Source organism: Rhizobium sp. PEPV16 (genome assembly GCF_008919455.1).
GTDB lineage: Bacteria > Pseudomonadota > Alphaproteobacteria > Rhizobiales > Rhizobiaceae > Rhizobium > Rhizobium leguminosarum_Q.
Genome location: NZ_VSZV01000352.1, coordinates 1 through 56,892 on the forward strand (window position 1 = coordinate 1; position 56,892 = coordinate 56,892).

General features: G+C 61.0%; 53 protein-coding genes (1 of these 53 only partly in view). 25 read left to right on the forward strand and 28 right to left on the reverse strand.

Annotated features, from left to right (window positions below):
• The 5 genes from denD to FY112_RS31495 form a co-directional block, all read left to right on the forward strand.
• Nucleotides 1–776: D-erythronate dehydrogenase (gene denD, locus FY112_RS31475; protein ID WP_151520150.1), on the forward strand; the 776-nt coding region annotated here is incomplete at its 5' end.
• A 166-nt stretch (nucleotides 777–942) separates the two neighbouring features.
• Nucleotides 943–2,010 carry a sn-glycerol-3-phosphate ABC transporter ATP-binding protein UgpC gene (gene ugpC / locus FY112_RS31480; RefSeq protein ID WP_017956495.1) on the forward strand — a complete coding sequence of 356 codons (1,068 nt, stop codon included), beginning with the start codon at nucleotides 943–945 and terminating at the stop codon, nucleotides 2,008–2,010.
• Between the two features lie 148 nt (nucleotides 2,011–2,158).
• Nucleotides 2,159–3,463, forward strand: coding sequence for an ABC transporter substrate-binding protein (locus FY112_RS31485; protein ID WP_151520151.1), 1,305 nt, complete (start codon nucleotides 2,159–2,161; stop codon nucleotides 3,461–3,463).
• A gap of 83 nt (nucleotides 3,464–3,546) precedes the next feature.
• Entirely contained in the window at nucleotides 3,547–4,479 is a 933-nt protein-coding gene (locus FY112_RS31490) for a sugar ABC transporter permease (RefSeq protein ID WP_017956497.1), read from the forward strand.
• Nucleotides 4,480–4,493: 14 nt separating this feature from the next.
• Nucleotides 4,494–5,393, forward strand: a complete 900-nt coding sequence (locus tag FY112_RS31495) for a carbohydrate ABC transporter permease (protein WP_151520152.1) — start codon at nucleotides 4,494–4,496, stop codon at nucleotides 5,391–5,393.
• 101 nt (nucleotides 5,394–5,494) lie between these two features.
• Here FY112_RS31495 and FY112_RS31500 read toward each other — a convergent pair whose 3' ends face one another.
• The 4 genes from FY112_RS31500 to FY112_RS31515 all read right to left on the reverse strand — a co-directional run bounded on the left by FY112_RS31500 (nucleotide 5,495) and on the right by FY112_RS31515 (nucleotide 8,278).
• On the reverse strand, nucleotides 5,495–5,890 hold the full coding sequence (locus FY112_RS31500; RefSeq protein WP_032998953.1) for a hypothetical protein: 396 nt from the start codon (nucleotides 5,888–5,890) through the stop codon (nucleotides 5,495–5,497).
• Nucleotides 5,891–5,930: 40 nt separating this feature from the next.
• Complete coding sequence (locus FY112_RS31505) at nucleotides 5,931–6,164, reverse strand: BrnA antitoxin family protein (protein WP_017956500.1); 234 nt, start codon at nucleotides 6,162–6,164, stop codon at nucleotides 5,931–5,933.
• 177 nt (nucleotides 6,165–6,341) lie between these two features.
• A complete protein-coding gene (locus FY112_RS31510; protein ID WP_170269190.1) occupies nucleotides 6,342–7,643 on the reverse strand; it encodes an aromatic acid/H+ symport family MFS transporter in 1,302 nt (433 codons plus the stop codon).
• A 182-nt stretch (nucleotides 7,644–7,825) separates the two neighbouring features.
• Entirely contained in the window at nucleotides 7,826–8,278 is a 453-nt protein-coding gene (locus FY112_RS31515; RefSeq protein ID WP_003562469.1) for a MarR family transcriptional regulator, read from the reverse strand.
• 201 nt (nucleotides 8,279–8,479) lie between these two features.
• On the opposite strand from FY112_RS31515, the gene FY112_RS31520 reads away from it, so the two are divergent.
• Genes FY112_RS31520 through FY112_RS31545 form a run of 6 tightly spaced genes read left to right on the forward strand, consistent with a single transcriptional unit; the run spans nucleotide 8,480 to nucleotide 13,512 of the window.
• Nucleotides 8,480–9,019, forward strand: a complete 540-nt coding sequence (locus FY112_RS31520; protein ID WP_017956502.1) for a flavin reductase family protein — start codon at nucleotides 8,480–8,482, stop codon at nucleotides 9,017–9,019.
• 10 nt (nucleotides 9,020–9,029) lie between these two features.
• Complete coding sequence (locus FY112_RS31525) at nucleotides 9,030–10,262, forward strand: flavin-dependent monooxygenase (RefSeq protein WP_151520153.1); 1,233 nt, start codon at nucleotides 9,030–9,032, stop codon at nucleotides 10,260–10,262.
• 47 nt (nucleotides 10,263–10,309) lie between these two features.
• On the forward strand, nucleotides 10,310–11,290 hold the full coding sequence (tsdA, locus tag FY112_RS31530; RefSeq protein ID WP_151520154.1) for a gamma-resorcylate decarboxylase: 981 nt from the start codon (nucleotides 10,310–10,312) through the stop codon (nucleotides 11,288–11,290).
• 1 nt (nucleotide 11,291) lies between these two features.
• A complete protein-coding gene (locus FY112_RS31535) occupies nucleotides 11,292–12,350 on the forward strand; it encodes a maleylacetate reductase (protein WP_151520155.1) in 1,059 nt (352 codons plus the stop codon).
• Between the two features lie 20 nt (nucleotides 12,351–12,370).
• Nucleotides 12,371–13,219 carry a dioxygenase gene (locus tag FY112_RS31540; protein WP_151520156.1) on the forward strand — a complete coding sequence of 283 codons (849 nt, stop codon included), beginning with the start codon at nucleotides 12,371–12,373 and terminating at the stop codon, nucleotides 13,217–13,219.
• Nucleotides 13,216–13,512, forward strand: a complete 297-nt coding sequence (locus FY112_RS31545; RefSeq protein ID WP_131708154.1) for a YciI family protein — start codon at nucleotides 13,216–13,218, stop codon at nucleotides 13,510–13,512. Before FY112_RS31540 ends, FY112_RS31545 begins: the two co-directional genes overlap by 4 nt.
• Before the next feature lie 30 nt (nucleotides 13,513–13,542).
• On the opposite strand, the gene ligD is transcribed toward FY112_RS31545, so the two are convergent.
• From ligD to FY112_RS37070, 11 genes are all read right to left on the reverse strand, one after another.
• Nucleotides 13,543–14,586 (reverse strand): non-homologous end-joining DNA ligase, encoded by a 1,044-nt coding sequence (gene ligD / locus FY112_RS31550; protein WP_151520157.1) that lies wholly within the window; start codon nucleotides 14,584–14,586, stop codon nucleotides 13,543–13,545.
• Nucleotides 14,587–14,594: 8 nt separating this feature from the next.
• Nucleotides 14,595–15,413: a Ku protein gene (locus FY112_RS31555; protein WP_065282696.1), complete on the reverse strand. Its 819-nt coding sequence runs from the start codon at nucleotides 15,411–15,413 to the stop codon at nucleotides 14,595–14,597.
• Nucleotides 15,414–15,425: 12 nt separating this feature from the next.
• Nucleotides 15,426–16,325, reverse strand: a complete 900-nt coding sequence (locus FY112_RS31560) for a Ku protein (RefSeq protein ID WP_151520158.1) — start codon at nucleotides 16,323–16,325, stop codon at nucleotides 15,426–15,428.
• Nucleotides 16,326–16,785: 460 nt separating this feature from the next.
• Nucleotides 16,786–17,241, reverse strand: coding sequence for an RpiB/LacA/LacB family sugar-phosphate isomerase (locus FY112_RS31565; RefSeq protein WP_017996196.1), 456 nt, complete (start codon nucleotides 17,239–17,241; stop codon nucleotides 16,786–16,788).
• Between the two features lie 9 nt (nucleotides 17,242–17,250).
• Nucleotides 17,251–18,021, reverse strand: a complete 771-nt coding sequence (locus tag FY112_RS31570) for a triose-phosphate isomerase (RefSeq protein WP_151520159.1) — start codon at nucleotides 18,019–18,021, stop codon at nucleotides 17,251–17,253.
• Nucleotides 18,018–18,794 carry a DeoR/GlpR family DNA-binding transcription regulator gene (locus tag FY112_RS31575; protein WP_151520160.1) on the reverse strand — a complete coding sequence of 259 codons (777 nt, stop codon included), beginning with the start codon at nucleotides 18,792–18,794 and terminating at the stop codon, nucleotides 18,018–18,020. The genes FY112_RS31570 and FY112_RS31575 overlap by 4 nt, the downstream gene beginning before the upstream one ends.
• 97 nt (nucleotides 18,795–18,891) lie before the next feature.
• Nucleotides 18,892–19,827 (reverse strand): sugar-binding transcriptional regulator, encoded by a 936-nt coding sequence (locus FY112_RS31580; RefSeq protein ID WP_065282691.1) that lies wholly within the window; start codon nucleotides 19,825–19,827, stop codon nucleotides 18,892–18,894.
• Between the two features lie 70 nt (nucleotides 19,828–19,897).
• On the reverse strand, nucleotides 19,898–20,830 hold the full coding sequence (locus FY112_RS31585) for a TIM barrel protein (RefSeq protein WP_151520161.1): 933 nt from the start codon (nucleotides 20,828–20,830) through the stop codon (nucleotides 19,898–19,900).
• An 11-nt stretch (nucleotides 20,831–20,841) separates the two neighbouring features.
• Complete coding sequence (locus FY112_RS31590; RefSeq protein WP_151520162.1) at nucleotides 20,842–22,353, reverse strand: glycerol-3-phosphate dehydrogenase; 1,512 nt, start codon at nucleotides 22,351–22,353, stop codon at nucleotides 20,842–20,844.
• 26 nt (nucleotides 22,354–22,379) lie between these two features.
• Entirely contained in the window at nucleotides 22,380–23,960 is a 1,581-nt protein-coding gene (locus FY112_RS31595; RefSeq protein WP_246700804.1) for an FGGY-family carbohydrate kinase, read from the reverse strand.
• Nucleotides 23,957–24,373, reverse strand: a complete 417-nt coding sequence (locus tag FY112_RS37070; RefSeq protein WP_179039242.1) for a hypothetical protein — start codon at nucleotides 24,371–24,373, stop codon at nucleotides 23,957–23,959. The genes FY112_RS31595 and FY112_RS37070 overlap by 4 nt, the downstream gene beginning before the upstream one ends.
• Nucleotides 24,374–24,749: 376 nt before the next feature.
• Between FY112_RS37070 and FY112_RS31605 the strand changes: the two genes are divergently transcribed.
• From FY112_RS31605 to FY112_RS31635, 7 genes are all read left to right on the forward strand, one after another.
• On the forward strand, nucleotides 24,750–25,406 hold the full coding sequence (locus FY112_RS31605) for a DUF2291 domain-containing protein (protein ID WP_151520164.1): 657 nt from the start codon (nucleotides 24,750–24,752) through the stop codon (nucleotides 25,404–25,406).
• Nucleotides 25,403–26,947 carry a sugar ABC transporter ATP-binding protein gene (locus FY112_RS31610; protein WP_151520165.1) on the forward strand — a complete coding sequence of 515 codons (1,545 nt, stop codon included), beginning with the start codon at nucleotides 25,403–25,405 and terminating at the stop codon, nucleotides 26,945–26,947. The genes FY112_RS31605 and FY112_RS31610 overlap by 4 nt, the downstream gene beginning before the upstream one ends.
• A 135-nt stretch (nucleotides 26,948–27,082) precedes the next feature.
• Nucleotides 27,083–28,135: an ABC transporter permease gene (locus FY112_RS31615; RefSeq protein ID WP_151520166.1), complete on the forward strand. Its 1,053-nt coding sequence runs from the start codon at nucleotides 27,083–27,085 to the stop codon at nucleotides 28,133–28,135.
• 111 nt (nucleotides 28,136–28,246) lie between these two features.
• Complete coding sequence (locus tag FY112_RS31620) at nucleotides 28,247–29,194, forward strand: D-ribose ABC transporter substrate-binding protein (protein WP_003550839.1); 948 nt, start codon at nucleotides 28,247–28,249, stop codon at nucleotides 29,192–29,194.
• A gap of 148 nt (nucleotides 29,195–29,342) precedes the next feature.
• Nucleotides 29,343–30,185: a DeoR/GlpR family DNA-binding transcription regulator gene (locus FY112_RS31625; RefSeq protein WP_017956523.1), complete on the forward strand. Its 843-nt coding sequence runs from the start codon at nucleotides 29,343–29,345 to the stop codon at nucleotides 30,183–30,185.
• Between the two features lie 37 nt (nucleotides 30,186–30,222).
• Entirely contained in the window at nucleotides 30,223–31,752 is a 1,530-nt protein-coding gene (locus tag FY112_RS31630; protein ID WP_151520167.1) for an FGGY-family carbohydrate kinase, read from the forward strand.
• 37 nt (nucleotides 31,753–31,789) lie between these two features.
• Complete coding sequence (locus FY112_RS31635; RefSeq protein ID WP_151520168.1) at nucleotides 31,790–33,541, forward strand: glycerol-3-phosphate dehydrogenase/oxidase; 1,752 nt, start codon at nucleotides 31,790–31,792, stop codon at nucleotides 33,539–33,541.
• A gap of 7 nt (nucleotides 33,542–33,548) precedes the next feature.
• Here the strand turns inward: FY112_RS31635 and fba are convergent, their stop codons facing one another.
• The 7 genes from fba to FY112_RS31670 form a co-directional block, all read right to left on the reverse strand.
• Nucleotides 33,549–34,613, reverse strand: coding sequence for a class II fructose-bisphosphate aldolase (fba, locus tag FY112_RS31640; protein WP_151520169.1), 1,065 nt, complete (start codon nucleotides 34,611–34,613; stop codon nucleotides 33,549–33,551).
• 347 nt (nucleotides 34,614–34,960) lie between these two features.
• A complete protein-coding gene (locus FY112_RS31645) occupies nucleotides 34,961–35,809 on the reverse strand; it encodes a sugar phosphate isomerase/epimerase family protein (protein WP_151520170.1) in 849 nt (282 codons plus the stop codon).
• 276 nt (nucleotides 35,810–36,085) lie between these two features.
• The gene (locus tag FY112_RS31650) at nucleotides 36,086–37,150 is read right to left on the reverse strand and encodes an IS110 family transposase (protein WP_151520171.1); all 1,065 of its coding nucleotides are present in this window, start codon (nucleotides 37,148–37,150) and stop codon (nucleotides 36,086–36,088) included.
• A 138-nt stretch (nucleotides 37,151–37,288) separates the two neighbouring features.
• Complete coding sequence (locus FY112_RS31655; RefSeq protein WP_151520172.1) at nucleotides 37,289–38,275, reverse strand: ABC transporter permease; 987 nt, start codon at nucleotides 38,273–38,275, stop codon at nucleotides 37,289–37,291.
• Complete coding sequence (locus FY112_RS31660) at nucleotides 38,275–39,303, reverse strand: ABC transporter permease (protein ID WP_151520173.1); 1,029 nt, start codon at nucleotides 39,301–39,303, stop codon at nucleotides 38,275–38,277. The genes FY112_RS31655 and FY112_RS31660 overlap by 1 nt, the downstream gene beginning before the upstream one ends.
• On the reverse strand, nucleotides 39,296–40,810 hold the full coding sequence (locus FY112_RS31665; RefSeq protein ID WP_151520174.1) for a sugar ABC transporter ATP-binding protein: 1,515 nt from the start codon (nucleotides 40,808–40,810) through the stop codon (nucleotides 39,296–39,298). Before FY112_RS31665 ends, FY112_RS31660 begins: the two co-directional genes overlap by 8 nt.
• A 126-nt stretch (nucleotides 40,811–40,936) precedes the next feature.
• On the reverse strand, nucleotides 40,937–41,920 hold the full coding sequence (locus tag FY112_RS31670) for an autoinducer 2 ABC transporter substrate-binding protein (RefSeq protein ID WP_151520175.1): 984 nt from the start codon (nucleotides 41,918–41,920) through the stop codon (nucleotides 40,937–40,939).
• Between the two features lie 245 nt (nucleotides 41,921–42,165).
• Here FY112_RS31670 and FY112_RS31675 point away from each other — a divergent pair, with 245 nt between their 5' ends.
• Complete coding sequence (locus tag FY112_RS31675; protein ID WP_094088129.1) at nucleotides 42,166–43,224, forward strand: LacI family DNA-binding transcriptional regulator; 1,059 nt, start codon at nucleotides 42,166–42,168, stop codon at nucleotides 43,222–43,224.
• A gap of 88 nt (nucleotides 43,225–43,312) precedes the next feature.
• Here the strand turns inward: FY112_RS31675 and FY112_RS31680 are convergent, their stop codons facing one another.
• Nucleotides 43,313–44,854, reverse strand: coding sequence for a cation:proton antiporter (locus tag FY112_RS31680; protein ID WP_151520176.1), 1,542 nt, complete (start codon nucleotides 44,852–44,854; stop codon nucleotides 43,313–43,315).
• Nucleotides 44,855–44,933: 79 nt separating this feature from the next.
• Between FY112_RS31680 and FY112_RS31685 the strand changes: the two genes are divergently transcribed.
• Nucleotides 44,934–46,184 carry an NAD(P)/FAD-dependent oxidoreductase gene (locus FY112_RS31685; protein ID WP_151520207.1) on the forward strand — a complete coding sequence of 417 codons (1,251 nt, stop codon included), beginning with the start codon at nucleotides 44,934–44,936 and terminating at the stop codon, nucleotides 46,182–46,184.
• A gap of 59 nt (nucleotides 46,185–46,243) precedes the next feature.
• On the opposite strand, the gene FY112_RS31690 is transcribed toward FY112_RS31685, so the two are convergent.
• Nucleotides 46,244–46,576 carry a DUF917 family protein gene (locus tag FY112_RS31690; RefSeq protein ID WP_246700806.1) on the reverse strand — a complete coding sequence of 111 codons (333 nt, stop codon included), beginning with the start codon at nucleotides 46,574–46,576 and terminating at the stop codon, nucleotides 46,244–46,246.
• Between the two features lie 242 nt (nucleotides 46,577–46,818).
• Here FY112_RS31690 and FY112_RS31695 point away from each other — a divergent pair, with 242 nt between their 5' ends.
• Entirely contained in the window at nucleotides 46,819–47,109 is a 291-nt protein-coding gene (locus FY112_RS31695; protein ID WP_131620663.1) for an I78 family peptidase inhibitor, read from the forward strand.
• 450 nt (nucleotides 47,110–47,559) lie between these two features.
• On the opposite strand, the gene FY112_RS31700 is transcribed toward FY112_RS31695, so the two are convergent.
• Nucleotides 47,560–48,624, reverse strand: a complete 1,065-nt coding sequence (locus tag FY112_RS31700; RefSeq protein ID WP_151520177.1) for a helix-turn-helix domain-containing protein — start codon at nucleotides 48,622–48,624, stop codon at nucleotides 47,560–47,562.
• 181 nt (nucleotides 48,625–48,805) lie between these two features.
• On the opposite strand from FY112_RS31700, the gene FY112_RS31705 reads away from it, so the two are divergent.
• From FY112_RS31705 to FY112_RS31720, 3 genes are all read left to right on the forward strand, one after another.
• Nucleotides 48,806–49,882, forward strand: a complete 1,077-nt coding sequence (locus FY112_RS31705) for a class I SAM-dependent methyltransferase (protein ID WP_094088132.1) — start codon at nucleotides 48,806–48,808, stop codon at nucleotides 49,880–49,882.
• A gap of 902 nt (nucleotides 49,883–50,784) precedes the next feature.
• Nucleotides 50,785–51,813, forward strand: coding sequence for a four-carbon acid sugar kinase family protein (locus tag FY112_RS31715; protein WP_151520178.1), 1,029 nt, complete (start codon nucleotides 50,785–50,787; stop codon nucleotides 51,811–51,813).
• 3 nt (nucleotides 51,814–51,816) lie between these two features.
• Nucleotides 51,817–52,521, forward strand: a complete 705-nt coding sequence (locus FY112_RS31720; RefSeq protein WP_027664892.1) for a FadR/GntR family transcriptional regulator — start codon at nucleotides 51,817–51,819, stop codon at nucleotides 52,519–52,521.
• Between the two features lie 192 nt (nucleotides 52,522–52,713).
• On the opposite strand, the gene FY112_RS31725 is transcribed toward FY112_RS31720, so the two are convergent.
• From FY112_RS31725 to FY112_RS31735, 3 genes are read right to left on the reverse strand one after another with little or no spacing between them, the layout of a single operon-like run.
• Entirely contained in the window at nucleotides 52,714–53,835 is a 1,122-nt protein-coding gene (locus FY112_RS31725) for an iron-containing alcohol dehydrogenase (RefSeq protein WP_131627319.1), read from the reverse strand.
• On the reverse strand, nucleotides 53,832–54,791 hold the full coding sequence (gene pdxA, locus FY112_RS31730) for a 4-hydroxythreonine-4-phosphate dehydrogenase PdxA (RefSeq protein ID WP_131627321.1): 960 nt from the start codon (nucleotides 54,789–54,791) through the stop codon (nucleotides 53,832–53,834). Before pdxA ends, FY112_RS31725 begins: the two co-directional genes overlap by 4 nt.
• A 2-nt stretch (nucleotides 54,792–54,793) precedes the next feature.
• On the reverse strand, nucleotides 54,794–55,984 hold the full coding sequence (locus FY112_RS31735) for an exo-alpha-sialidase (protein WP_151520179.1): 1,191 nt from the start codon (nucleotides 55,982–55,984) through the stop codon (nucleotides 54,794–54,796).
• A 352-nt stretch (nucleotides 55,985–56,336) separates the two neighbouring features.
• Here FY112_RS31735 and FY112_RS31740 point away from each other — a divergent pair, with 352 nt between their 5' ends.
• A protein-coding gene (locus FY112_RS31740; RefSeq protein WP_151520180.1) for an ABC transporter substrate-binding protein crosses the window boundary here: on the forward strand, nucleotides 56,337–56,892 show its 5' portion. 962 nt of this gene lie beyond the right edge of the window; the window shows 556 of its 1,518 coding nt (coding positions 1–556); its start codon is at nucleotides 56,337–56,339; the stop codon falls past the right edge of the window.

The window sequence follows — 56,892 nt, forward strand, 5'->3', positions numbered from 1 at the left end:
GCCGGGCTGACGTGATCTTCCATCTTGCCGCGATCGTTTCCGGCGAAGCCGAGCGCAATTTCGAACTCGGCTACCGGGTCAATCTGGACGGCACGCGATCGCTATTGGAAGCGATCCGCCGGGAAGGAGCCCGCCAAGCCTATGTTCCCCGCTTCGTATTCTCCTCGTCGATCGCGGTCTATGGCTCGCCGTTTCCCGATCCCATTCCCGACGATTACGTGCTGGCGCCTCTGACCAGCTACGGAGTCCAGAAGGCGATATCCGAGCTTCTACTTGCCGACTATTCGCGGCGCGGCTTTATCGACGGCGTCGGAATTCGGTTGCCGACGATCGTGATCCGGCCGGGTGCGCCGAACGCCGCCGCATCGGGCTTCTTTTCCGGAATCCTGCGTGAACCGCTCGCAGGCCAGCGGGCTGTTCTTCCGGTCGAAGAAACGGTCAAGCACTGGCTGGCAAGCCCGCGATCCGCCATCAAGTTCCTGATCCATGCTGCGACGCTCGACACGGCGGCGCTGGGTGTTCGGCGCACGCTCACCATGCCAGGCGTCGCCGCCACCGTTGCCGACCAGATTGCCGCCTTGCGCCGTGCTGCCGGTCCCGAGGCGGCGGACTTGATCGATCGTCGCCGCGACGAGGTCATTGAAGGGATCGTCGCCGGATGGCCGAAGTCCTTTACGCCCGAACGCGCCACGCCACTGGGTTTTTCCGCCGAAACCACGGTGGACGAGCTGATCGAGGTCTATCTCGCCGAAGACGCTCCGGGTGCGTCCGGATGAGATTGAGGTGGGCTAAAATCGCCCGATAGGAGGAGATGACCGCCATGGAACACCCGCATATGCGAGGTTGCAGCGGCAGAAGGACTTGAGAAGATAAGGCCGCCGGCAAGATATACGAAAATACGAAGACATAGCATGTAGCGCTCGATTTCTGGGAGGAGTGGGTATGGCAGGCGTTCAATTCGCGGATGTGCGGAAATCATTCGGGTCATTTCCGGTGATCAAAGGCGTGGACATCGACATTGCCGACGGGGAGTTCGTGATCCTGGTCGGCCCGTCGGGTTGTGGAAAGTCCACTCTTCTGCGGATGCTGGCGGGACTTGAGAATATTTCCGGCGGTGAGATCAAGATCGGCGGGCGCGTGGTCAACACGCTGCCGCCCAAGGACCGCGACATCGCCATGGTGTTCCAGAACTATGCGCTCTATCCGCATATGACGGTGGAGCAGAACATGGGTTTCTCGCTGATGCTGAACAAGGCGCCGAAGGCGGAAGCCGAGAAGCGGGTGAAATATGCCGCCGGCATCCTCGGTCTCGACAAATTGCTCGACCGTTATCCGCGCCAGCTTTCCGGCGGCCAGCGCCAGCGTGTCGCCATGGGGCGGGCGATCGTCCGTGATCCGGAAGTCTTCCTGTTCGACGAACCGCTCTCCAACCTCGATGCGAAGCTGCGCGTCGCCATGCGCGCCGAAATCAAGGAACTCCACCAGCGGCTGAAAACGACGACGGTCTACGTCACCCATGACCAGATCGAGGCCATGACCATGGCCGACAAGATCGTCGTCATGCATGACGGCGTCGTCGAGCAGATCGGCACGCCGCTCGAGCTTTACGACAAGCCGGCCAATCTCTTCGTTGGCGGGTTCATCGGCTCGCCGGCGATGAACATGATCAAGGGCAGGCTCGACCCCGAAAACCCTAAAAGTTTCAAGGCGCCGGATGGCACGACGCTCCCGGTTTCCAATCCGCCTGCCGACGCCCTGGGCCGCGACCTCGTCTATGGGCTGCGCCCGGAATACATCCTGCTCGATGCCGATGGCCTGCCCGGTGAAATCGTGGTGATCGAGCCGACTGGCTACGAGACGCATCTTATCCTCAGGCTCGGCGGCAGCGATCTCAGCTGCGTCTTCCGCGAACGCGTCAGCGCGCGGCCGGGCGAGACCCTGCGCGTTGCGATCGACGCCGCGCATGTTCATCTCTTCGATGCCGAGAGCGGCCGGAGACTGACCGACTGATGCCGTCCAGCGGCTGCGCGGGGCGGAGGAGCCCCCGTCGCCCGCAGGCCGGCAGCACCCCGTTTCAGGGATGCAAGGACCGTCGTTCACCAAGCGGGAGGTGAATGGTGGGGAGTTCGCACCCGCTTTTTTGAAGAGGAGGAATATCATGAGGTTTAAGAGACGTGACTTTCTTGCCGCCTCGGCTGCCGTTGCCGGCGCCGCCGGCCTCGGCATCCGGCCGACCTTCGCGCAGGCCGAACCGACCTACACGCCGGAAAGCGGCGCCAGCCTGCGGCTGCTGCGCTGGACACCTTTCGTCAAGGGCGACGAGGAGGCCTGGATTGCAAACACCAAGAAGTTCACCGAAGCGACCGGCGTTGAGGTGCGCATTGACAAGGAAAGCTGGGAAGATATCCGCCCGAAGGCTGCCGTCGCGGCCAATGTCGGTTCCGGCCCGGACCTCATCATGTGCTGGTTCGACGACGCTCATCAGTATCCCGACAAGCTGGTCGACCTGACCGAGCTCGCCAACTATCTCGGAAACAAGTATGGCGGCTGGTATGACGGTGTGAAGGGCTATGCGGCGCGCGGCGACACCTTCATCGCCATGCCGCTGGCGGCAATCGGCAATGCGGTGGTCTATCGCGACACTCACGTGAAGGCAGCCGGCTTCAGCGAGTTCCCGAAAGACACGGCAGGCTTCCTCGAGCTTTGCAAGGCGATGAAAGCCAAGGGCACGCCGGCCGGCTTCCCGCACGGCAAGGCCGTCGGCGACGGCAACAACTACGCCCATTGGCTGCTTTGGAGCCACGGCGGCAAGATGGTCGACGAAGGCGGCAAGGTGACGATCAACAGCGCGGAAACGCTGGAGTCGATCAACTATGCCAAGGAGCTCTATGCGACCTTCATTCCGGGCACGGAAAGCTGGCAGGACGTCAACAACAACCGCGCCTTCCTCGCAGGCCAGGTGTCGCTGATCGCCAACGGCGTCTCGGTCTATTACACGGCCAAGAACGACCCGAAGCTCGCCGAGATCGCCAAGGACATCCGCACGACGAATTTCCCCGTCGGCCCGGTTGGCCAAAGCGTCGAGCTTTTCCAGACGAGCTCACTGCTTCTCTTCAAGCATACGAAGTATCCGGAGGCGGCGAAGGCCTACATCAAGTTCATGATGGAAGCCGACCAGATGAATGCCTGGATCCAGGGCTCAAGTGCCTATTGCTGCCAGCCGCTCAAGGCTTTCGCCAAGAACCCGATCTGGACATCCGATCCGATCCACGCGCCTTATGCACGTGCCTCGGAAAAGCTGCGCCCGAACGGCTATGCCGGCCCACTCGGCTATGCCTCGGCTGCGACCATGGCCGATTACGTTCTGGTCGACATGTATGCGGCGGCCGTCACCGGCCAGATGTCGCCCGAAGATGCGATGAAGGAAGCTGAACGGCGGGCAAACCGCTACTATCGCGTCTGAGCCGCGCGTCAAAGCAAGCGGCATGCCGGCTACGGCATGCCGCAAGCACTCTGCGAGTTCAAAACGTAATCTGGAGATAAGCAATGTCGATGGTGAATCCGGAGGATAGACGCGGGCCGATCTCTTCGCTCCTGCAGAACAACAATGTGCTGGGCTTCCTGTTCATGCTGCCGGCGGCGGTGTTCCTCGTCTGCTTTCTCACCTATCCACTGGGGCTCGGCGTCTGGCTCGGCTTCACCGACACGAGGATCGGCCGCGACGGCATCTTCATCGGGCTGGAGAACTACCAGTTCCTGATGGACGACGGCGTCTTCTGGCTGTCTGTCTTCAACACCATTCTCTATACCTCCGTCGCCTCGGTGCTAAAATTCGCGCTCGGCCTCTGGCTGGCGATGCTGCTCAACCAGCATCTGCCGTTCAAATCCTTCTTCCGGGCAATCGTGCTGCTTCCCTGGGTGGTGCCGACAGTGCTTTCGGCGCTCGCCTTCTGGTGGATCTACGATTCCCAATTCTCGATCATCTCCTGGTCGCTGATGCAACTGGGGCTGATCAGCGGACCGATCAACTTCCTCGGCGATCCCATAAATGCGCGCATATCCGTCATCGTCGCCAATGTCTGGCGCGGCATTCCCTTCGTGGCGATCTCGCTGCTTGCGGGGCTGCAGACCATTCCGGCGTCGCTGCAGGAGGCCGCCTCACTCGACGGCGCCACGAGCTGGCAGCGTTTCCGCTACGTGACACTGCCGATGTTGACGCCGATCATCGCCGTGGTGATGACCTTCTCGGTGCTCTTCACCTTCACCGATTTCCAGCTCATCTACGTGCTGACCAAGGGGGGACCCGTCAACGCGACGCATCTGATGGCGACGCTATCCTTCCAGCGCGGCATTCCCGGCGGTCAGCTCGGCGAGGGTGCGGCCATCGCGGTCGCCATGGTGCCCTTCCTGCTCGGCGCCATCATGTTCAGCTTCTTCGGGCTGCAACGGCGCAAATGGCAACAGGGCGGCCAGGATTAGAGGAGAGAATGACGATGTCGATAAATTCAAGCGCCGCCAATCAAGTCGTGACCGACAATGCCGAAGGCATGAGCTATCTGAACCGTCTGCCGCGGCGGATCGTGATGCTCTACCTGCCAATGGCCGTCTTCGTCTTCGTTCTGCTCTTTCCGTTCTACTGGATGGCGATCACCGCGGTGAAGCCGAACGAACAGCTGACCGACTACAGCAATTACAGCCCGTTCTGGGTGGTGGGACCGACGCTCGCGCACATCAAATACCTGTTCCTCGAAACCTCCTATCCCGGCTGGCTGTGGAACACGATGCTGGTCGCGGTCTGCTCCACCTTTCTCTCGCTGGTAGCCTCGGTCTTTGGCGCCTATGCCATCGAGCGTGTCCGCTTCACCGGCTCGCGTTCGGTCGGCCTCGTCATCTTCCTCGCCTATCTCGTGCCGCCGTCGATCCTCTTCATCCCGCTGGCCTTCATCGTCTTCAAGCTCGGGATCTATGACTCGCGGCTGGCACTGATCTTCACCTATCCGACCTTCCTAATTCCCTTCTGCACCTGGCTGCTGATGGGCTATTTCCGCTCGATTCCATTCGAGCTGGAGGAAAGCGCGCTGGTGGACGGCGCCAACAGGTGGCAGATTCTCACCAAGATCATTCTGCCGCTCGCCGTGCCGGGGCTGATTTCAGCTGGCATCTTCGCCTTCACGCTGTCCTGGAACGAATTCATCTATGCGCTGACTTTCATCCAGTCGTCGGAAAACAAAACCATCCCGGTCGGCGTGCTGACCGAACTGGTGCGCGGCGACGTCTTCGAATGGGGGGCACTGATGGCGGGCGCATTGTTCGGCTCGCTCCCGGTGGTCATCCTCTACTCGTTCTTCGTGGACTACTACGTCTCATCGATGACCGGCGCGGTAAAGGAGTGACAGCCTTTCCGCGGACACGCCTCTTGCTCCTGCAGCAGTTGCGACTGCCTGTTATCGTGTGCAGGAGGAGTGTCCGCAAGATGGGATCAGGGGCCTTCCCATCATGTATCGAAACCTCGTCTTGCCGAGATCGAATAATTGTAAATTGCGGCATAGCTCGTCGATACGAGCAGCGGAAATGCGATGGTCTTGAGTATTTCCGGTGTGCCGGTCGCCGCATGGATTGCCACGAGAATGCTGGCTGAGCCGAGACAAGCAATGAGAGGCGGCGCCCAAAATCGCGCAGATCCGACGAAACGCTTGGAAAGCCAGTCTATCACAGATTTCAGGAAAAGCGTCAGGCAGGCGGATATCGTACCCTGCACAAGCCCGGCATAGAGCGGCAATGGCATGGCGTGCGCGCGATTGGCGAAGACCGCCCAGCTGCCCATTGCCAAAGAGGCGAATAGAACATGGACAACGCCGCTGCGGAGAAGCCGGTGCAGTGCATTCGGCATCACAACGACCACCCGTGGCGGACAAGATGGTGCAACAGGGTCAGAGCCTGTTCTTCATCGCGGCGCGCAATATATCGTTGATCCGATCCTGCCAGCCAGGGCCATCTTCCTGGAAATAGGCAAGCACATCACTGTCGATCTTGAGCGAAACGAGCTCCTTTGTATTCGGCAGCGCCGGCCGCTCAACAGCCTGCTCCGGCTTCTTCTTCGCGGGTTTGAACAATGCTTCGGCAGCATCCATTGGATTGACAGGTCTGCGGGGTGAATTTGCCATCGTTATGACTTTCTATTGCCTGTCGGATCGACATATGAGCGGCATACGGGATCTCGGCTGCTTCGTCGACTATTTAGCTCGTTTCATCAGGGCGATCTAGCCGACCTGCTCGACCGCCGGCGTGCGGGAGCCATTGCCGGCAGGTTCTGGATGCCAGACCTGCCGACAATCTGGGCGTCAATCAGCCTTTTTGCGATACAGCAATGTCATGAGTGCGAGGACGCATCCCAAGACTCCGACGGATGCAAAGATGTAGAAGTTCCACTGCGGAGCCAGGCCTGCACCCAGAACCGCACCGCCGATGGCCGGTCCTATCATGCCTCCGATACGGCCGATGCCGAGCGAGAAACCAAGGCCGGTTCCGCGGATCTCGACCGGATAGAGGTTTCCAACGAGAACGTTGGCGAGGATCTGCGTACCGATCGTTCCCGTACCGGCAAGTGCGACGAGACCATAAACCTGGAGGCCCTGATCCACCTGCGTCAGCAACCAGATCGAGCAGGCACCGAGAAGAAACATCCCAGCCACGACTATTTTGACATTTCCGCGGTCGGCAATCCTTGCGCCGATCAGGAGGCCGACGGCCGCTCCGAGGTTGAGCGTTACGGAGAAGAGGAGGGCAGAACCGAGGTCATAGCCCATCTTGTTCATGATGGTCGGAAGCCAGTTGACCATGCCGAATGTGAGCAGAAGCGAACAGAAGTGAATGCCCCATGCGTTCAATGTCGGCAGCAGGCGACCTTCGGAAAACAGCGACCGGATGCCCACTTGTCGAAACGCAGCAGGCCTGGCTATAGGATTGGGCAGCCCGTACTGGTTTGCAATCTGGTTCGCTTCGGTCTGGCGGTTCTTCGTTGCCAGCCATTCGGGGGACTCGGGGATGAGACGGATGAAGAAAGGCAGAAGCAGGATCGGTGCACCGCCGATAATCATCAGTGGACGCCATCCGTATTTCTGTATCAGCAGCATTCCGAGGATACCCGAGATGATGCCGCCGGCCAGGTAACCCAGAAGAGCAATCGAATAGGCCATTGCCTTCCGTTTCGGCGGAGAAAACTCGATGATCAAAGCGGTTACCGTGGGAAAAAGAGCTCCAAGGCCCAGGCCGGCGAGAAAACGTGTTCCCTCGAAAGCGAGAAAGTTCGGCGCAAGACCGCTGCCGATCATCATCACGGAAAAGCTCAGCAGACTGCCGATGATGACCTTGCGACGACCTATCCTGTCAGCAAGTGTTCCGGCAACGAGAGCGCCCAGCAGCATACCGAACAGGGTGATGGAGGCAGCCCGTCCGACCATGCCCGGCGTCAGGCCCCAACTGGCTTCACCGAGCAAAGCCGGCGCGACTGCGCCGTAAACGATCAGGTCATAGCCGTCGAACAGGATCAGCAGACCGCAAAGGGCGATGATGATATTCGGGCTGCGAACGCGTTCGTTGATAATAGCGAGATCTTGTATGGCCAATGTTCCCTCCCCATACATTTGCGTACAGGAAGTACGCTCCTGCCAGCGGCAGGTCCGCGTCGATCCGTGTACAAATCCTCCTGGATCGTTGCCGGCGTGGTTCCTCCCAGCGCCAGACTCACCCGCAAACGGGCTATGTCAAGACAACGATGACACGCTATTAAATACTTGCGAATAAAATATTTGCAACTGCAAACTTTTCAGCTCGCAACTTTTCCCTTTCCGGACATTGCCGGCAGGTTGCTGTGCATGCGGCGCAGCGCCTTCTTCAGTGCTGCGACCTCCTCGTCCGACATGTCCTGAACCGCGGTGCGTTCAAGCTCGACGGCAAGCGGCATGAGCCTTTCGGTCAGCGCCTCGCCCTGCGGGGTCAGCCTTACGATGACGATGCGGCCATTATCTTCCGGACGTGTTCTCGACACCAGCTTGCGTTTGGCCAGTGTGCCGACGAGGCGCGACAGCGTCGAAATCTCGACAGAGACGACGTCGGCGAGATCCCCCAGGGTGCTCTCGCGGCGCTCCTTGAGCATGGCCAGAACCCGGTACATCGCCACGCTGAGATTGTCTTCGGCGATTCTCTGCGCGAACACCTCGGCTATCCGCACGCCGGCGCGATTGAGAAGATAAGGAACGGAATCGGTAAGTTTGTACATGTCTCTGTCTGCTGGCGGGATTTCGCTTGCTGAGGGCTCTCTCCGACATGCACCTAAATGACCGGAATGACAACACGATTGGCTTTCAGCCGTCGAGAAAGGCTGAGTAAGGCAAGCATTTTCCCGCTCAATTTATAAACTTGCATTGACAATAGTTGCAAATGCAATAATCTGGAAGCTAAGGAGACACGGGAGGAAATCATGTCTGCCACTGCTGCCCTCGGCATAGCGCCGGCCCCCGCACCCATCAGCGATGCGTTTCGATCGACCATGCGCCGTTTCCCGGCGACGGTGACGGTCATTTCTGCTTGCCGCAACGGTGCGGATCATGGAATGACGGCCACCGCCGTCACATCACTTTCGATGGATCCGCCATCTCTCATCATCTGCCTGAACAATCGCACCTACCTGCATGACATGCTGCTTGAGGTGCCGGAATTCGCAGTCAGCATTCTGACCGACAGGCAGGCAGCCGTATCGGAAGGTTTCAGCGGCAAGATTGCGCCTGAGCGTCGGTTCGACGCTGCCGATTGGGTTCGCCATGAGCGCGGCATGATGGTGCTGAATTCCGCTCATGCCTCGGTTGTCTGCCGCCGCATGGGCGCAGTTCCCTATGGAACGCATACGATCTTCATCGGGCAGGTGGTGGATACACGCCATTCCGAAAATACGATCGCGCTGATGTACGAGAATTCGAAATATTGCGCGCCACAGCACGCGCTTCCTGCATCCCAGAACTGAAGGTAGTTCCATGAACAATACAGCCGCCCTGTTTCCCGCCTCGGCGCGGGTCAAGACCGCATGTCTTGCAGATCGCATCGCCCCGGTGCTGGACGAAATCCGTGCCGGCGCGCGCGATACGGAAAAATCCGGCCGTGTGCCGGCGCGCGCTATCGATCTGCTGCGCTCCGCCGGCTATTTCGATATCGTCAAGCCGGCCCGTTTCGGCGGCGACGAAGGATCCTTTGCCGAGCTTGTCGATGCAAATATCGAGCTATCGTCGGCCTGCGCCTCCACCGGCTGGGTTGCCGGCCTCCTTTCCGCGCATCAATGGCTCCTTGCCATGTTCGATGAAAGGGTTCAGCAGGAGGTGTGGGGCAGCGATCCGGATGCGCTGCTCTGCGGTTCCTACGCGCCGGTCCGTATGGCGGAACGTGTCGAGGGGGGGTTCCGGCTATCCGGCGATTGGGCCTTTGCGAGCGGATGCGAAAATGCCCAATGGGCGCTCTGTGCGGCGATCATTCCGCCAAACGGCGAGGGGGAACGTCCTGTACCGGCGTTTCTTCTGGTTCCCGCCAGCGACTATACCATCGCCGAAACCTGGGACGTGGTCGGCCTCGCGGGCACCGGCTCAAAAAGCCTGATCCTTAAGGATGTCTTCGTTCCCGAATACCGCATATTGAGCTTTCCGGATGCGACCTCCGGCAGAACGCCGGGCGGACGTGGCTACAAGGGTATCGGGCTTTTCAACATTCCGCTCCTCATGGGAGTTCCGTTCTGCCTCGGCAGCGCGGCCGTCGGTGCGGCCAAGGGCGCACTGGATAGCTATATCGACCAGATCGGGACCCGTGTGACACGTGGCGCAGTGGCCGGCGGCAACAACAAGATCGCGGAGTTTCCGACGATCCAACTTCGCGTGGCGGAAGCCTCCGCATCCGTGGATGCCGCCCGCGAAATCATTCTGCGCGATATTGCCCGGGCGCAGCAACTAGCCCAGGCCCGCGAAGATGGTACCGGCGAGATCACCGAGGACGATCGGATTCTGGCCCGGCGGAGCCAGTCCTTTGCGGTCAGCCTGGCGCTTCGGGCCGTCGAAGCACTCAATGCATCGACAGGCGGCCTCGGCCTCCAGATGTCCAACCCCGTCCAGCGGGCGTGGCGCGATGCAAATGCCGTCGGGCGCCACATTTCCATGAATTGGGATGCCGTCGGCACCATGGCCGGCCAGCAGCTGCTCGGTCTTCCGCCCAAGGGACAATTCTGATCCGCCATCCTCAGCATTTCGATTCAAGACAGGAAAGAGAACATATCGTGCAAGGCAAGATCGCGCTTGAAGAACATTTCGCCATTCCCGAGACACTGCAGGATTCGGCTGGATTCGTGCCGGGCGACTACTGGACGGAGCTGTCCGCCCGTCTCCTGGATATCCAGGAAAAGCGTTTGCGGCTGATGGATGCCCACGGCATCGAGAAAATGATCCTGTCGCTGAACGCCCCGGCCGTGCAGGCGATCCCGGATAGGGCAAAGGCCCTGGAGATTTCCCGACGCGCCAACGACTTTCTGGCGGAGCAATGCGTCAAGAACCCGAACCGTTTCCTAGGATTTGCAGCTTTGCCTCTGCAGGATCCGGATGCGGCCGCGCAGGAATTGCAGCGCTGCGTGACAACGATGGGTTTCGTCGGCGCCCTGGTCAATGGTTTTTCGCAGGAAGGCGACGGAACGACGCCGCTTTACTACGACTTGCCGCAATACCGTCCGTTCTGGGCCGAAGTCGAAAAGCTCAACGTTCCCTTCTATCTGCATCCGCGCAACCCGCTGCCGCAGGATAGCCGGATCTATGCTGGCCATTCCTGGCTAATGGGTCCGACATGGGCGTTCGCGCAGGAGACTGCCGTTCATGCGCTGCGCCTGATGGGATCCGGCCTGTTTGACGAACATCCGGCTTTGCGGATCATCGTTGGCCACATGGGCGAGGGATTGCCATACATGATGTGGCGCATCGACAACCGGAATGCGTGGGTCAAGGTGGAAAAGAGCTATCCGGCCAAACGCCCGATTGCCGATTATTTCAACGAGAATTTCTACATCACGACGTCAGGGAATTTCCGCACGCAATCGTTGATCGATGCTATGCTGGAAATCGGCGCAGACCGAATTCTGTTCTCGGCAGACTGGCCATTCGAGAACATCGACCATGCTGCAAACTGGTTCGACAGCGCCACCATCTCCGAAGCCGACCGTCTGAAGATCGGTCGCACCAACGCAGTTTCACTCTTCAAACTCGATCGATAGCATGGTCGCACCTTTCAGATACACGGTCAGCGCGGCCCAGGTGATATTCGGGAGCGGCTCGTTGAGCCGTCTCGCCGATGCGATTGCAGGACGGGGCGGCAAGCGCGCCCTGATCCTTTCGACCCCGCACCAGAAAGCGGAGGCTGAACGGATCGCCGCATCCCTCGGCCCGCTTGCGGCGGGACTATTCCACGATGCGACGATGCATACGCCGGTCGATGTGACCGAGCGCGCGATGGCAGCATATAACGCAGCCGGCGCCGATTGCGTCGTCGCGATCGGCGGCGGATCGACGATCGGTCTCGGCAAGGCGATCGCCTATCGCAATGACGCGCTGCAAATCGTGGTGGCGACGACCTATGCGGGGTCGGAGGTTACACCGATCCTCGGCCAGACAGAGAACGGGCAGAAGACGACGGTCCGCGGGGCCGGCATCCTACCCGAAGTGGTGATCTACGACCCCGAATTGACATTGGGATTGCCGGTCAACATCAGCGTCAGCAGCGGGCTCAATGCGATGGCTCATGCGGTCGAAGGTCTCTACGCGCAGGATCGCAATCCCATTTCGTCAATGATGGCGGTCGAGGGTTTGCGCGCGCTGAAGCAGGCTTTGCCTCAAATCGCCAATGCACCTGGGGACATCGAGCCGCGAAGCGAAGCGCTTTACGGTTCCTGGCTGTGCGGCACGGTGCTCGGAGCAGTTGGAATGGCCCTGCATCACAAACTTTGCCATACGCTGGGCGGTAGCTTCGACCTGCCGCATGCCGAAACCCATGCGGTCATTCTTCCCCATTCTGCCGCCTACAACGCCGCAGCCGCAGCGGATGCGCTAAAGCCCGCTGCCGATCTTTTTGGCGGCTCGCTGGGCAGCGGTCTTTATGATTTTGCCGCTTCGATCGGCGCCCCTCTGGCGCTGCGAGATCTGGGTATGAAGGAAGTCGATCTGGACCATGCGGCGGAACTCGCCGCCCGGAACCCCTACTGGAACCCGCGCCCGATCGAACGGAAAGCGATCCGGGCTTTGTTGCAGAGCGCCTGGGAGGGCGCGCGGCCGCGTTAATGCTTTTGGAGGATGGCCACGTGCCTGAATATTTCACTGAAGAGAGATCCGTGGAAGCCGTCAACTCGCGGATGGGGCAGGGCGTTGATCCGCGCCTTGCCGAAGTCATGGCGTCGCTTGTCAAACACCTGCATGCCTTTGCCAAGGATATCAGCCTGACCCAGGAGGAATGGGAGTTGGCCATAGGCTTCCTGACCCGAACCGGCCATCTCTGCCATGACGAGCGACAGGAGTTCATCCTGCTCAGCGATACGCTAGGTTTGTCGATGCTGGTGGATGCGATCAACAACCGGCGTCCGCCAGGCGCCACGGAAAATACCGTGTTCGGACCGTTCCATGTCGAAGGTGCGCCCGTACGGCAGATGGGTGAAAACATCTCGCTCGACGGCAAGGGCGAGAGCTGTCTCTTCATCGGGCGGGTGCTCGATCTTAACGGCAATCCGATCGAGGGAGCCCGGATCGATGTATGGTCGGATAATTCCGATGGCTTCTACGACGTTCAGCAGCCGGATATTCAGCCGAAGTGGAACAACCGGGGCATTTTCGTCACCGGCGCAGATGGAGCCTATAGCTTTGTCGGCATAAAGCCGGTTTCCTATCCGATCCCGGATGATGGCCCGGTCGGCCAGATGCTGACGTCGCTCGGCCGCCATCCCTTCCGTCCTGCCCATACCCATTACCTGATCACGGCTTCAGGGTATCAGAAACTCGTAACCCACACGTTTGTCGGCGACGATCGCTATCTGGAATCCGATACGGTGTTCGGGGTGAAAAACAGCCTGGTCGCGCCTTTCCAGCGTGTCGATCACCCGACGGTCTGGCGCTCCGATTTCGATTTCGTGCTGACGCCGGTGGAGAATAGACAATGATCGTCGCCCGCTATGCGGTATCCGACCCCGGCAAGGCTGCCGAACGCTCAAGATTTCTCGATGAGCACAAGGCCTATCTGCATGGCGCGGCGATCCGCATCCTGCTGTCCGGACCTTCCGCAGCGCCGGCGGAGGGCAAGGGTTCCACCGCAATCGTGATGGCGCAAGTCGAAACGCTCGCCGAGTTCGAGGCCTTCAGCGCAGGAGACCCCTTCGTCCGCTCCGGCGTTTACGCGAGCGTCGATATATTCGAATGGCGGCCCAGTTTTGGGCTTCTTCTGGAGAATCTCTGATCGGCGTTTTGACCTTAGAGCAGGAGGATTTTAGGCCATATCGAAGACGGCGGCGTTGTCCTGAACCTCACGCAGCCCCTTGTAGGAGGCGTGGCGGAGATTGCCGTCATCCGTCCAGCCACGAAACTCGATCTCGGCGATCAACGTCGGCTGCACGAGGACGAGGCGCTTGCCCTTCAGGGGAATAACCGGCCGGCTCGTCTTCAACCGGTCCAGCGTCTTTTTCAGGTATTCAGCGTCGCTGGCAGTGAAACCGGTTCCGACGGAGCCAACGTAAATCCAATCGAGGCCTCGTCTGCCGGCCAACAATAGGCTGCCGATGCCGCCGCGGGCGGATGCAGACTGCTCATAGCCGACGATCATGAAGCTCTCGCTCTGGACGCACTTGATTTTCAGCCAATCGCCGGTGCGACCGCTGCGATAGGGTCGGTCGCGATGCTTGGCAATGATGCCTTCCAGATGACGATGGCAGGCGTGCTCAAGGAGCTCTTCGGCAGGCAGATCTATCTCCTCGGAGATGCGGATCGTCTGATTGTCGCCGTCCGGTATTAGGTCTTCAAGCAGGTGTCGGCGCACGTCAAGCTCGGTGCCTGTCAGAACGTGTCCATCGAGATAGAGAAGGTCGAAGGCAACGAGGATTGACTCGGTCGACACCCGCTTGCCGCCCCGCCCGCCGAGCGAACGTTGCAGGGCGCCAAAATCCGATCGGCCGTGATCATCGAGTACAACGGCCTCGCCGTCGAGAATGGCGGTTGTTACGCCAAGCTCTCTCGCTGCGGCGGCGATGGTGGGGAAGCGGTGGGTCCAGTCATGGCCGCCGCGGGTGATGACCCGCACGCCCTTCGGCTCTACGTAGATTGCCAATCGATAGCCATCCAACTTCACCTCATAGAGCCAATCCGGCCCCAGGGGCACAGTCGGCTTCAGCAGTGCGAGGCACGGCTCAATGCGCGTCGGCATTGGATCGAAGGGCAGACTGGGCTGGTCAGGATCGCGCTTGCGGATCGGACGAGACTGCAGCGTTGAGTGAGATTCATCAAGCAAGGGCAGAATTGGGCGGCGCGAGCGCGTCATGATCAGGCCTAGCGCCTCCCCGGGCGGTTTTCCGCTTCGACCGACTTGCGCAGGGCATCCATGATGTTGATGACATTGCTTGGTGCCGGCTCTTGCTTTTCCTTGGACTTGGACGTTGTCCTGCTCGGCTTTTTCATCTGCTTCTTCTTCGCGTCGATGATGTCGAGGAGCTTGTCCTGAACCGGATCGGAAACCATCTTCGGGCTCCAGTGCTGCGTCTGCTTTTTGATGAGCTGCTGGACAAGCGGCATCATTTCGCTGTCGGCAGGCTGGTCATCGACTCTCTCGAAATAGGTCTCTGCATCGCGCACCTCATCCCCATAACGCAGCGTCCAAAGTACGATGCCCTTGCCGCGTGGCTCCAACATGACGGCGCGTTCCCGTCTCGAGATTACCAGTCTTGATATGCCGACCATATTCTCGGCGGCCATGGCGTCGCGGATGACCGAAAACGCCTCCTGACCGACCGGATCGTCCGGAGAAAGATAGTAGGGCGTATCGAGCCAGATCCAGTCGACGCCGTCGCGCGGTGCGAAAACTTCGATGTCGATCGTCTTGGTACTGTCGAGCGCGATACTTTCGAGTTCCTCGTCTTCCAGGATGACGTACTCGTTCTCACCACGTTGATAGCCCTTGACCTCGTCCTCATCCTTCACCTCCTTGCCGGTGACGGAATCCACGTAATGGCTGACGACGCGGTTCTGCGTCTCTCGGTTCAAGGTGTGGAAGCGGACCTTCTCGTTTTCCGAGGTCGCCGGCATCATCTGCACGGGGCAGGTGACAAGCGAGAGCTTGAGGTAGCCTTTCCAGTGGGGACGAAGGGCCATGGCATCCTCCGATCAGCTGGCGCGGCGGTGTTGAGCGGCGCCGGTGCCGCGCGACTTCGACGATGTAGCACGCGCTGCCTTCTGGCGACCTTTTCCGGCATTTGCGTTAGCTGCGGTGCGCTTGTTCTTGGCGGGCGCGGACATTCCGGCACTTTCACGCAGCGCCTGAAGCAGGTCGCTCGGCTTTGATGCGGGGGGTGCCTTCTTCTTCGGCAGCGTACGGCCCTCGATCTTGGCCTTCACCAGCTCGGCGACCGCCTCCTCATAGCGATCATCGAACTGCTTCGGATCAAATTCACCTTTCTTCGTATTGATGATGTGCTTGGCGAGTTCCAGCATCTCGCCTTCGATCTTCAGGTCCGGCATTTCCTCGAAAGCCTTTTGCGACGAACGGACCTCATAGTCATAGTTCAAGGTGGAGCCGACCAAGCCGTTGCCGTGCGGCCGAATGAGAACGGTACGCAGACGCCGGAACAAGACCGTACGAGCAATTGCAGCAACCTTGGCCTTTTTCATGCCGTCGCGCAGCAGTTTATAGGCGTCTCCGCCTAACTTGTCGGGAGCAAGGTAGTATGGCTTGTCGAAATAGACATCGTCGACTTCATCGCAGGGAATGAACGCCTCGACCGTAAGTGTCTTATCGCTGTTCGGAATCGCGGCCGCGACTTCGTCGGGTTCAAGGACGACATATCGCCCGTCCTCGATCTCGAAACCTTTGACCTGATCCTCGCGCTCGACGGGATCGCCGGTTTCGCTGTCGACGAACTCACGCCGAACCCGATTGCCAGTCTTTCGGTTAAGGGTGTTGAATGCGATCCGTTCGGACGAGGATGCGGCCGTGTAGAGCGCGACGGGAAACGCAACTTCTCCAAACTTGATGTAGCCTTTCCAATTCGCCCGCGGGGCAACCATCTGCGCGACTCCCTCACACAACCAACGCGAGTCAACTCAATCACCCGGCTGATTGTTCCGCCGCGAAACGAATCTAATTTCAAGGACTTAACGGACGACAACCTCCCGTATTCCGCGTCTGGAGATGTTCTTGATTCGATGCATCTTTTTGCCACGGCGTGCGATTCAAGAAGACGGCAACCACAGGAATAGATGACATGACCAAGCGCGAACTGATCGATACCGGCACCGACGACGCTATGTCCGCCGTAATAAGCAGGGACAGTTTAAGGAGAGCGATGACGTCGGTCGCTCGCTAGCTGCCAAACGGCCAAGACGAAAGCAAAGGCCGGCGAGGGCGACCAAGGCGATCACAACATCAAGCATTGACGAGGTCGCCAACCGCATCGACCTCTTCGGCCAGACAGCCGATGCAGGTCATCTTGCCGCCGACAAGCCGTTTTTCTTGGTCGCGGCAGGATCAGCGGGCGCTGTACTTTGCGTCGAGATCATCCATGGCCTTGACGTTACCGGCAGACCGGCCGTTCTCGTCGAAGGTCTGGGCAAGAAATGCATCAGCGATCGACTTTGCAAGCTCGGTTCCGATGACGCGGGCTCCCATGGTGATGATCTGCGCATTGTTGGAAAGCGCTGCACGCTCGGCAGAATAGGTGTCGTGCGTCAGGGCGGCGCGGATGCCCGGAACCTTGTTGGCCGAGATGCACACACCGATGCCGGTGCCGCAAACGAGGATCGCCTTGTCGTAGGTGCCGTCGATGACGCCTGAGGCGACGCGATCCGAGAGGTTGGCGTAGAAAGGATCGGCACCGGCGCTGGTGCGCGAGACTTCGTAGACGTCGAAGCGCTCTTTCAGATGGTCGGCCAGGATCTTGGCGAGGCCTTCGCCGGCACTGTCTCCTGCAATGGCAAGCTTCATTGTCTCTCCTCAGAGTTTGGCGGCGCATCTGGCCAGGATGTCGAGGTAACCTTCGACATTCCAGGCCGAACGGCCAATGAAGAGCCCGTCGATATGCGGGCTCGAGATCAGTTCTTCGCAGTTCTGCGGGTTGACCGACCCGCCGTAGAGGCAGCGGATCTTCCGGCCCAGCACAGTTTCGGCAACGGCGATGATTTCAGACTGGCGGGCATCCGCATAATCCGCAGTCGCCGGGATGCCCTTCTCGCCGATCGCCCAGACGGGCTCGTAGGCAAGCAGGATTTCGGCGCTTTTCTGGGCGCCGGAAAGTTTCGAAAGCGCGCCGCGCACCTGGGTTGCGAGCATGTCGGCGGCCTTTCCGCTTTCGCGGTCGGAAAGCGTCTCGCCAATGCAGATCAGCGGAATGAGACCGTGGCGAACCGCCGCTTCGGTCTTCAGACCCACAGTCTCGTCGGTCTCTGCAAAATGTTCGCGCCGTTCGGAATGACCGAGCTCGACGAGATCAAGATTGCAGTCCTTCAGCATCACCGGCGAGACTTCGCCGGTCCAGGCGCCCTGGTCGGCCCAATGCATGTTCTGCGCGCCGACCTTCACCGATGTCTTGGCAAGCATCGCCTTGACCTCGCGCACCGCTGTGAAAGACGGAATGACGAAGCGCTGGATACGCGGGTCGCGCGCGGCATCGGCAGCTTCGAGGCCGTGGGCGAAGTGCTCTGCTTCAGCAAGCGTCTTGTTCATCTTCCAGCTGGTGCCAATCCAGAAGCGCGGCTTTTCGGTCATGTCGGATCCTGCGTTAATGCGATGGTGAGCGTGATGCCCGCCTGCTCGAATTCCTCGAGGACAGCGGCGTCCGGTGCGCTGTCGGTGATAACGGCGTCGAAGTCGGCCAGATCCGCCATGACATGCAGGGCGGTGTGGCCGATGCGCTGATGGTTGACCAGAAGACAGGTCCTGGTCGACGACGCGATCATCGCCCGCTTGGCACGCACGACGTTGTCGTCCATGTGATAGGCAAGCTTGCCGCTGACGGCGGGCGTCGAAATGAAGGCTATGTCGGCCCTCAGCCGCGACAATGCCTCCTCGGTGACGACGCCGAGATAGGCGTTGAATTTGGCCGAGTAGATGCCGCCAAGCGCGATCAGCGTGATGCCGGCTTCGCCTTTCAGCCGCTCCATGATCGCCGCGTTGTTGGTGATCAACGTCAGCGGCCGCTTCTGCAGCAGCATCTCGCCGAGCACGGCCGCCATCGAGCCGTCGTTTACCATCACCGTCATCCCCGGCTCGACCAGTTCCAGCGCGGTCTCAGCCATAGCCAGCTTGGCCTCGTTGCCCTGGCGCTCGCGAATCCGGAAATCGCTTTCGAACTGCGTTCCGGCGTCAATGGTCGCGCCGCCGCGAATCTTGCGCAGGACGCCGGCCAGCTCGAGATCATCGAGATCGCGATGGATCGTCATCTTCGACACGGTGAAGCGATCGGCGAGGTCGTCGAGATCGACGGTCTTGTTTTCGACGAGCAGGTTGACGATCAACTGCTGCCGCTCTTCCCGCCTCATCCTGATCTCCACTCCTGTTTGACGTTAAGATAACAGAACACACGTTATAATCAACATTTATTATGTTATTTTGCGATTAAATGTTGTTGCTTTCGTGTTACTTCAGCAATGCCTGGGCGGTTCGTTCGTCGGTGATCAGCCCGAAAAGGCGGCGGCTATTCAGAATTGCCCGGATGGCAGCCACTTTCGACTGTCCGCCCGCCAGCGCCACGAGCCGCTCTTTCTTGGTTTTGGGAAAAGATGCAGAGAGCGTGCGCGCCGTCAGCGCGGTCTCGAGGATATGGCCGTCGGCGTCGAAAAAATGTCCGAGGATTTCGCCGACGCCGCCCGCGGCAGCGATGTCGTCGATTTCACCGGGCTCGACCATGCCGGACAAAACCAGCTGCGCCTCGGCATCGACAGTTCCCAGGCCGACGAGCTTCAGATCGGCATTGTTGGCAAGATCGAAGACCTCCTTGACGGCACGCTGCGCCTTCAGCACTTCGCGGTCCTCGCCGGTATTGGCGAAAAAGGGAACCGGCATCACATAGGCATGGGCGCCGGTCTTTTCGGCGATGCGATGCATCACGTCATAGGGATTGGCGCCGTAGTTTCGTGTCAGCCCGCCAAGCAACGAGACGAAGCGCAGGTTCTTCGCGCTCACCCTCGGCATATATTGGACGGCGGCGGAAAGCGTGCGGCCATGACCAAGGCCGATCACCGTATTGTCGCCGCGCTCGATCTCGCGCTTGAGATAGCCGGCACCGGCATGGCCGAGTGCACGCAGCGGCAAGCCTTCCTCGCCGAGATCGGGTGCGACCTCGCAATATTGAAGCCCGAACCGCTCCGAAAGCCGCATCTCCAGCTCGACGCATTCGACGATATCCCCGTCGATGGTAACTTTGACGACGCCATCGGCGACCGCTCTGGCGATCAGGCGATGGGCCTTTACCGACGGCACACCGAGGCGGCGAGCAACGTCGGACTGCGTCAGGCCACCGGCATAGTGAAGCCAGGCAGCACGCACGGCAAGCGTATCATCGGCGTCCGTCATCACGGCTCCTTTTCGAAGGTCATGCGGCGATTCCGCCGTATCGCAGTGCTGCCTTTTAAAGATCTCCGCCTCAGATGTTCAAGTCGGCGACGCCGGTGTCGATATGCGGCGCCCAGAAGGCGACGCTTTCGGCAATCTGCGGGATGACCTGGCGATCGTTCGGCTCGCGTTCCTTGAAGGAGAGTTCCAGGCAGATTTCATTGTCCTTCGCCCCACCTTCGGCCAGTGCCTGGAGCAGAGGCGCCGGCTGGATGCGGCCCTTGGCGTTGAATTCGGCGGTAAAGGGCCGGTGCCCGCCCTTGTCCATCAGGCTCTGTTTGATGTGGATGATCGGCGATACCGGCGGGACGGCGCGTGCCCAGGCATAGGGGTCGTAGTCGTCGGGATCGGCGGAGGTGACGTCGCCATGATCGATATCCGCCATCATCCACATCGGGATGGCCATTCCGGCGGCTGTCAGCCGCTCCTGCAGCGACAGGCAGGCGCCGATCGTCTCGCCGAACTCGCGGCCGATGCTCATCGGCTCCCAGAACATGTAGGAGAGTCCTGCGGCGCGCGCGTGCTCGGCGACATCGGCCCAACAATCGATCGCGATCTTGATCAGTTCCTCGCGCCTGGCCGGATGGTCGAAGTCCTTATAGGTGAAGATCGCAAATTGCGTGCCGACCGAATGGCCGCCGAGATCGGCGGTGATGTCGGCAAAGATCTTGAACCAGTCGACGTAGTAGCGGCGCACATCGGCATCCGGATGTCCGAAATGATTGAGGCGCCCATAGGGGCCCGTCATGCCCGACGTGACCCGCACGCCGGTGCGCTTCAGGGCATCGCTCATCTTGCGCGTCAGGCGGCTGATCACCGGCGCCTGCCAGCTCGGATTGATGAATTCGTGGGTTAGCTGGAGGTCGCGGATCCGCAAATCACGCGCAACCGTGTCGATCAGATCGTCTGGGTCGGCGAAGCGGTTCACCAGCGGATTGGTATTGAGCGAAAGGGTCAGCGGCATGGCGGCATCCTTCAAGCGGCGGCAAGGCGGGTGGAAGCAAACCACTCGCCGAAGGCCGCGCGTTCCGCTTCGTTCAGATGGAGGTAGTGTTTGGTGCGGCGATAGAGGATATCGTCGGCCGTTTCGGCCCATTCCGTGGCGACGAGATAGCGGGCCTCGGCCTCGTAGAGCTGTCCGCCGAAATGCCGCCCCAGCCCGTCTATGCCAGTCGCACCAGCAACCACATTCCTGGCGCGGGCGCCATAGAGACGGCCGTAGTGATGCACGAGCTTGCGCGGCATCCAGGGATAAATATCGCGCAGGCTGTTGGCGAAGCTCTCGTAATCAGCATTCGGAATTTCGCCGCCCGGCAGCGGCGCTTTCTCCGTCCAGTCGCCTCCCATATTCGGGAAAATATGCTTGAGACGCTGCATGCCGCGTTCGGCGAGCTCGCGGAATGTAGTGATCTTGCCGCCGAAGACGTTGAGCAGCGGAGCGCCGCCTGTCTCGTCGAGATCGAAGACATAGTCGCGGGTAACGGCGGACGGGTTGCCCTTGCCATCGTCAAACAGCGGGCGCACGCCGGAGAAGCTGTGCAGCACATCGTGGCGACGCAGCTTTTCCTTGAAGTAGCGATTGACCGCCTGGAGCAGATACTCGATTTCCGTCTCGTCGGCGGCAACATCCTCGGCCCGGCCTTCGTAAGCGATATCGGTCGTCCCGATCAACGCCTTATCGCCCTCATAGGGATTGATGAAAATGACGCGCTTGTCGTGGTTCTGCACCAGATAGGCATTGGCGCCTGCCCAGAACTTCGGCACGATGATGTGGCTGCCCTTGACGAGGCGGACGTTGCGGCCGGAGTTCGAACCTGCGACGCGATTGATGATGTCCATCACCCAGGGGCCGGCGCAGTTCACCAGACATTTGGCACGGAAGGTTCGCGTCTCCCCCGTGGTGTTGCTTTTGGTGACCACGGTCCAACCGCCATTCTCGCGGCGGGCCGACACGGCGGGCGAGCGGGTCAGCACCAGGGCGCCGTTTTCCGCTGCGCTGACCGCATTCAAGGTCACGAGGCGGGCGTCGTCGACCCAGCAATCGGAATATTCAAAACCGCGTGTGTATTGATCGAGGATCGGCGTGCCTTCCGGGTCGCGGAGCAGATTGAGCGTGCGGGTCCCGGGCAGTTTCTTGCGGCCGCCGAGATGATCATAGAGGAAGAGGCCGAGCCGCACGAGCCATGCGGGGCGATCTTCCGGGCTGTGCGGCAGGACGAAGCGCATCGGCCAGATGATATGCGGCGCGGCATTGAGCAGCACTTCACGCTCGATCAGCGCCTCACGCACCAGGCGGAATTCGTAATATTCGAGGTAACGCAGACCGCCATGCACCAGCTTGCCCGAACGCGACGACGTTCCCTGTGCCAGGTCGTCCTTTTCGCACAGCACGACCTTCAGGCCGCGGCCGGCAGCATCGCGTGCTATCCCCGCGCCGTTGATGCCTCCGCCGATGACGAAGAGATCCAGGAGTTCGGGTTCGGTCATGTCATGCTCCTTCGATGCCTGCTGCATCAGAATGACGCGCCCAGCGGCGACGTCGTTGCGGCTTCGGCAAGCTTGTCCCAGGCGGGTGCCATTGCCTGGCGTACATCGGTATAGGCAGAAAAAAGCCGGTCGAATCGGGCAGCCTCGCTGGCATCCGGTGTTTCCGGATCGCCGAGCAGCGGCGTCACCCAGTCGGCAATGCAATCGTCCATGCTGGAATAGACGCCGACAGCCACCGCGGCCATCATCGCCACGCCGGCCGCCCCCGTCTCCTCGCGGCGCGACTGGCGGATCGGTGCGTTAACGGCGGCCGAGAGTGAGCGGCGAAGGGCGACGGAGCGTGTTGCCCCGCCCGTGACCCGCAGCTCTTCGGGCATCGCGCCCATCGCCGCGTAGCAGTCTCGGGTGGCAAGCCCCAACCCTTCGACCACGCCGCGCAGCAGATCGGGGAAGCCGTGACGCATCGAAAGCCCGGTGAAGCCCGCGCGCGCATTGGCGTTGACGAAAGGCCCACGTTCGCCCGCTTCGGAAATGTAGGGATGGTAAAGTACCGACCCAGGTCGGCTTTCTGCAAACCAGCCGTCGATGCGCGCAATGAGATCTGCATGCGAAGCAGGCTTGCCGGCCTCGGCCATCAGATAGGCGGCGACATCGAGGATCCAGTCGATGTTGATCGTGGCGCCCATATTCGTCTGGACCTGAGTGACGATGCCGGGGATAGGCAGGGCGATCACATAGCCGGTGCCCTCACGATTGAGCTGAACGTCGGCAACGGACTTGGCGCGCAAATGCACGCCGGTGGAGCCGATCGTCGAGCAGGCGGCGTTGCGAGCGCCGCTGCGAACGCCTGCACCAAGCGCCGTCATCACCATGTCGACATAGCCGAGGCAGACCGGCGTTCCGGCAAGAAGCCCGCAGGCCTTGGCCGCCTCCGATGTCAGCTTGTGGCTGATCTCGCTGCCGTCGATGATTTCGGGCAGGAGCCCGCGTCTGTGGTCAAGGCCGAGCGCGTCGATCACGACGGCATCATACCGGCGTGTTCTGAAATTGCCGAAGGTGAAACTCGCCTCGGACGGATCGGTCGCCCGCACGCCTGTGAGGTTGAGATAGAGCCAGTCCTTGCAGTGCAGCGCCGCCTCGGCCCGATCGAGAAGATCCGGCGTGAAGCGGTCCATATGGGCGAGTTGCGCGCCCTGCTGGCAAGTGTTGAGACCGGTGCCCGTCGCCTCGAAGCGGGCACGGTTCTGCGTTCCGCCGGCGAGCGACGTGACGGTGGGCGCGGCACGCGCGTCGAGCCACAGCCAGGCATCGGCAACCGGCCTATTGCCGCGGCCGACGAGCCAGGTGCCGTCGCCCTGTCCGGTGACGGCGATGGCTGCGGTGCGGGATGCGAGGTCGGGGACCTTTTCGCCGAGACCACGCAAGGCGCTGGCGCAATCGAGCCAGGTCTGATCCAGCGACTGCGTTGCCGAGCCATCGTCTCCGGTGGTGTATCTATTGCGAACGGAGGCCGTGGCAATCTGGCGTCCGGACAGATCGAAGGCGACGGCCTTGATGACCGAGGTCCCGGCATCTATGCCAATGATGATCTTCTGGGTCGATGTCATCGCAGGCCTATCTCGCCACCACCGCAAGCGCCGCGGTGGGCAATACGCGCATCAAATTCATCTGAAGTCCTCCCGATCCCTAAACTCTCTGGGATGATGCATCCGGCCGCCAACGTCGGCTCTTCCACGGGCATCGGCAAGCGCGCCGCCTTTGACAAATCCCAGATGGCGTGCAGCCGAAACCTCCTAAGCTCGCTCGAAAAGATAACATAAAGATACCACAATGCCAGTAAGATTTTTCTAGCGATGTAATTTTTTTCATCTAAAATAGAGCAGTAAGGAGTTTGCTTCCGCGCCGCCGCGCCAGCGGCGGGCGGCATCAAAAGCAGCAGCGCGTGCAATGTTCTGTCTGTCATATATTGCATTAAAAACAGATGGATGGCGCCACTATGCGGCTGAATGACAAATGTCAAAATGTCTGCATTTGCCGTCGCTTTTTGCTGCGCCGCAGCGTGATAAACAAGATGTGAGGTCGTGCATTTCAGTCGAGTTGCCGCGAAAGTGCCGTTGACAGCTTATAAAATATATAACATCATTTACGGCATAACTAACATACTTCTATCACGGAAGTGCGCTTCCTGATGGAGAATTTGCGGGCCTAGGCGGTTGGAGGAGACGGCCGCCGGTCTTGTTGAGGAGGATTCCAATGCGAATATTCGTTCAGAGTTGCGCTCTTGCGGGTGGCCCGCCGGTTTCTGTTCCGGTGCGGCGCAATGCTTCAGCCCGCCTGCGATCATCATCGCGCTAGCCCTCTCCATCTTGCCATTCCAAGCCAAAGGCCGTCCGGACATGAGTACCTCGCCCGATCATGCAGCATCAAAGCCGAGCAGCGGCAATCGCGGGCTCCTTGTCAGCGCGGCATTGGCGGTCATCGTCGTTGCAGCGATCGCGTTCGACACGACGGTGGTCAAGATCGGCTCCGAAAACGATGTCCGCCAGCAGGCATTCTCTCCGGAAACCTTCGGCGCAGAGCAGTTTCCGAAGATCAAGGCGAATGTCGAGGAGCGGGCCGTTGCGGCCGCCGATCTCGCGGCCGCCATTGCCGCCGACAAGAAGGCGGCGGCCGAGAAATACGGCACTGCGACGAGCACCGGACCGGTCATTCCCGTCACGCTGACCGGCGTTTTTGGCGCTCGCAAGTCGAACACCAGCGAAATGAAGATCGATGGATTGCCTCCCGAGACGGTGGTCCGTGTCCAGACCGGCCCTGCGGTCAACGGCACGGACCTCCGCGATGCAACCGGCACCATCGAATTCGGCCAGTTTACCAACCAGATCCAGTATCAGGATGCCGGCTCGGCCATCAATAACGAGATGAAGAAGGCGGTTTTCGCGGGCCTGGATGCTGACGCCCTGGACGGAAAGCAGGCGACCGTGGTCGGCGTCTTCAAGCTCATCAACCCGAAGAACTGGCTCGTCACGCCGGTGAAGGTCGAGCTCAAATGAACCAGCCGCAACGCAGCAACGGGGCGAAAGGCGAGGTGGTCCTCGCTGCCCGCAACATAGCAAAATCCTACGGCAGCGTTCACGCCCTCAAGGGAGTGAACTTCGACATCCATCGCGGCCAGGTCACAACGCTGTTCGGGGAGAACGGCGCGGGCAAGTCGACCTTGATGAAGATCCTTTCGGGTGTCGCGCAGCCAAGCTCCGGCGAGATCATTCTCGACGGCTCGCCGATCAGTTTTACCTCGTCGACCCATGCGCGCGAGTGCGGGATCTCCATCATCCACCAGGAGCTCAGCCTCGCCCCCAATCTCAGTGTCCGCGACAATATTTTCATGGGCCGGGAGATCATCAAGGGTGGTGTCGTCGACTTCGCTGAAGAGGCGCGGCAGACCCGCGCGCTGATGGAGGAACTCGAGGAAGACATCGATCCGCTGACGCGCGTCGAGGATCTTCGCCTCGGCCAGCAGCAGATCGTCGAAATTGCCCGGGCGCTCTCCGTCAATTCGCGCATCCTGATCATGGATGAGCCGACCTCGGCGCTGAGCGCGACGGAGGTGGAAGTCCTCTTCAAGGTCATCCACGACCTGACGAGCCGCGGCGTGTCGATCGTCTACATCTCGCATCATCTGGAAGAGGCGCTGCAGATCACCAATCACGCCGTCGTTCTGCGCGACGGAAACATGACGGCCTATGCAGAGCGCAAGGATATCGATCTCGAATGGATCGTCCGCAACATGGTCGGCGAAAATTTCGACCTCGGCAGCCCGCCGGAAGGTCACGCTTTCGGAAATGTCTCGCTTTCGATCGAAATTCTCAGTGTCCCCGGTCCGTCCGGCGCTGCCTATAATGCAGTCGATCGTCTGTCTCTCAAGGTGCGTGCCGGCGAGATTGTCTGCATCTACGGGCTGATGGGCGCCGGGCGCACCGAACTGCTCGAGTGTATTGCCGGACGTCTGCGCGCAAGTGGCGGACAGGTTCTGCTCGAAGGGCAGGACGTCAGTGGGCTCAGCATTGCCGGCCGCATTGCCAGCGGTCTCGTGCTTGTGCCGGAAGATCGCCAGCGCGACGGCCTCGTCCAGACGATGACGGTCGGCTCCAATCTGTCGCTTGCGAGTATCCGCGCTTTCACCAAGGGGCTTTTCACCTCCGGCCATCGCGAGCGTGATCTCGTCAATGACGCGATCCGACGGGTGCATGTGAAAACCGATGGCGGCGCAGCGTCGATCGGCTCGCTCTCCGGCGGCAACCAGCAGAAGGTCGTCATCGGCAAGATGCTGGCAACCCAGCCGAAGGTCATCCTGCTCGATGAGCCAAGCCGCGGCATCGACATCGGCGCCAAGGCGGAAGTATTCAAATTGCTCGCTGAACGCGCCAAGCAAGGATTGGCGGTCGTCTATTCGACGTCCGAAGTCAATGAATGCCTGAGCATCGCGCACCGCATCATCGTTATGCATCGCGGTAGGATTTCGGCCGAGTTCGGCTCGGATGTCACCAAGGAAAAGATCATGGCCGCCTCCGGCGAAGCCGTGGTCGCGCACTAGATCAGGATGATTTTAGGCCCGATCGACCTAAAATCTGAATCCTGATCTAAATCAAAGAAGTAGAGCATGATGTCGTCCGAAAACCGCGCACACTTTTCGGCATCATGCTCTAGCCTGGATTATGGAGCACTGATTATGTCAGTCACGAACGTCACCGAAAAGAAATCAGTTTCCAGCGGGCCGAAGCGCAATACCAATATCGTGCGTCTCATCCTGGAAGGCCGGGCCTTCTTCGCGCTGATCGTCATCATCGCGGTCTTCTCGTTCCTGTCGCCTTATTACTTCACGCTGAACAACTTCCTGATCATGGCGTCGCACGTCGCGATCTTCGGCATTCTGGCGATCGGCATGCTGCTCGTCATCCTGAACGGCGGCATCGACCTTTCGGTCGGCTCGACGCTTGGGCTTGCAGGCTGCATTGCCGGTTTCCTGATGCAGGGCGTCACGCTCACCTATTTCGGCGTCATCCTCTATCCGCCGGTCTGGGCCGTGGTCGTCATCACATGTGCGCTCGGTGCGCTGGTCGGTGCAGTCAACGGCGTGCTGATCGCCTATCTCAAGGTGCCGGCCTTCGTCGCTTCGCTCGGCGTGCTCTACGTGGCCCGCGGTATCGCGCTCTTGATGACCAACGGCCTGACCTACAACAATCTCGGCGGCCGTCCGGCACTTGGCAATACCGGCTTCGATTGGCTCGGCTTCAACCGCCTCGCAGGCATTCCGATCGGCGTCATCGTGCTTGCGGTTCTCGCCATCGTTTGCGGCATCGTGCTGAGCCGCACCGCCTTCGGCCGCTGGCTCTATGCCTCGGGTGGCAACGAGCGGGCCGCCGACCTCTCCGGCGTCCCGGTCAAGCGCGTGAAGATCATCGTCTATGTGCTTTCGGGCGTCTGCGCTGCGATCGCCGGCCTTGTCCTCTCCTCGCAGCTGACTTCAGCCGGTCCGACGGCAGGCACAACCTACGAACTGACGGCAATCGCAGCCGTGGTCATCGGCGGCGCGGCGCTGACCGGCGGCCGCGGTACGGTTCGCGGCACCATGCTCGGCGCCTTCGTTATCGGCTTCCTTTCGGACGGCCTCGTGATCATCGGCGTCTCGGCCTACTGGCAGACCGTATTCACCGGCGCTGTGATCGTTCTCGCCGTTCTTATGAACAGCATCCAATACGGCCGCCGGGTCAAATCGTCCTGACGGCTGAGACCGAAACTTATCCACGACGGCAGCCTGGAGTCTAGAAAGCCGATTGCGGAAAGCCCTGCCGGATCCCCGGCAATAACTAAGCTCACGAATGGGAGAGAGACTATGTTTAAGAAAGGCATGCGCATACTTCTGGCCGCCGCGGCCGTAGCACCGCTTCTTGCAAGCTCGGCTTGGGCAGCGGGCATGATGACGATCATCGTCAACGATCCGTCGAATCCCTATTGGCTGACGGAAGGCAATGTCGCCAAGGCAACTGCCGAGAAGCTCGGCTACACGGCCTCGGTCAACGCCCATAAGGGTGACACCAACACCGAAAGCAACCTGATCGATACCGCGATCACCAACAAGTCGGTGGCGATCATCCTCGACCCGGCAAACGCCGACGGTTCCGTCGGTGCGGTCAAGAAAGCCGTTGCTGCCGGCATCCCGGTCATCCTCGTCAACGCCGAAATCAACCAGGAAGGCCTGGCGAAGGCGCAGCTCGTTTCCAACAACGCACAGGGTGCCGCTCTCGGCGCGCAGCAATGGGTGGAAGCGATCGGCGACAAGGGCAACTATGCCGAACTCTTCGGCGCTCCGTCCGACAACAACGCGGCAACGCGGTCGAATGGCTACGAGACTGTCCTTTCGCAGTATCCGGATCTGAAGAAGGTCGCCAAGGAAGTTGCCAACTGGGACCGCACCCAAGGCCACAACAAGATGCAGTCCATGCTGCAGGCCAACCCGGATATCGTCGGCGTCATCTCGGGCAATGACGAAATGGCGCTCGGTGCAATCGCCGCGCTCAAGGAAGCCGGCAAGCTCGCCAATGTGAAGGTCGGCGGCTTCGACGGTTCGCCGGATGCCGTTGCTGCCATCAAGGCGGGCGAACTCCAATACACCGTCCTCCAACCGGTTGCCGTCTTCTCCGAAGAAGCCGTCAAACAGGCCGACAATCTCATCAAGACGGGTAACACCGGTGCCAAGAGCGAGAAGCAGCTCTTCGATTGCCTGTTGATCACCAAGGACAACATCGACAAGTACACCGGCCCGTTCGTTCTGGCGCAGTAAACGGAAGAGGGCGCTCGCAAGAGCGCCCTCATTTCATGCTGGAAGCGATAGCCGACGACCCAACCGCCGGTTGCGCTTCGCCTTTTTGCCTTGGCGCGGCAATCACTGTACGAAGCTGGGATCCATAATTCAGCGACAGGGGTGACCCGTGACACAGAAGACCAGCCGGGACGACGATCTGTTGGACCAGCTCACCAGCGACAGCCGGCAGACGCGCCAGATCGCGCGCCGCCGCATGATTGCAGAGGCCGTGATGGGTGAAGGCTCGATGCGGATTGAAGACCTGACCGACCGCTTTGGGATCAGCCTGATGACGGCTCACCGCGATGTCGATGAACTCGTCAGCCGCGGCCTCTTCAGGAAGACGCGCGGCATCGTCACGGCGGCGGCGACCAACCTTATCGAATCCAGCGACGTCTACCGCTCGAACCGTCAGTCGGCCGAAAAGAAGCTGATCGCCGAAGCGGCAATGCAGTTCGTCGAACCGGGGCAGGCGATCTTTTTCGATGACTCGACCACGGTTCTTCAGATGGCGGCGCATCTGCCGTCGAAGGCGCCGGTCACGGCAATCACCAATTCCCTGACCCTGATGAATGCGCTGACGGGCCTGCATGACGTGACGCTGCTCGCACTCGGCGGCCAGTATTACAATTGGTGCAATGCCTTCATGGGGCGCATGACCATCAACGAGATCAAGGCTCTCAGGGCAGATGTCGCGTTCATCTCGATGTCGGCGATCAGCGATGGCACGGTGCTGCACCAGTCTCCTGAGACAGTCGATACCAAGCGCGCCATGTTCGATTGTTCCGTAAAACGCATCCTGCTTGCCGATCATACCAAGTTCGATAGGCGTGCGCTCCACAGTTTCGCAGCACTGGATGAATTCGACGTCGTCATCGTCGACGACAAGACCCAGCCGGTGCACATCGACCGCATGCGGTCCAGAGATATCAATGTGGTCATCGCCAGGGGCGCCGGAGGGCGCTCCTGACGGAGCCGACCCGTTGCTCCTCATGAGGTAAACTTGAATGCCGACACTGCTCGGGATCGATAGTGGTTTGACAGTCACGAAGGCGGTCATCTTCGATATCGACGGCACGCCGCTTGCAGCCGCCCGGCGCCGCGTCACGCAGTTCATTCCGAAGGCACGCCATATCGAGCGCGACATGGATGAATTGTGGAACGCGACGGCCGATGCCATTCGCGAAGCGATTTCCCTCAGCGGACGACCGGCAAGCGACATAGAGGGCATTGCCGCTACCGCGCATGGAGACGGCATCTACCTGCTCGATCACGCCCGGAAGCCGCTTGGCCGGGCCATTCTCTCGCTGGACAGCCGGGCAGGGGCGATCGTCGACCGGTGGACGCAGAGCGATGTCGCCGACCTGGCGATCGAACTGACGGGACAGATCCCGCACGTCTCCGCGCCATCGGCATTGCTTGCCTGGATCCGCGACATGGAGCCTGAACGCTATAAGCGCATCGGCCATTTCTGCAGCTGCAAGGACTGGCTGCGGTTCTGCCTGACCGGGATCATCGGTACGGACCGCACCGAAGCCAGCACCTCCTTCACCAATGTCAAAACGCAGAACTACAGTGAAGACGCCCTGCAGCTGTTTGGATTGCAGGATCTCGTCCACGCCCTGCCGCCGGCCTCGCGCTCCGACCAGATCGTCGGACGCGTGACCCGTGAAGCCGCGCAGCTGACGGGCCTTGCCGAAGGGACGCCTGTCGTTGCCGGTCTGCACGACGTCACGGCCTCGGCGCTCGGGGCAGGGGGCTATGCCAAGGGCGTTGTCGCAGTCATTGCCGGAACCTATTCGATCAATGAGACGCTTTCGTCGGAACCGCGTGTCGACCGGCGCTGGTTCTGCCGTAACGGGATTGCACCCGGCATCTGGAACAGCATGTCGATCTCTCCGGCATCGACGGCCAATTACGACTGGTTTCTGGACACGCTCTGCGCTGCCGAACGGAAGAATGGCGAGGTGCAAGGCAACTCGATCCACGCCCTGCTGGCGCCCGAGATCGACGCCGCTTTCGAGCGCCCCTCGACGGCGCTCTTCCATCCCTATCTGTTCGGCTCGCCTTATGGCGCGGCAGCCAGCGCCGGCTTCTTCGGGCTCGGCGGATGGCACGACCGCGGCGACATGTTGCGCGCCGTGCTTGAGGGCATCGCTTTCAATCATCGCATCCATGTCGACGCGCTTCGCGACGGCTTTGCCTTCGATCAGGCGCGGCTCGCCGGTGGCGTCTCGCGCAATCCTGCCGTCGTGCAGATGTTTGCCGATGTGCTTGGCATGCCGGTCACGGTCACCGAGACGGATGAGGCGGCCGCCTGGGGTGCTGCGCTTTGTGCCGGGTCTGGCGCCGGGGTCTTCGCCGATCCGCAGAGCGATCCGCGCGACACGGCTTCCATCGCGAAGACTTGCCGGCCGGATGCGGCGCGCAGCGCGGATTATGAAAAGCGTTACCGGGTATTCCGCGACATTGCCGACGCGATGATCCCCCTTTGGCCTAGGATTGCCGCGCTTGCGCCGGAGCAATCGGCAAACTGAAAAGACAAATGCCTGCTGCGGCGGGCGATTGAGGACGATGAGCATGACCCCCGATTTGCAGCAGCGCTTCTCGAATCTCGGCGAGAACGATATCGACGTTTTGATCATCGGGGCGGGCATCAACGGTGCCGGCCTGTTCCGCGACCTCTCGCTACAGGGTGTCAATTGCCTGATCGTCGACAAGGCCGACTTTGGCTCCGGCACGAGCGCCGCACCATCGCGGCTCATTCACGGCGGCCTGAAATATCTGGAGACGGGTGAGTTCGGACTGGTGGCGCAGTCGACGCTTGAGCGCAACCTTCTGCTCAAGAACGCGCCGCATTGCGTCGAGCCGCTGCCGACCTTCATTCCGGTCTTTTCCTGGACCCGCGGCATCTGGGCCGCGATCCGGACGCTCCTTGGGTCGAAGACGGCGCCACGCAGCCGTGGTGCGGTTCTCATCAAGATCGGGCTTCGGCTCTACGACTTCTTCGGTTCGCGCGACCAAGTCATGCCGCGCCACCGGCTGATTCTGAAGAAACAGGCGCGCAGGGAAATGCCGCATATTACCCCCGCCATCGTCGCCGGCGGCATCTATTACGATGCCAAGATCAGCAGGCCGGAGCGGCTCGTCTATGAGCTCGTGCGTGATGGTCTCGACGCGAATGCGGGGAGCCTCGCGGCGAATTTCGCGACACTGGCCGCCGTTTCAGAAGGGCGTTTGTCCTTCCGGCAGCCTGATGGTCGCGTGTTCGGCGTCGCTCCCAAGCTGGTCGTCAATGCGGCAGGTCCCTGGATCGATCACGTCAACACATTGCTCGGCGCTCCATCGCGGCTGATCGGCGGCACGAAGGGTTCCCATATCCTGCTTGACCATCCCGAATTGGTGCGAAGCCTCAACGGCCACATGATCTATTTCGAGGCCGACGACGGCCGCATTTGCTTGGTCTACGACTATCTCGGGTTGGCACTGGTCGGGTCGACCGACATTCCGGCAGGTGATCCGGACAATGTTTCCTGCGAGGAGCCGGAAACCGAGTATTTCCTCGAAAGCATCCGCTCGCTGCTGCCGACGCTCCGCTTCCATCGCGATCAGATCGTTTACAGCTATAGCGGCGTCCGCCCGCTGCCGGCATCGGATGCGACCGCACCGGGGCTGATCAGCCGCGACCACTCCGCGCCGGTGAAGGAACCCGAGGACGGCAGACCGTTTCCGATCATTTCGCTGGTCGGAGGCAAGTGGACGACGTTCCGCGGCTTTGCGGAAGAGGTCGCCGACACCGTTCTCTCCCGGCTGCAACGCCGCCGCAGCCAGTCGACACGCTATCTCGCGATCGGCGGCGGCAAGGCCTTTCCGGCTGACGCTGAGCAGCGTAACGCCTGGATCAACGATGCCGCGGCGCGCGGCGGCGTTGCTGCCGCGCGTGCCGACGAACTGCTCGGCCGCTACGGCACGACGGCTGTGGCCCTGCTTTCTTCTCCTTCAGCCTATTCCGACGAGCAGCGCCTGACGGGTGCGCCGCATTACAGCCTCCGCGAGATCGACTGGATCGCCCGGAACGAAATCGCCGTCCATCTGTCGGACATCGTGATGCGCCGCACGACGCTTGCGATCGAGGGTCGGTTGACGCTGGAAGGCTTGCGGGAAATCACCGGCGTTGCCGAGGCAGCGCTCGGCTGGAGTGCCGAACGCACGGCAAGCGAAATCCAGGAGGTTCTCAGCCAGCTGAGCCGTTTCCACGGCCAAACGCTGACGGGCAAGCCTGCCGCCGCCGAGCCGGAAAAGGCCGCACGCCCGGCCTCAGGCTAACCCAGTTTCAGGAGAAAGCCGGATCGAGGGAACCGGATTTATAACGCTTCGCCATTTCCGAAACGGGAAGGGGCGTGATGCGGCCGGCCATGCCGGCAGTGCCGAACTGTTCGAACCGCTCCTTGCAGAGCTTGGTCAGCGCCGTCATTGCCGGCTTCAGATATTTGCGCGGGTCGAACTCGCTTGGGTCCTCCTGCAGCACGCGGCGGATCTGACCGGTCATCGCCATTCTGCCATCGGTGTCGATATTGACCTTACGCACGCCGTTCTTGATGCCGCGCTGGATTTCCTCGACCGGGACTCCCCATGTCGGCTTCATCTGGCCGCCATACTTGTTGATGATCTCCTGCAGCTCGATCGGGACCGAGGACGAGCCATGCATGACAAGATGCGTGTTCGGGAGCTTACGGTGGATTTCTTCGATGACGTTCATCGCCAGCACCGAACCGTCCGGCTTGCGGGTGAACTTGTAGGCGCCGTGCGATGTGCCCATAGCGATGGCGAGCGCATCGACCTTGGTTTCGCGCACGAACTTCACGGCCTCGTCCGGATCGGTCAGCAATTGGTCATGCGAAAGCTTGCCCTCGGCGCCGTGGCCGTCCTCGGCCTCGCCCATGCCGGTCTCCAAGGAACCGAGAACGCCGAGTTCGCCTTCCACCGAGATGCCGCCGAAATGCGCCATATCCGTCACCATCTTGGTGACACCGACATTATAGGCCCAGTCGGCGGGCGTCTTGGCGTCCGCCTGCAGCGAACCATCCATCATCACCGAGGTGAAACCCGCCTGGATCGCCGTCATACAGTTGGAGGGATCGTTGCCGTGATCGAGATGCACGCAGACCGGAATATGCGGATAGATTTCGACGACGGCATCCATCATGTGCTTCAGCATGATATCATGGGCGTAGGCACGGGCTCCGCGCGACGCCTGCATGATAACCGGCGCCTGACACGCGTCCGCGGCCTCCATGATGGCGAGCGCCTGCTCCATGTTGTTGATGTTGAAAGCAGGAACGCCGTAGCCTTCCTCCGCAGCATGGTCGAGCAGTTGCCTCAGCGTAATGCGTGCCATCCAAGATTCCCCCATATCGATGGTCGATCGAAACGCCGCCACCTCTTCGAAACTAGAGCCCGGGCGTCAGCCGTTCAAGCGTCTTATTTTAATAGGCAAAATGGCATAGGAGGAGGAATGTAACAAGCAATAATAACAATATCACAACCAGTATGATATTTCTCAAGAGTCATTTCGCATGCGTGAGCCGAATGAAATTCAGGCCTGTGCTGAAGAGACGGGGCGTCATGCCCCTTGCCGGCTATGGCGAGGACTGTTCAGCCAGACACCCGTGCGGCCGCTGGCTGTTATGGCCTGTGGTTGATGGCAGTCGGCCAACAGTGGAATCCGGAATATCCGGCACTGGATCATATGAGACCGTATTGTTCCGCCTTGTTGCGCAGGAACGGCAGGCCTTTGCCCATGACCTCTTCCATATCGCGTGCAACGGGGCGCCAGACGGCCAAGCCATAGGCGACCTCAGGTGGCATGTTGATGAAGCTTTCCATCGCAAGTCCGCCCTTGAAGCCGATTGCGGCGAGGGCGGCATAGATCGCATCCCACGGGATGTTGCCGTAGCCCGGCGTGCCGCGGTCGCTTTCGGAAAGATGGATGTACTTGAGGTGATCGCGGGCGATCAGGATGCCGTTGGCCGCACCCTTCTCCTCGATATTCATGTGGTAGGTGTCGAGGTGCACGAAGATGTTATCCGCACCGACTCGCTCCACCATGTCGACGGCCTGCTGCGCCGAATTGATCAGGTGGTTCTCATAGCGGTTCACGGCCTCGACGCCGAGCTGGATGCCGCACTTCCTCGCATGTTTTGCCGCCGCGTCGAGCACCTTGGCGATGTTGTCGTATTCGCCTTGCGTCGGCGGCACGCCGGTGCGTTCGCCGATGCCGCCGAAGATGACGCCCGAGAGCGCCTCTGCGCTCATCTCCGCGGTCTTTTCGATCGCGATCTTCAGGTGCTCGATCGCCGCATCCGGTCGGACGGAAGCCCAGGCATGTTCCGGCAGGCCGAGCGAGCAGACGGCGCGCAGCTTGTGCTTTTCAAGCAGGTCGCGGGTGTGTTTGGCATCGATGGCCGGCGCATTGAGCAACGCGATCTCGATGAAATCCATCTTGTAGTGCACGGCTCCGGCAATCGCCTTCTCGGCGCCTGCGCGGTCCCAGATCATGGTCCACATGCTGGTGTGAACGCCGAAACCTTCCATGGTCATATCTCCAATGAAAGAACGCAAGGGGGCAGAACACCACCATTTGGCGGCTTTTCCTTGGGTTCGGTTAAGTTTTGACCGGCATTCGTGCCGATCGGCAAAGTCTCTCTTTCCGCCGGACAGATCGCTTTGCTGTCCTTCGGTTCTGAACCAGTCTCCAATGCGTGACCTTGATGCCGCTCTTGGCTTCGGTCACAGAGTGGCGTTCGGCTCCCGGTTTCCCATTCTCCTAGAGGAGCGCAGCCCAGTCCTGCCGAGCTCGCTAAACGACCATTAGGACAACCGGGATATCGTCGCGCCTTCCATTGTGGCGGTGCCGCGCGGCTCGTAGGCGCGCTGGTCACGCAGGATCTGGAAGGCGATCGTCAAAAGCTTGCGCGCGATGGCAACCCGCGCCTTGTTTATGCCTTTGATCTTCAGATGCTCGTATTGGGCGCGCAGCTGTGGATCGCTGGCGATGGCAGGGGTTACCGCCTCGACGAAGGCCCAGCGCAGCCACTTGTTGCCCTGCTTGATGATCTTGCCGTGGAAGGTCTTGCCGCCGGAGGAATAGGTCGACGGCACAAGCCCGGCATAGGCGGCAAGCTTCTTCGGGTGGCGGAACCGCGATATGTCGTCGATCTCCGCATCGATCAGCCGGGCGAAGAACTCGCCGATGCCGGGGATCGTCTTCAACAGCTTGACGTTGGCATTGGCCTTGGTCATCGCCCGGATCGTTGCTTCCGACTGCTTGATCCGCATGTCGATGTCGCCGATGAAGGCGAGACCACGGTCAATCTGGATGCGGTCGATCTCAGAGACGTTCACTTGAGCCAATTGGACGCGGCCGGCCTTGCCGAACAGATCACCGAGCTTCTTCAACTGCGCCGTCTGCTCCGGATAGCGGTCGAACACCGTGACGATCCGGTTCTTGGTCATCGTGCGAAGGCGCACGTAAAACATCCGCTCGCGCAGCGCGACGCGAAGATCCCGCGATCTCTCGCTTGGCGCCCAGGCTTCGGGTACCAGGTCGGCTCTAAGCAGATGTGCCAGAACCGTCGCGTCGATCTTGTCGGTCTTGATCTTGGCGTCGGCGATCGCCTTGACCTTCAGCGGATGGGCGAGAACGACATCATCACAAATGTCGTCGAGCCAGTCGTACATCACCATCCAGTTGCGCGTCGCCTCGACAACCGCATGCGAGTTCTCCCGATAGCGTTCGAGAAACCCGCCGAGCGACTGTCGGTCGTTCTTCACCCGGCCGGATCTCAGCGTCTTGCCGCTGCTGTCCTGAACCACCAGGTGGCTATAGGATTTGTGGTAGTCGACCCCGATATGGTATTCATAAGAGGCAGTCATGCTTCCAACTCCCTTATTGAGATCTTCGAAACCCCAATAGGATAAGCCGAAAGGCTGGAAGTGTGACTGTCCCTCGATCATCATCTGCATCTCAGTGATCCGTTCTCTCAACGGGCGCGGCCTTTTTCATGCCACCTCCTATTTCACAATTCTGATGATCTTGGCCGAGAGCCACCGCAGCACCATCACGACGATGAGCAGGATGCCCCAGACGGCAGTGGTGAGATGCTGGTTGGCGCCGAGCAGGTTGAGCCCCGAAGAGAGAAGCTGCAGCACGATGAGCGCCACGAAGACTGGCAGGACGCGGCCGAAGCCGCCGAAGGGATTGATGCCGCCGAGGAAGCAGGCGAGCACGGTGATCAGCAGATAGGATTCGCCGTGGCCGACGCGCACCGAATTGAAGCGGGCAAGCATGATGATGCCGGCAACCGCCGCCATCACGCCGGAGAGCATGTAGACCAGCACCAGGACCTTGCGGGTGTTGATGCCGGAATAGCGGGCAGACTCGATATTGGAGCCGATCATATAGGTGGAAAAGCCGAGCTTGGAGCGCGAGAGCAGGATGTGGCTGGCGATCACACAGGCGATCAGGATCAGCAACGGGACGGGGATGCCGAGGATGCTGCCGTGGCCGATCGGAGCGATGAAGGTGGGGAAGCCCGAGATATCGCCGCCGCGCGTCAGGAACTCGCCGAGGCCGCGCAGGAAGATCATCATCGACAGCGAAACGAGGATCGGATGGGCGCGGGTAAAGGCGATGACGAGGCCCATGACCAGACCGCTGGCCGCGCCGAAGGCAAGCGCCAGCAACGAGCCGAGCAGAAAGGCGCCCGGGCCGGCATCGATGCCGCCATTGGCCTGCAGCGTCCAGGCGAGCGTCAGGCCGGCGATGTTGGCGGTGAAGGTGATCGCAAGGTTGAGGCCGCCGGTGAGGATCGGCATCAGCATGGCAAGCGTCAGGACGCCAAGCTCGGGAAGCTGAAAGGCAACCGATCCGAAGGTCGCGCCCGTCAGAAAATGCGGCGAGGCGAAACCGAAGACGACAAGCACCGCCGCCAGCGCGGCGAGGGGACCGGCCATGTCGGCCCCGAAGATGGCGTTGAAGCGGGCGGCGAGCGCGTTCATCAGCTCTCTCCCCTGTCTGCAGGCCTGCCGCCGGTCAATTTGCGGGTCGCAAACACCGGCACCAGATTGCCGATGCGGGCGCTCGACAAGGTGATCGCAACGAGGATGATCGCGCCGACGATCATCTTGAAGGCGAAGGGCGAGACGCCCATCAGGTTGAGGCCGTTCTGGGTGATCGAGACGAGCAGTACGCCCAGCACGCAACCGAGCACCGAGCCCTTGCCGCCGCCCAGCCGCGCGCCGCCGAGCACCACCGCAGCCAGGACATCGAGCTCGCGGCCATAAAGTGCGTTCGGCACGACCTCCTGCGCATAATGCGCCTGCATGAGACCGGCGATGCCCGCCATCAATCCAAGCCAACCGAAGGCGATGAACTGCATGGCGCCGATATTGATGCCGAAGCGGCGCGCCCCTTCCGGATTGTCGCCAAAGGCATAGAGCTGGCGGCCAGTGGTCGTGCGGGTAATGAAGAGCCAGGTGGCGAGCGTGCAGACGCCCATGACGACAACCGGCAAGGTGATCTCAGCCCAGCTCCCATCGGCCATTTCGCGCTCATAGATGATGACGCGGGTCGTCAGCCAGTCGGGCAGATTGTAGATCGACACGCCCTTGGTGAAGAACATCAGCAGGCCGAAATAAACGTTGAAGGTCGCGATCGTCGCGACGATCGAGATAATCCGGAAGCGGTGGATCAGGAAGGCGTTGATCATCCCGAGCACCATCCCGATACCGGCCGCGATCAGCAGACCGGACACCCAGCCGCCGCCGCCGATCCGCTCAAGCGCCAGTGCAGTGACATATTGCACGATCGAGGCGGCGACGGCGAAGGAGATGTCGATGCCGCCTGATATCAGCACCACGAGCAGGCCGACGGCAAAAATGATGTTGACCGCGCTGATATTGAGCAGGTCGAACCCATTGCCGAGCGTGAAGAAGCGGTCGGTCGTAAAAGCGAGGACAACACTCATCGCGATGATGACCGCAAACAAGACGAATTCAGTCGTGTAGGCCACGAACAGCTTACGCATAGACCGTCGCCTCCAGGTCCTTCAGTGTGGTCGCGCGCGGGTCGTGCCAGCCGGCGATGCGCCCCTTTTCCATATGGATGATCCGGTCGGCGTTGAAATAGACTTCCGGCACCTCGTCCGAGATGAGGATGATCGCAAGCCCCGCCTCGGCGAGGCGGGCAACGATTTCGAAAATGCCGGCGCGCGCGCCGACATCGACGCCGACCGTGGGCGCATCGAGGATCAACACTTTTGGATCGGTGGCGAGCCATTTGGCGATCGCGACGCGCTGCTGGTTGCCGCCCGAAAGCGTCGAGATCGCATCGTCCTGCTTGCCGATCCTGATGCCGAGATCGGCGATCCAGCGCGCGACCAGCGAGCCTTTCTTCTCCGGTGAAATAAGCCGGCCGCTCAGGATGCGGTTAAGCGAGGCCATGACCAGATTGTCGGCGATGGATTGCGGCTGGTTGAGACCGAGCGAAAGGCGGTCTTCGGAGAGATAGGCGACGCCTGATGTGATCGCCTCGCGATTGGAGGCAAAGCGCACAGCTCTTCCCTCCAGCACGATCGTGCCGGCTGCGGGCCGGCGCATGCCGAACAGCGTCAGCGCAAGCTCGGTGCGCCCTGCGCCGAGCAGGCCGGTGATCCCGAGCGTTTCGCCACGGCGCAGATCGAAGGAAATGTCCTCGAACTCGCCAGGCCGGGAAAGCTTGCTGACGGAGAGCAGGACTGGGTTCTGCGATACGTTGCGGGCGCGAACGTTCTGGTCGAAGGTGCGGCCGGTCATTAGCTCGGTGATCTTAGACTGGGTCATGCCCTCCACCGGATAGACCCCGACCAGCGCGCCATCGCGCAGCACCGTGATGCGCGAGGAGATGTCCAGCACTTCCGCAAGACGATGGCTGACGAAGACCACGGCAACGCCCGAGGCCGACAGCGTGCGCACGATCGCCAGCAGATGATCGGTCTCCGACTGGGTGAGGGAGGCGGTCGGCTCGTCCATGAAGACGATCCGGGCCTCTCCGACCAGCGCGCGGGCAATGGCGACGATCTGGCGCTGAGCGATGGCGAAGTCCTTGAGGGGTCTGTCGACGTCGAGGGTGACGCCGAGCCGGGCGAGTGCTTCCTCGGCAATTCTACGAATCTCGGCATAGTTGACGAAGCGCGGGCGCGAACCGGAAAGGGTCTGGAAGGCGATATTCTCAGCCACGCTCATTTCCGGAAAAAGCGCGAGGTCCTGCCAGATGATCTGGATGCCGCGGGACTGGGCCATGCCAGGCGTCATGTGGGATATCGTCTCACCGTCGAAGACGATCTCGGCGCCGTCTGCAGGCCGATAAACGCCGGAGATCACCTTGATCAACGTGCTCTTGCCGGATCCATTCTCGCCGGCGAGGCAATGCACTTCGCCGGGCAAGACTTCGAAGGAGACGTTTTTCAGCGCCTTCACACCACCGAATGTCATGTTGATGCCGCGAAGCGAAAGAAGCGGCTGCGCCTTCACACCATCATCCGTTGCCGTGCTCATGCCGGTTGCCTGTCCAGTCGAATGCCATGAAAGGTCAATGGTCCGGCCATGGCCGGATACCGCTCTCTTTCCCGAACGCCGGGCCGGTCGACATGGACCAGCCCGACACCCGGGGAGGGGGCCTCTTCAGAGGCCCATTGCGGCCAGGTCGTCGACCGTATCCTTGTTGATCGGCAGCAGTTGATCGACGATGATGTCGTTACCAACAGGCTTGATCACCCCGAGACCCGGAATGTCATCACCTTCCTTGATGCTTTCGCCCTTGATCAGGCGATCGGCGAGCGTGACGAAGACTTCGCCGGCCTGTTTCGGATTCCACATGAAGCCGCCCGATATCGCATCGGACTTGATCAGCTTCTGGCCCTGGCCGGGCGAGAACGGGCCGAGCACGAAGATTTTGCCCGTCTTGCGGCGTTCCTCGATGGCGCGCCCAGCGCCGATCGGACCCTGGCTGCCGAAGGCGAGGAAGCCGGTCAGATCCGGATGCGCGGCAATGAGATCGAGCGCCGTCGAGCGGCTCTTGTCGACGTCTTCCGCCACGCCGTAGCGCTCGCCGACGAGCTTCATGTCCGGGTAATTCGCCTTGATATAGGCGATTGCGGCATCCGCCCAGGCGTTGTGGAGCGGCACGGTCAACGAACCGACGAAGACGGCATATTCACCCTTGCCGCCCATTTTCTCGGCGAGCAGCTTGCCATGCGCTTCACCGAAGCCGGTGGCCGATGCGAGTTCGAAATTCCAGTCGGCGCCCTTCTGCGAGGGTGATTCATGCGTAATGACCTTGATGCCGGCGGCTTGCGCCTTGGTGAGCACGGGCTCGAGCACCTTTGCATCGTTCGGAACCACACCAATGACTTTGACGCCTTGGGCAATCAGATCCTCGATGGCGCGCACCTGCAGCGCCGGGTCGGCGCTGGTCGGGCCGATCATGAAGGCATCGACGCCTAATTTCTGGCCCTGTTCCTTGATCCCGGCTTCCATCGCGTTGAACCAGGGAATGCCGCCGATCTTGACGACAACGCCGACCTTCGGCGCGTCCTGCGCAAACGCGACCACCGCCCCGGCAAGCGACAGCGATGCGGCAAGTGCCGCTACGATAAGGCTCCTCATCCTCACTCCTCCTCAAAGGTCGCTCATACGAACGACGACCACCGGCCGGTTTGCGGCAGGTTGTTCCTGGTTGCTTCTTGGCGAGGGAATACCCTTGCCTCCCATCTCGCCTCCTCCGGCGAACCATCTTTGCACAATCGATCTTTCTTTTTTGCACAATCGATGGTGCAATGACTATCGATCAAGGCAGGGCTTTCGTCAAGAGGGGTTTGTTTCTAAGGGAAGCGACAAAGGAAAGGCGAGATATGACCGACATCGGCAAGAAGAAGGCGACGATCTACGATCTCTCGATGCTATCGGGTGCGTCGCCTTCGACCGTGAGCGCCGTGCTGAACGGAAGCTGGCGGAAGCGGCGTATCAAGGAGGCGACGGCGCAGCTCATTCAGAACCTGGCAAATGAGCACGGCTATACGGCAAACCTGCAGGCCCGTGGCCTGCGTTCGTCCCGCTCCGGTCTCGTCGGTCTTCTGCTGCCGGTGCACGACAACCGCTATTTCTCCTCCATGGCGCAGTCTTTCGAGGCGCAGGTGAGAAGCCGCGGCCAGTGCCCTCTCGTCGTCAGTGCCTGTCGCGACCCGGAGGAGGAGCGCAAGGTCGTCGAGACGCTGATCTCCTATTCGATCGACGAGCTTTTCATCGCCGGCGCAACCGATCCGGATGGTGTGCACAAGGTTTGCGAAAAGGCAGGGCTGAAGCACGTCAACATCGATCTGCCGGGCACGCTGGCGCCGTCGATCATCAGCGACAATCATGAAGGTGCGCGCATGCTGACACAGGCGATCATCGAACGCGCGCAAGAAGATGGCCCGCTTTCACCCGACGATCTGTACCTGTTCGGCGGCCGCAACGACCATGCCAGCCATGAACGAATTCGCGGTTTCCGCGACGTAAAGCGCGCATTGCTGGGCGCGGATCCGGACGTCTGTATCCAGCCGACCGGCTACTCCCCCGCCATGACTGCCCGCGCCTTCGAAGCCTTCTACGAAGGCCACGGAAAGCTGCCGCGCGCATTCTTCGTCAATTCCTCGATCAACCTCGAAGGGCTGATGCGCTTCCTCGCGCTGCACCCGCATGAGACCTTCGCCGATATCATCGTCGGCTGCTATGACTACGATCCCTTCGGCTCCTTCCTGCCTTTCCCCGTCTTCATGATCCGGCAGGACAGCGAGGCGATGATCACCAAGGGGTTTGCGATCCTCGATACGGATCGCGGCCCGCCAATCACGCATCTGGTGCGGCCGACACTCGTGCCACCGCGCACGGCGCTGACCGGCCCACTCGATGCGCTGAGGGATATCGAGTAGCGTCCTGCTTCGTCGGAGACGCTGGGCTGACGGAGCAACGGACTGTTTGATGCCGATCGTGTTGGCATCGACACCTGCCTTATCGGATCTAGCTTTCTGTGATGCGGCGATCTTCATCGGAGCCGACGGAGAGCTGCTTCCAGTCCAGGTCTTCCTGCAGCTCGAGATATTGCGTCGCGCCGATCTGATCCGTGTCGCGCAATTCCTCAAGGCGCTGGCGCTGGGCGAGGACGGCGGCGATCGTCAGGTCGCGGCGGCGATCGTGCGGCGAGGTCTTGATTGCATCGCTTGATGCGGCCCAATGTTCCTTGCAGATCGTCCGGATCGCTTCGGCCTCAGTGCCGTCTTCCTTCTCAAGCCGCTGAAATGCGGCTTCGGCGAGCGATCTTCGGGCCGCCTTGAGTTCATCGCGGACTTCTGCCTGACGACCGAGTTTCAGGAGATGGATCATCGGTGCCAAGGTCGCCCCTTGGATGACCAGGGTTGCGAGCACCACCGAGAAGGCCGTGAGCACGACCAGGTCTCGTTCCGGAAAGTCGGCGGGGAGCGCGAAGGCGGTCGCCAGCGTAACGAGGCCGCGCATGCCGGCCCAACCCACCAGCAATGTCTCGCCGGATGTGAAAGGCGCCAATTCATTGCCTCTTCGGTGGCGAGACGCGACGACGGCGTGAAGCAGGAACGCCATCGCCATTCGCGCCAGTATGACGCCGACCACCACGATGGCGGCAAATCCCATCGCCCGCTGAAGCTCTTCAGCCGACATCGTCTCGAGGATGCGACGCGCCTGCAGCCCCATCAGCAGGAAAGCCACCACGTTCAACAGGAAGACGACAGTCGTCCAGACCGCGAAGGAATGCACCCGCATCCGCGGCGAATCCTTGACCGAAGAGAGGGTGGCGATCGTCATTGCGCTCGCTACGGTGGCAAGGACGGCCGACAGGTGCAGATGTTCGGCGATCAGCCAGGTCGAAAAAGCGTAGACGAACTGAAGCAGGGTCCCACCAACCGTATTTTCGGTTATCGGCCGAAGCCGCGAGACGAAATAGCCGAAGACGATGCCGAACAGGATCCCTCCAGGTGCGGCGAACCCCACCTGAAGCGCCGTCCCGGCATCCAGCCCACCCCGCGCCTGGACAGTGAGCGCAGCCCCGAAAAGCAGCAGCGCGGTCGCATCGTTGAACAGGCTTTCTCCCTTGAGCAGGGCATCCACACGGCGGGCGACGGGCAAATTGGAAAGGACTGCGGTGGCGGCTGCGGCATCGGGCGGCGCAACGATTGCGCCGAGTGTGACCGCAACCGCAATCGAAAGCCCGACCGTCAGCATGCTAATCGACACCACCACGCCTGTCGTGACGAGAACGGCAACAACAGCATAGAAGAACAAAGGCAGCAGCATGCGCCGCGCCGCGCCCACCGGGAAATCATAGGCCGAATCGACAAGGACCGGCGCGATGAACAGAGCGAGCGCCGTCGGCGGATCGATGGGGATCGTGGGCGCGCCGGGCAACATCGCCACGGCGACGCCGGCGGCAGCCAGAATGCCGGGGTAGGGAAGGCGCATGCGACGTGTGACCTGCAGCAGCAGGATGGCAACCGCCAGCAATGCAACGAGTGTTTCGAAGAACGTCATTTCAGCATACTAGCAGGCTTTCGAGCGCATTGAAGCGGGTGCAGCCCCGATGTAAAGCTTGTGTCGTATCAAGCTGCTGATGCAGCGGCGGAGGGCGATCATGGACTACGAGGTTGCGATTGTCGGCGCCGGCGCGGCCGGCATTGCAGCAGCAAAAAGCCTGGCCGATGCCGGCCGCTCGGTCATCATCCTGGAGGCCAGCAACCGCGTTGGCGGACGAGCCTGGACAATCGAATTGACCGGAATGCCGCTGGATATGGGGTGTGGCTGGCTGCATTCTGCCGAGCGCAATCCTCTCGTCGCCATCGGCCGTACCGCCGGGTTCAACATCGAGCGCGGAACTACGGCGTGGCAGAGCCAGTGGCGCGATCTCGGTTTCACGCAGGATGAGCGCGCGGCGGCGGCGGCGGCTTGGACCGCGCTTGAGGAGCGGATGCGGGCCAGCCCCCCCGCGAGCGACAGGGCGTCGGACGCGCTGGAGCCTGACGGCAAATGGAACGCCTACTGCCAGTCGCTCAGCGGATATCTGAACGGCGCATCGCTGGATCGGCTGTCGGTCGCTGATTTTCTTGCCTATGACAATGCGGCGACCGACGCCAATTGGCGGGTGCACGAAGGCTATGGAAGCCTGATCAGCGCGGTCGTTCCGACCGTCGCCTTGCGCCTCGCGTCTCCCGTTCGACGCGTGGCATTGATAGGGAGCGGCGTTCAGCTGGAGACCGACCGCGGTCCGGTCAAAGCAGCTGCCGCGATCATCACATCATCGACCACCGTTCTGGCCCGCGGAGCCATTGACTGCGGCCCGAAGGCCGACGATCACCTCCACGCCGCAAGTCAGCTGCCGCTTGGCCTCGCCGACAAGCTGTTTTTGGAACTCCATGGTAATCATGGTCTCGAGCCGGAAACCCATCTGCTCGGCGACCCGCAAAATGCCGAGACCGGCAGCTATTATATCCGGCCATTCGGCCGGCCGATCATCGAAGGCTTCTTCGGCGGAAACGGCGCTGTCGTCATCGAGCGCGCGGGTTTGGTGGAGGCATTTGCCTTCGCACTCGACCAGCTTTCATCACTGCTCGGCAGCAACATCCGCCGCCACCTGCGGCCCCTGGCAGCCTCTTCCTGGTGTCGTACCGATTGGATAGGCGGCTCCTACAGCCATGCGCTGCCCGGCCATGCCGGCGCACGCGCAGTCCTGGCGCGCCCGGTCGGCGACCGGCTGTTTTTCGCCGGCGAGGCGACGCATCAATCCGACTTTTCGACTGCGCATGGCGCATGGGAAAGCGGGTTGCGGGCCGCCGACCAGGCTGCAGCTGTTCTAACACCCTCGTGATATAGCGTGCATCTGGTGATCCACAGCGCACTTGCCGACCATCACCAGTTGGCAGAATTTCATGATTTGCCCGGTTCGGATTGTTTATGTGCAACTATAGATCGGGCAAAGCCGCCGACCGTACGGCGGTCAATGTCCGTCGGGCGACAGTGGAAGAGGACGGAGGCACCGAGCTTGTTAGCAATCGCGCCGACCGGATCGCCGTTCGAAAGACGGCTTTCACGCAACTCCAAGCCCAGATTGGCGCAGAGCGAGAGCGTGCCGCGAACGACGCAGGCCTTGGCCTGCCTGCTGCTCATCGGGTAGAAGGCGAGCAGCGCCGAGCCGCCCATCTTGACGGTGGCGGCACGTGCCAGGCGCTCCGTCCAGGCATTGCTGACCGTTTCGATCACCAATGCGTTGCCCGTGTCGTCGCAGAGAACCTTGGGCGTGGCGGAGTTGCCTAGTGAACGTTACCATCTGCAGCTCCGGATAGGCAAAGGCCGAGGGCATGTCACTTGCGGCGTAGTCATAGTCGCAAATATCAATCACGAAACTCTGACAAAGGCCAGCGGCAGATCCGGCTTAGACGCCCCTGAACGTTCTGTTGGCTGAGCTCGACCAACGATTACAGCGATCCTGAAGGAGATACTCCATGCTCAAGCCCGTCCCACTTCTTGTCGTAGGAGTGGTTTCAGTTCTGGCCTCATGCAGTGCCGATACTGCTTCGACAACGCCGCGCAAAGGGCCGTGCAATGCTGACGCCGCCCAAAGCCTCATTGGCAAGCCAAAGCCGACAGACGTCGAGGCGATGCGGATCACGAACTCGAAGACCGTTCGCCAGATCGAGCCGGGTCAGATGGTGACCCATGACTTCAGAGAGGACCGGGTGACGATCGAGACCGATCCTGCGTCCGGTCGGGTTGTTGGAGCCAGGTGCGGCTAAGACGCCTCGATCGCTGCAACGCCGCCAGAAAAAGGGCCAGCGGAGAGCCGCGGCCCTTGAGATGTGAAGGTCAAAACCTCCAGAGGGGAACAGCCGAGAGCGAGCTTTAGGATTTGCTGCTTTTGATCGCGCCGTGTTTGATTGGTTCATCAAATGTCGCCTCCTAAACAGAAGGCCGACAGCAACTTCCAGACCATTAGGTTCTATGCTTCCCGCGCGGATCCTGCCCGATGCACGGCAACACGGCTTCAAGAAGGATCATTGCGTCGAGGCGCTGTGGTCGGTTCGTCGCCATGTGGGGCAAAGTCATCCGTCAGGCGGGTGGCAGCCGGTCTTGCTCACGGAATGTTAGGCTGCACAATTCTCTTGTCGCGCAGCCGCTGAACGCTGATTGCTGCACATCCTCCGACCATATGTCATGCTCAACACCGGAGATGATTGGCCAGAATTCTATTTGCCACTAGAAGGCCGCCTAGCATAGGCCGGCACCTGAAACCGGCGGCGATAGTTCCCCGGAGCCAAGCCGGTTATCCTCCTAAACAAACGTCGAAAGAAGGCGGACTCCTCGTACCCTACCTGCCAACTTATCTCGTCGACGGAAGCCTCAGTTCGCTCTAGCCGCCGCTTCGCCTCCTCGATCCGCAGCCGTTGAACATAGGCGATCGGGCTCATGCCGGTCGCCTGGGTGAACCGTCGCTTGAAGGTCCGTTCCGTCAGCCCCGCCCGCTTGACCATCTCCTCCAACGGATTGGCGACGGAATAATGGGCGGCAAGCCAGTCCTGTGCAGTTTGGATCGCCTGGTCGCGGTGGTCGCGCCGCCCCTCGAAGACCATGTAGGGAGCCAGCCCGTCCTGGTGCCATTGCAGCGCAAAATAGCGGGCCACGGTCTGCGCCGCCGTCGCCCCTGCATGGCGGGCGATAAGGTAGAGCACGAGATCGTGCCATGTCATCGAGGCGCCGGACGTAATCAACTCGTCCCGTTGGCCAGCGACCACCAGCACCTGTTCCGGATGGATCGGGACCTGCGGGTAGGCGTCGCGGAACGTCTGGGCATAGCCGAAATGGACGGTGGCATCGGCGCCATCGAACAGCCCGGTCTCGGCAAGCAGGAAGATTCCCGAACAGGCTGAGCAGATCAGCGCCCCTTTCGCGTGCATCCTCCGGCACCATTCCACCAGCGCAGGATAGCGGCGCTTCACCCAGCCTTCCGGCCCGAGCACGACTGACGGCACGATGACGATGTCGGTCCGGTCGATTTCGGCGACCGGCCGCTGCACCACAATCGGCACGCGGCTGGCCAGCGTCAGCGGGCCGGCCCGTTCGCCGACGATCTCGACCTGGAAAGGTGGTGTCTTCGTAATGCCGCCGTCCGGAGGTACGATGGAAAAGGCGTTCATTACATCAAAGATACCGCTCAACGTCGATAGTGCCGCCTCCGGCAGCGCCACCAGGCTGACATGGAGCAGCTGCGGCGCCGGCGCCCGCTCAGCCTCCTGCTGCGTTCTCGTCATCATCGGTTCCCCTTTGCAGCAATAATAACCCCGGAGCGCAGCGGGGGCACGTCGAACGCGACAGCTTCCGGCTTTGCGTGGCGTAAATGGCCCGATCATGGCCTGCACCGCTCTGCCGCTCACCCTCGTCGCCTGCGATCCTCCCCCCACCTCGAACGGAGGTTTCCAACCAGGGAGAAACATCATGGATACCATGCAGACCAAGACCATCGACAGTGCAAAGCTCGAGACGCTGGTCGGTCGCGTCGTTAGCGATCTTTCCGCCGGCTATGGCGGGGTCATGGTCAGCCTCGGCCACCGCCTCGGTCTCTATAAGGCAATGGCCGACCGCGGGCCGCTCACATCTCGTGAAATCGCCAGTCGCGCCGGCTGCAGCGAACGATATGTGCGCGAATGGCTGAATTCGCAGGTGGCCGGTGCCTATGTCACTTATCATGCCGTCAGCGGCACCTATGAGCTGACGCCGGAACAGGCTTTCGTGCTGGCGAACGAGGACAGCCCCGTCTTCATCCCGAATGCCTGGGCAACGCCCGCTTCCATGTGGGCCGACGAGGAAAAGGCGGTCGAGGCCTTCCGCACCGGCGCCGGCATCCCTTGGGGTGACCATGATGGCCGACTCTTTTGCGGCGTCGCTTCCTTCTACCGCAATGCCTACCGCGCCAGCCTCGTGCCGGAATGGCTACCGGCGCTCGATGGCGTGGTGGAGAAGCTGAAGGCAGGCGCACTGGTGGCCGATGTCGGTTGCGGCCACGGCCATTCGACGGTGCTGATGGCGGAGGCATTCCCAAAGTCGAAATTCCACGGCTTCGACACGCACGAGAAGTCGGTCGACGAAGCACGCAAAGTGGCGAGCGAGGCGGGCGTTTTTGATCGCGCGACCTTTTCGACCGCGCGGGCGGAGAACTATCCGGGGAAGGGCTATGACCTCATCTGCTTCTTCGACTGCCTGCACGACATGGGTAATCCGGTGGCAGCCGCCACGCATGCAGCCAACGCCCTTGCCAAGGACGGCAGCGTAATGCTGGTCGAGCCCTTCGCCAACGACAGGGTAGAGGACAATATCTCGCCTGTCGGTCGGCTCTACTATGCCGCTTCGACGACGATTTGCTGTGCCCATGCGATTTCTGATGGAGGTCACACCGTGCTGGGTGCCCAGGCCGGCGAGGCAAGGCTCAAGGACATCTTCCGCAAGGCGGGCTTCACCCGCTTCCGCAAGGCGATGCAGACGCCGTTCAACCTGATCCTCGAAGCCCGCCTCTGACAGAGGCCGGCGACTGAGGGCGCCGGACTTGGCACGACCAATGCAGGCCTCCGATGTTTGCACGGAGCCTGCATTGCCGCCGAACCCGGCCAGAGGTCGTCGAGATAGAGAATGAATGGCGCCGGGGCGATATCGGCCGCAGCCCGGTACTCAGTCACTCTTCGGGCGCGATGAAAGTCTTCGTGCGTCCCGTGGACGCCGCGCTTCGAAACCCGAAACCACCTCTTCAACGATCTCTGCAACTCCATCGGCGTCGCACCGTCGCGCGCCTGGACCGACATGCCTTGCATGACAGCCGATAAGGAACGTGCGAGACGGTGCGCGTCGGCCTTAGCTGCGAAAGATGAAAGTGCATCAGCGATGCGTTCGCGCATGGCATCACGTCGGGCAGCTGCATCACGGGCAAGCGTCGCGTGGTCTGGATGGCAGGCTGTCGTGCCGCTGGAGATCATGCACCCACGCTCTCGGTCCGGATGCGTCACGGCCCGAACCCCTCCCTCCAGTAGCAGCCACACAGCTTGAGCCAGCGACGCGGCTTTGCCCATTTCGAAGCGCCGACGAGCTCGCTTAGTCGAGATCGCCTTTTCCTCACGGTTTTCTCGTTGGTGCCGTATCGCCGTGCAAGCGCCTCGGTTGGGAGCTTCCGATAACGGTAGCCCTGCTCGAACGACGTACGTGGTCTTGGCGCTGCCCATGAAGAAATTGGCCCATAGAGACTCCCTCTGCGATCGCGACAAGAATACGCCATAAGACCCAGGGACTAAACCACCCAGTGTACGAGGGTGAGCACGGATATCTGCAGGTGCGAAAGCCGATGATATGTAATTCTCGATGCCGAAAGCGTTGACATTTAAGCGCAAGCCGTATGTATAAAGATTACAACATGGTGTGAGACAAAGTGAATGCTAGCGATCCTCGCAGACGATCTGACCGGTGCGTTAGACTCGGCAGCGCCGTTTGCCGGCCGGGGTCTCTACACGGAAGTTGCTCTTCATCAAGAAGCTATCGCTGACATCGTGAAGAGCGCGCCCGACGTCCTTTCAATTAACGTTGATACTCGCGAGATTAGTCCGGACGAAGCGCGGGCGGCTACCGCTGCCGTCGTCGCTCTGTTGCCGGCGGGAACGCGGTTGTTCAAGAAAGTCGACTCGCGGCTCAAGGGCAATATCGCCGCCGAACTTGACGCAATACCTTATTCTCGGGCCGTTGTTGCACCGGCCATTCCTCAATTTGATCGTTTCGTCGAAGCCGGCAGAGTGACAGGTTTCGGTGTCGCCACGCCGATCGACATTGCCGACAGGCTTGGGGCGCATGCCGGCCGTGCCAGCGCGCCGGATACCCGTTCGTCCGCTGACATGGAGGCCGTTCTCCAGATTGCTGAAACCGACGGCACAGACCTATTGGTTGGCGCGCGTGGCCTTGCCGAAGCACTCGCGTGCCGAATGACGGCGATGGCCAAGGCGCAAGCGGCAACCATCCCGACCGGCCGGATCACCTTTGTGATCGGCTCGCGGGACCCGATCACGCTTGCGCAGGTCGAGCACTTGCGCATGAACTTGGCCTTACAATATTTGCCAGCCCCGAACGGTATCTTCAACGGATCCCCGGCGACCGATGCCGAATTAACGCTCGTTCAGGCGACGCCAGGCTCAGAAGGCGTCAGTCCGAAAGCCGTGGCGGATGCGTTGGCCGATGGTGTGCTAGAATACCTTGTCCGCAATGACGGTACACTTCTTTTGTCTGGAGGAGCAACGGCGGAAGCAGTGCTGCGCCGACTTGGGCTGTCGCGAATGCGGCTGCATGGCGAATGCCTGCCGGGTCTCGGTCTAGCGTCCGCAAATGGGCGTTGCATCATTGCCAAATCCGGCGGATTTGGTCAGCCGGACACGTTGAAGAACATTGCAGAAATGGTGCTGCGGAAGGCGGGTTGAGATATGGGACTGGAAACTGGAACCGTCCGAAGGGGGCTTGCCGATATCGTGTTCGAACGCATGCTGCGCGCCATCAAGTCTGGTGCCTACAAGCCCGACGAGCGCCTGCCGACCGAACATGATCTTGCTGCAGAATTCGAGGTTTCTCGCCCGGTCATCCGCGAAGCGCTGAAACGCCTGCGGGACCAGAGCCTGATCTATTCGCGTCGCGGTGCCGGCAGCTTCGTCCGCTCGGTCGGCCTGCGAAATCCGCTCGGTTTCGGCCAGCTGGAAAATGTCGCCGACCTTCTCAACTGTTACGAGTTCCGCCTGACGATGGAACCGACAGCCGCCGCGGCCGCCGCAATCCGCCACGATGCCGACAGTCTGAAAGCGATCCGTCAGGCGCTGGAACTGCTGCGCGATGCCACGAACCGCCAATCGCATCGTGAGGACGCTGACTTCCAGTTCCATCTCGCCATCGCCCGCGCCGCGCAGAACAACTATTTCTCCACTGCCATGGAAGCGCTGAAGGACCACATTGCTGTCGGCATGAAGTTCCACGGCGCCTCGATCAAACGAGAAGCATCCGGCCTGTCCCGCGTGTTCGCCGAACATGAAGCGATTGCGACAGCCATCGCCAACCGCGACGAGGACGAAGCGCGACGCTTGATGCTGGAGCATCTGAAGGGCTCGCGCGAAAGGCTGTTCCAGTCGTCACATCAGTAGGGCGGCTGTCCAGGCTGTTGGCAGTCCCTTCTGGCCTGTCGTCGCCCTTCGGCCCCATCACAAGGGGTGGTCACCGCTTGCCTCGATTAGGCCTCGACTATTCGCCCAGATTAGCCCTCCACTACGATCCACTCCCCAAAAACAAAAAAGGCGGCGCATCACTGCACCGCCTTCGTCCTCAAGGCTGGCGTCTCAGAAGCTGGCCCGATATATTCCCAGAACGTCATCGACGCTCATATCAGCCGGGTTGTTGTCCATCAGGCGGCGGATGGCATGCGCATCCGCGGCAAAGCGCGGCAGGTCGGCTTCGGTCGCGCCGTGTTTCGCCAGTGACATCTCGATGCCGAGATCGGCACAGAAACCAAGGGCCTCTGCGCGCAGATTCGCCTGCGAAAGACCGTGACCGAGGCCCAGCGCCTGCGCCACCTCTGCGGTCTTTTCCTGCGCCACTGGCTCGTTGAAGGCGAGCACGTGCGGAAACACGATGGCATTGGCGAGCCCGTGTGGCAGGTGCAATAGCGTGCCGAGCGGGTAGGCGATGGCATGGCCCGCCGCCGTATTCACCGGCCCGAGGCAGATGCCCCCGTAATAGGACGCCAGCATCAGCCCCTCGCGGGCTTCGTGGTCGGATCCATCCTTCACAGCGCGGGCAAGATATTTGCCGACGAGGTGAAAGCCCATGCGGGCAAAGCCGTCGATCATCGGATGCGCGCGCTTGCTGGTAAATGCCTCGACGCAATGGGCCATGGCATCCACGCCGGTTGCAGCGGTCACGGCCGGCGGCACCGAATAGGTGAGTTCCGCGTCGAGCACGGCAAGATCGGCGATCAGATGTGGGCTTTCGACCGCAATCTTGGCGCCCTTGATCGGGTCGGTGATTAGCGAGCGGATGCCCGCTTCCGAGCCAGTGCCGGCCGTGGTGGCGATCTGCGCCAGACGCGTGCTGCGTCCTGCTACCTTGTTGGAGCCGGCGACATCGGCCAACGTCTGCTCGCTGTCCCAAAGGGCAGCGAGCAGCTTGGCGACGTCCATGACGGAACCGCCACCGAGACCGACCACCAGATCCGGCTTTGCCGCGCGCGCCGCTGCCAGCGCAGCGTCGAGCGTTGCAATCTCCGGCTCGCCGGGAATGGCATCGAACACGGCGACCTTGCCCGGCAGTTTCAGCCGGTCGACGAAGCCCGCGGTGATCGGCGTGGCAATCACCAGCGTCGAGGAAACCTCTCCGGCCCAGGTGCAGACCTCGCCGATCGTTCCGGCGCCGACGATAAGCCGTTTCGGTTGATGCAGGATGATGACGGGAACGCTGCTCATACCTGCTCTCCTTTACCGTCTGCAACCAGCTTACGGGCGTAGGCGATGGCCGACAGCATGTTACCGTGGTTGGCAATGCCCTTGCCGGCGATGTCGAAGGCGGTGCCGTGATCGACTGAGGTGCGGTCGATCGTCAGGTCGACGGAGACGTTAACGGCCGTATCGAAGGCGACGAGCTTGATCGGGATATGGCCCTGGTCGTGATATTGCGCCACAACGAGATCGAAGCCGCCGGAATAGGCGCGGTGGAACACCGTGTCGGCCGAGATCGGACCATAAGCATCGATGCCTTCGGCTCGGGCGGCGGCCACGGCCGGCGCGATCTGGTCGTCATCCTCGGTGCCGAACAAGCCGTTCTCGCCGCAATGCGGGTTGATGCCGGCAACCGCGATGCGCGGGCGCTCGTAACCGGTGCGCTTTAGGTGGTCATTGCCGGCTCTGATGGTCGCCAGCACCCGCTCCTTGGTCGCGCGGCGGATCGCCTCCTGCAGGGAGACGTGGGTGGAAACGTGGATGACCTTCAGCTTTTCGGACGCCAGCAGCATATAGGCGGCCGCCGATTTCGTCAGGCTGCGCAGCATGCCGGTATGGCCGTCGTAATGATGGCCGGCAAGATTTAGCGCTTCCTTGTTGATCGGCGCGGTGACGATGCAGCCGATCACCCCAGCTTCAGCATCGCGGACCGCCTTTTCGATGAAACGGAAAGCCGCATCACCGGCGACCGGCGACATCTGGCCCCATGGCAGCGGTGCACCTTCGATCGGCAGATCAACGACGTAGGGTGCAAGATCGATAACGACGTTCAGCGCCTTGCGGGCCGCTTCCAGCGTCGGCAGGTTGCCGTAGATGCGGGTGGCGGCACGGTCCGTATCGCCCATTTCGGCCAGCGCCCGCACCGTGATTTCTGGTCCGACGCCGCAAGGGTCACCCATGGTGATGCCGATGATATTGCTCATGATTATTCTCCGGCTACTGCACTGGCCCAGCCTGGCGCCAGACGAACGTATTTGATGGCGCGCCTGTAATAAGTATAGGCGATGTGAAGACTGCCGTCGGTTCCCTCGAGCAGCCACGGATAGGACATTTCCTTGTTGTGACCGTCGATCGAATTGTTCGACAGGCAGGTGCCCAGACCTTCCTCGATGATGATTCGTTGCGAAAAACTCTTTGCCCCGTCATCGGAAATGCAGACGCTGACCGGTGCGCGCGGCACGCCCCAGATCGGCACGCAGCCGCCATCCGGGTTGGCATCCGGCCGATCGTCGTGCTTGCCCAGCTCGTCGTAAAGCGAGGCGCGGCGATCTGCGGACATGTCCGCATTGATCGGGTTGCAGATCATTGCGATACGGCCATCTTTCAGGCGGATCGCGGCGATCGATGAATTGTTGTTGGGCACGTCGGTCGCCTGCGGCACAGACCACGTACGCCCGCCATCGGCGCTCTCGGTGCGATAGACGAAATCGGCCTGCCTGCGACGGAACACGGCGGCAAATTTTCCGTCGCCAATGGACACCGGACTCATATGTACGCAGCCGATCGAATGCTCAAGATCTTCCAGACGCCAGGTCTTGCCGCCATCTTCGGAAATGCCGACGGCGGCGCGGTCATGGCTGCCGTTCCACTTCTGGCCCGGCCGCTGGATGCAGCGAAAGATCGGCAGAAGCCAAGCGCCATCGTCGCGAATCGTCAGCGGTGCGCGAACGAAACAGCCCCGCGGAAGGTCGAGGTAACGCCCGTCGCCCGTTGTCAGCTTTGTCTGGTCGGAGGCATCGCGCTTTACCTCGGCCATGCGGATACGGCATTCGTCCTGATTGCCGGAAGGCTGCGAGGTGTGGAACAGAAACAGGCCGCCACCGGGCGCCGCAAACAGAACCGGGTTTTGCTCAGAATGGTCAGGATCGAAACTCAGCCGCTGCTGCTCACCCCATCTATCTGACCCCGCCGCCAGAACCGAAGCAAAGATCGAGATATCCGACTTTCCTTCCAATGTGCCGCCGAACCAAGCGCAGATCAGCGAGCCATCCACGGCAAGGTGCAAGAAGGATGCGTGGTTCTGGATCATCGGTGAGGCCAGCATGGCCTCGTGTCGTCCGTTTCCGGCGGCTTTCACCGTGCCGGTCATGACGGTCGCGATCTGTTCAGGCGTCATCGGGGTCTCCTCTTAACCCCCATGAAAATCACCAAAATAAAAAAGTTGTCAAGTTTGAAAAACTCACACATTTGCCATTGACGGTCCAAATTATCGATGCATGTATTTGAAATTAGGTGGTTTTATGAAGGTAAATTTTGTACAAAATGATAGTTCCGAATATTTAATTTGACAAACTTGCCCAGAAATCCGATGGTCTGCGCCAGCCCGCTCATAGCGACGAAAAGGACGGAGGCATCCCGACCGACGCACAGGGGTCTCAAGGAGGAATGCCTTTCGGCCGCACTGCCGAAAGGCCATTGACCAGATGAACAGCAGCGGTGCGATCTGCACCCAAAGGGAGGAGAATGACATGAAAACCTCGCGCCTATTCGGAGCCATTCTGGGCTCTGTCCTTGCACTCGGTACCGGCGTCGCTCCGGCACAGGCCGCCTCGAGCGACATCAAGATCGTTTTGCCGGAAGAAGCCGACTTGCTCGAGCCCTGCATGGCGACGCGCTCCAATATCGGCCGCGTCATCATGGAGAATGTCAGTGAAACGCTGACCGAGCTCGATGTGCGCGGTAAACAGGGCGTCATGCCCCGCCTCGCTGAAAAATGGGAACAGACCGGCGATGGCGCCTGGCGTTTCCATCTGCGTCAGGGCGTAAAATTCTCCGACGGCAAGGCCTTTGGCGCCAAAGATGTCAAATACAGCTTCGATCGCATTTTCAGCGACAAGAACGTCTGCGAATCCCGCCGTTATTTCGGCGGCATGAAGTTCGACGTGAAGGTCGTCGACGACAACACCGTCGATTTCAAGGTCGAGCCGGTTCAGCCGATCCTGCCTCTGTTGCTGTCGCTCGTCACCATCGTTCCGGAAGGCACGCCACTGGAGTTCGTCCGCGAGCCGGTCGGCACCGGCCCCT

What these genes read in the sequence shown, in the direction of transcription:
- ugpC (WP_017956495.1), top strand. Translation starts at nt 943, where the DNA reads ATGGCAGGCGTTCAATTCGCGGATGTGCGGAAATCATTCGGGTCATTT.
- FY112_RS31485 (WP_151520151.1), top strand. Translation starts at nt 2,159, where the DNA reads ATGAGGTTTAAGAGACGTGACTTTCTTGCCGCCTCGGCTGCCGTTGCC.
- FY112_RS31490 (WP_017956497.1), top strand. Translation starts at nt 3,547, where the DNA reads ATGTCGATGGTGAATCCGGAGGATAGACGCGGGCCGATCTCTTCGCTC.
- FY112_RS31495 (WP_151520152.1), top strand. Translation starts at nt 4,494, where the DNA reads ATGTCGATAAATTCAAGCGCCGCCAATCAAGTCGTGACCGACAATGCC.
- FY112_RS31500 (WP_032998953.1), bottom strand. Translation starts at nt 5,890, where the DNA reads ATGCCGAATGCACTGCACCGGCTTCTCCGCAGCGGCGTTGTCCATGTT.
- FY112_RS31505 (WP_017956500.1), bottom strand. Translation starts at nt 6,164, where the DNA reads ATGGCAAATTCACCCCGCAGACCTGTCAATCCAATGGATGCTGCCGAA.
- FY112_RS31510 (WP_170269190.1), bottom strand. Translation starts at nt 7,643, where the DNA reads ATGTATGGGGAGGGAACATTGGCCATACAAGATCTCGCTATTATCAAC.
- FY112_RS31515 (WP_003562469.1), bottom strand. Translation starts at nt 8,278, where the DNA reads ATGTACAAACTTACCGATTCCGTTCCTTATCTTCTCAATCGCGCCGGC.
- FY112_RS31520 (WP_017956502.1), top strand. Translation starts at nt 8,480, where the DNA reads ATGTCTGCCACTGCTGCCCTCGGCATAGCGCCGGCCCCCGCACCCATC.
- FY112_RS31525 (WP_151520153.1), top strand. Translation starts at nt 9,030, where the DNA reads ATGAACAATACAGCCGCCCTGTTTCCCGCCTCGGCGCGGGTCAAGACC.
- FY112_RS31535 (WP_151520155.1), top strand. Translation starts at nt 11,292, where the DNA reads ATGGTCGCACCTTTCAGATACACGGTCAGCGCGGCCCAGGTGATATTC.
- FY112_RS31545 (WP_131708154.1), top strand. Translation starts at nt 13,216, where the DNA reads ATGATCGTCGCCCGCTATGCGGTATCCGACCCCGGCAAGGCTGCCGAA.
- ligD (WP_151520157.1), bottom strand. Translation starts at nt 14,586, where the DNA reads ATGACGCGCTCGCGCCGCCCAATTCTGCCCTTGCTTGATGAATCTCAC.
- FY112_RS31555 (WP_065282696.1), bottom strand. Translation starts at nt 15,413, where the DNA reads ATGGCCCTTCGTCCCCACTGGAAAGGCTACCTCAAGCTCTCGCTTGTC.
- FY112_RS31560 (WP_151520158.1), bottom strand. Translation starts at nt 16,325, where the DNA reads ATGGTTGCCCCGCGGGCGAATTGGAAAGGCTACATCAAGTTTGGAGAA.
- FY112_RS31565 (WP_017996196.1), bottom strand. Translation starts at nt 17,241, where the DNA reads ATGAAGCTTGCCATTGCAGGAGACAGTGCCGGCGAAGGCCTCGCCAAG.
- FY112_RS31570 (WP_151520159.1), bottom strand. Translation starts at nt 18,021, where the DNA reads ATGACCGAAAAGCCGCGCTTCTGGATTGGCACCAGCTGGAAGATGAAC.
- FY112_RS31575 (WP_151520160.1), bottom strand. Translation starts at nt 18,794, where the DNA reads ATGAGGCGGGAAGAGCGGCAGCAGTTGATCGTCAACCTGCTCGTCGAA.
- FY112_RS31580 (WP_065282691.1), bottom strand. Translation starts at nt 19,827, where the DNA reads ATGACGGACGCCGATGATACGCTTGCCGTGCGTGCTGCCTGGCTTCAC.
- FY112_RS31585 (WP_151520161.1), bottom strand. Translation starts at nt 20,830, where the DNA reads ATGCCGCTGACCCTTTCGCTCAATACCAATCCGCTGGTGAACCGCTTC.
- FY112_RS31590 (WP_151520162.1), bottom strand. Translation starts at nt 22,353, where the DNA reads ATGACCGAACCCGAACTCCTGGATCTCTTCGTCATCGGCGGAGGCATC.
- FY112_RS31595 (WP_246700804.1), bottom strand. Translation starts at nt 23,960, where the DNA reads ATGACATCGACCCAGAAGATCATCATTGGCATAGATGCCGGGACCTCG.
- FY112_RS31605 (WP_151520164.1), top strand. Translation starts at nt 24,750, where the DNA reads ATGAGTACCTCGCCCGATCATGCAGCATCAAAGCCGAGCAGCGGCAAT.
- FY112_RS31610 (WP_151520165.1), top strand. Translation starts at nt 25,403, where the DNA reads ATGAACCAGCCGCAACGCAGCAACGGGGCGAAAGGCGAGGTGGTCCTC.
- FY112_RS31615 (WP_151520166.1), top strand. Translation starts at nt 27,083, where the DNA reads ATGTCAGTCACGAACGTCACCGAAAAGAAATCAGTTTCCAGCGGGCCG.
- FY112_RS31620 (WP_003550839.1), top strand. Translation starts at nt 28,247, where the DNA reads ATGTTTAAGAAAGGCATGCGCATACTTCTGGCCGCCGCGGCCGTAGCA.
- FY112_RS31630 (WP_151520167.1), top strand. Translation starts at nt 30,223, where the DNA reads ATGCCGACACTGCTCGGGATCGATAGTGGTTTGACAGTCACGAAGGCG.
- FY112_RS31635 (WP_151520168.1), top strand. Translation starts at nt 31,790, where the DNA reads ATGAGCATGACCCCCGATTTGCAGCAGCGCTTCTCGAATCTCGGCGAG.
- fba (WP_151520169.1), bottom strand. Translation starts at nt 34,613, where the DNA reads ATGGCACGCATTACGCTGAGGCAACTGCTCGACCATGCTGCGGAGGAA.
- FY112_RS31645 (WP_151520170.1), bottom strand. Translation starts at nt 35,809, where the DNA reads ATGGAAGGTTTCGGCGTTCACACCAGCATGTGGACCATGATCTGGGAC.
- FY112_RS31650 (WP_151520171.1), bottom strand. Translation starts at nt 37,150, where the DNA reads ATGACTGCCTCTTATGAATACCATATCGGGGTCGACTACCACAAATCC.
- FY112_RS31655 (WP_151520172.1), bottom strand. Translation starts at nt 38,275, where the DNA reads ATGAACGCGCTCGCCGCCCGCTTCAACGCCATCTTCGGGGCCGACATG.
- FY112_RS31660 (WP_151520173.1), bottom strand. Translation starts at nt 39,303, where the DNA reads ATGCGTAAGCTGTTCGTGGCCTACACGACTGAATTCGTCTTGTTTGCG.
- FY112_RS31665 (WP_151520174.1), bottom strand. Translation starts at nt 40,810, where the DNA reads ATGAGCACGGCAACGGATGATGGTGTGAAGGCGCAGCCGCTTCTTTCG.
- FY112_RS31670 (WP_151520175.1), bottom strand. Translation starts at nt 41,920, where the DNA reads ATGAGGAGCCTTATCGTAGCGGCACTTGCCGCATCGCTGTCGCTTGCC.
- FY112_RS31675 (WP_094088129.1), top strand. Translation starts at nt 42,166, where the DNA reads ATGACCGACATCGGCAAGAAGAAGGCGACGATCTACGATCTCTCGATG.
- FY112_RS31680 (WP_151520176.1), bottom strand. Translation starts at nt 44,854, where the DNA reads ATGACGTTCTTCGAAACACTCGTTGCATTGCTGGCGGTTGCCATCCTG.
- FY112_RS31685 (WP_151520207.1), top strand. Translation starts at nt 44,934, where the DNA reads ATGCAGCGGCGGAGGGCGATCATGGACTACGAGGTTGCGATTGTCGGC.
- FY112_RS31695 (WP_131620663.1), top strand. Translation starts at nt 46,819, where the DNA reads ATGCTCAAGCCCGTCCCACTTCTTGTCGTAGGAGTGGTTTCAGTTCTG.
- FY112_RS31700 (WP_151520177.1), bottom strand. Translation starts at nt 48,624, where the DNA reads ATGATGACGAGAACGCAGCAGGAGGCTGAGCGGGCGCCGGCGCCGCAG.
- FY112_RS31705 (WP_094088132.1), top strand. Translation starts at nt 48,806, where the DNA reads ATGGATACCATGCAGACCAAGACCATCGACAGTGCAAAGCTCGAGACG.
- FY112_RS31715 (WP_151520178.1), top strand. Translation starts at nt 50,785, where the DNA reads ATGCTAGCGATCCTCGCAGACGATCTGACCGGTGCGTTAGACTCGGCA.
- FY112_RS31720 (WP_027664892.1), top strand. Translation starts at nt 51,817, where the DNA reads ATGGGACTGGAAACTGGAACCGTCCGAAGGGGGCTTGCCGATATCGTG.
- FY112_RS31725 (WP_131627319.1), bottom strand. Translation starts at nt 53,835, where the DNA reads ATGAGCAGCGTTCCCGTCATCATCCTGCATCAACCGAAACGGCTTATC.
- pdxA (WP_131627321.1), bottom strand. Translation starts at nt 54,791, where the DNA reads ATGAGCAATATCATCGGCATCACCATGGGTGACCCTTGCGGCGTCGGA.
- FY112_RS31735 (WP_151520179.1), bottom strand. Translation starts at nt 55,984, where the DNA reads ATGACGCCTGAACAGATCGCGACCGTCATGACCGGCACGGTGAAAGCC.